Genomic DNA, 57,671 nt, shown 5'->3' on the forward strand with positions numbered 1-57,671 from the left:
TCTCGATACAGTCAGAAACAAAGAAACCTGGTCAAGACCATCACGACAGACATGAATGCGAGTTACGTCAGTTTCCTTCCAGAGCTATTTCCAAACGCTGATATTATTATTGATCGATTTCATATCGTTCAGCTCGTGAACCGGTCAATGAACAAGACGCGCGTAAAAGTCATGAATCGACTTCGAACCTCTAACGGAGAAGATCAAAAGAAATATAGACGATTAAAACGGTTCTGGAAGAAACTACTAAAGAAAGAGACAGAATTATCTTATACTACTTATCAATACTTTCCACTGTTTGGACAACGTTTAGAAGCAGCGATTGTTTCAGAGATGTTGGCCTATGATCCAGAACTAAAATCAACGTATGGAGTTTATCAAGCTGTCCTTAAGTCCGTTGAAGAAAATGACTCAAAGCAATTAAGAGCTACTTTAGACCAACCAGCTTCCCCTGAATTATCTGGATATATGAAAACCAGTTTAAAAACGTTGAGAGCTCATTTCCCTTATATTCAAAACACCTTCTACTATCCTTATAACAATGGAAAGATAGAGGGAATCAATAACAAAATCAAAGTCTTAAACCGGGTAGCCTATGGCTACAGGAACTTTATTCACTATAAAAATCGTATTATCTTGCACTTCAATTTAAAACCAATCAGAAACAAACTCAAAATGATCGAAAAAGAAAGAGAACACATAGCAGCATAAGCTAACTATCTGTTCTCTTCCAAGTACGATTACTTTCTAGCTTTATTCTTCACCAACGCTAATTGACATAGAACCAATTAACTGAGATAGGATTTTTTATTTTATAAGCCTGGAATTATTAAATAGTCGCCATGTAATTAGATATCATATGCAACTTCTTGTGAAACTACATAAACAGAACTTGGATGTTTCTTTTCCAATTTTAAAAAGCGAATTTGAGCCATCGGAAAATTATTGTTAAACTGATTAAAATGTATAAAGGAGAACATATGTTGATACTACTAAGTGTATTTCTACTATTAGCCGCAGCCATACTATTTTGGATAGGTTACCAGTATAAAGATGATCCAAAAGGTACAAGACCAAATGGTAGCATGACACCGCTTGGGAAAATTAAGGATAGAGAAAACTATCAAAAGTGGGAAGGTCGTTTTTATTTTATTTATGGAGCATACTTGTTTCTTGTTGTTCTTTCAGTGGGAATGACATCTGTTTTTGACTGGAATCCTATTTGGCTAAGGTTTTGGATCGTTTTGATGGTTGTTCTATCTAGTATTAGAATAATGATCATGTCCAAATTCATCGAATTTAGATGGAAAACGAAAAACAAAGACAATTAATTATATGACCCTAGAGGGAATCGAACCCACGACCTAGTGCTTAGGAGGCACTTGCTCTATCCTACTGAGCTATAGAGTCTAAATGAAATGAACTAACTTATTGTACTATGGAAGTTTGGTTGATACAAGTTTGCTTAAAAGACAAAGCTGTTTTTCTTGCGAAATTATCATAAGAAAAAGGGCTTTCTGCTATAATAAAAGAAAAAAGGATGATTAGATGACATTGATGAAACGGTTATTGAGTGCTTCAGCTCTGACAGTATTACTAGTAGGATGCGGAACAGATGAGGCCGATGAAACAGAACAAGTAGAACAATCTGCACAAGAAACAGAAGTAGAAACAACTACTGAAGATCAAGCGACTGAGACAGAAGTTGAAGAAGATAGTGACGATGAAGGAAGTATCGAAGTAGACAAGGGCCTCTTCAGTACAGAGCTGACACTACCGGCAGAATTATCAGAGACTTTTGAACCAGATGAACTCGCTTTGGAAGAAGCGAACATCACTGAGAATGAGGATGGATCGGTTACAATAAAGATGTCTAGATCTCAACATCAAGACTTGTTGGATGAATTGAAGCAGACCATCACTGATTCAGTAGAAGAGTTAAAGACCGATGAAAATTTTCAATCTTTTAAAGATATAGAGTTCAATAACGATTTCAGTGAATTTTCTATTATTGTTGACAGAGAAGCATATGAAGCAGGGTTTGATGGCTTTGGTATTTTTGGATTGGCGATATCAGCGCTTTACTATCAAGTGTTTGAAGGGAAAGATCCAGAAAGTATAACATCGACATTTGAAATTCAAGACGAAGCTACGGGGGAAGTGTTCAGCACAATCGTTTATCCAGATGACTTGGAAGAAAGTTTAGATCTAGAATAATTAGAGTACTTCACTATGGAAAAGTAAGTGAATGTGATTTATTATGGAAATAGATTCAAGAGACGGAGGGTATTTATGAAGGTTTCAACGAAATGGGAAGGTAATCTAGCTTTTACAATGAATAATCATACTGGAAAAGAACTGAAAATGGATGCTGGAGAATCTGCTGGCGGAGAAGGTTCAGGCGTATCTCCAATGGAAGCTATTCTAGGTGGCTTGGCAGGTTGTATGGGAATTGACATGTATATGATTCTTAAACCTTATCAAGAAAAATTAGAACGTATTGAAATTGAAACAGATGGAGAAAGAAATGAAGAACCACCAAAATACTTTACCAAAATTACTATCACGATACATGTTGATGGGGATGTCCCAGCCAATAGAGTTTGGCGCGCCATTAAATTAAGCGACGAAAAATACTGCTCTGTAGCGAATTCACTTAAAGCTGAGTTAACTTACAAACTGATTTTAAATGGAGAACAAATAGACCAAAACTAAATGAATCTGACAGAGAACCACTTATTTAAAAGGTGGTTCTTTTTTAAACTCTATTTAATGATAGGTAGTTGCTATTTGAAATGGAAACGCTTAATATATATACTGAAAGAGTCTTTATTTAGGAGGAAAAGAATTGGCAGTTATTTATGGAACGATACAATCTGAAAGATTGATGCGAAAAGTACCATTCGCAGCAATTTTACCATCAGAAGTAAAAAAGGATGAAACAGTAGAACCATTTAAAACTCTTTATTTACTTCACGGGTGGAATGATGCATCTGATGCCTGGATTAACAATACAAGAATTGTTGAATTAGCAACGAAACATAATATTGCGGTTATCATGCCATCTGGAGAGAATAGTTTTTACGTTGATCTTAGAAACGGTAGTTACTATGGACAGTATATCGGTGAAGAACTTGTTCAGATTACTAGAAAAATGTTCAACTTATCTCAAGATTTCGAATCTACATGGATTGCCGGATTATCAATGGGTGGTTACGGTGCATTGAGAAATGGCTTGTATTACAATGAAACTTTTTCGAAAATAGCTGCGCTTTCTAGTAGAGTGCTTCAATCACAAGAAAAAGAACATGATCTGTCAGAGGATAACCGAATGAATCAAGCTATAAAATATATTATAGGTTCAGATACATACAAGGATATGGATAAAGACAAAGATATCTATTCTCTGGTAAAAAAAGAATCCATACCGGAACTATTCATTGCCTGCGGTACAGAAGACTTTATTTATAAGGATAGTTTAAGTCTGCACAATTATTTAAGTGAACAAAAAATCGATCATATTTACAAAGAGTCGTCCGGGGAGCATTCCTGGGATTTCTGGGATCACTATATCGAACAAGTGATTGAATGGATGATTGAAATCTAAAAGAAACTAGCTCAAAAATCCGCAATGAATCAGTTGCGGATTTTTTATATAGATCAGATTAAAAGAAAAGGCTTGCAAAACAAATTAGTATTCTATATAATTCATTTATCGAAACGTTTCGAAAGGAAGTGGAAATGATAAATGACTACTGTCGATGCTACGTTCTTTTCAAAAAGTCTAGATAGAAAAGTGACGTATTCAGCTATCATTCCGAAAATGAATAGAGAAATGAGAACGTTTAAAACCCTTTATTTATTTCATGGATATAGCGGAGACCGAAAGGATTGGTTCTACGCAGGACAAGTTGAACAACTAGCAGAGTCATATAATATTGCCATCATTTTACCATCAGGAGAGAATAGCTATTATGTAGATCATCCAAATGGAATGAATTATGGTCAGTTTGTCGGTGAAGAGCTAATTGAAGAATCAAGAAGTCTGTTTCCTTTATCTTGTAAAAGAGAAGAGACATGGATTGCTGGATTATCAATGGGTGGTTATGGAGCTTTAAGAAATGGTCTTTACTATAGTGAAACATTTGGAAAAATCGCCGCCTTATCAAGCAGGATTATAACGAAAACATCTGAATTTGAAGAAGATCGTTATCCTGAACGAATCATGAAGGTGCTCATTGGGAGCCAAGATATTCAGGATATACCGGATAATATAGATTTATATGAATTGGCTAAACAGTCAATGTCATTACCCAATATTTACATGGCTTGTGGAACAAGTGACTTTTTATATGAAGATAATGTAGCTTTCCACAATGAACTCAAGCGCCTTAATATCAAACATGATTATATCGAAGATACAGGCGATCACAATTGGAATTTTTGGAACAAGCATATTATTTTAGCAATAGACTGGTTAATGAAAACATAAATTTTATTTAAAAGTCGAAACGTTTCGACAATTTCTATTAATAAATAATAATCAAACAACTAAAATTAGGAGGAAAAAATGATGAAATGGAACAAAATGATTTTAGGTACAACTTCTTTGGTCGCGATGAGTTTATTGGCTGCTTGTGGTAATAGTGGAAATGGTGACGCAGGTTCAGATGGTTCTGCTGATACATTATCAGTGTGGGTAATGGGAGATGGCGATGAAGTCACCCAACCGCTTTTTGATTCATTCACAGAGGAAACAGGAATCGCAGTCAATGCACAAAGTATTCCTTGGTCAGCTGTTCATGACCGATTACTGACAGCTGTTGCTTCAGGTGAAGGTCCCGATGTCGTTCAAATGGGCTCCACTTATATGGCAGAATTTGTAGACGCTGGTGCATTGATGGATATCACAGAATACGTTGAAGGCAGTGACGAAATCAGTCCGGATAATTTCTTTGAAGGAAATGTAGAGACAACTGTATTTGACGATAATTATTATGCGGTCCCTTGGTACACTGAAACAAGAGCGCTTTACTATAGAACGGATTTATTGGAAGAAGTTGGATATCCGGAAGGTCCAGCAACTTGGGACGAACTTTCTGATGCTGCAATAAAATTGTCTGAACGTGGAGACAACTATTATGGTTTCTCAATCCCAATCAATGAGCAGACTTTTGGACCAATGTTCGCAAAACAAAATGGTTCACCAATCATTGATGACGAAGGAAATGCTGTAATGAATGAACCTCAATTTGTCGAAGCAATTGAATATTTAAATGGCTTTATAGAATCAGGGGCTTCACCTAGTCAAGATTTAGGCATTGAGATTTCTCAAAGCTTTGGTGGAGAAGGAATTAATCCAATGTTTATTAGTGGACCGTGGATGATTACAGCAATCCAAGATCAAACAACGGATATTGAAGGAAAATGGGCAGTCAGAACCTTACCTGAAGGACCCGTTAGTAACGTATCAAATACAGGGGGCGCGAACCTAGCGGTCTGGAACAATTCTGATAACCCTGAAGAAGCGGTTCAGTTAATTGAGCACCTAACTAGCACAGATAGTATGCTGACGTATTATGAAAATTCAAGTTCTCTTCCTGCAAGAATGGCAACATGGGATGAAGAACCTTTCCAAGATGAAAACGTAGCTGTATTCGGTGAACAGCTTGAAAATTCAGAACATATGCCGGTAATTGAAGAGTGGGACAGAGTATCTCAAGCGTATATCAGTAGCTTCGAACAAATCATCGTTGGTGGTGCAGACGTTCAAGAAACACTGGATAGCTTGAATCAAGAAGTTCAAACAATGATCGACTAAAAAATTCAAAAATTCAGAGAGTGAAATCATTTTATTCATTCTCTGAATTTTGATTTTAGAGAGGAACCTTTTCATGAAAAGTAAAAAAGCACCTTATTTCTTCATTGCACCAGCGATCGGGTTACTGCTAACATTTTCTATCTTCCCAATCATTTTAGCGCTGGTCATCAGTTTTACGGATATGAGTTTGGCAGGACTAGCAGACTACTCACGAATCAACTTCACGGGACTTCAAAATTATCAAAACATCTTACAAGATAGTGTGTTCATGAAGTCAATTACAAATACTTTATTTTATGTAGTATTCGGTGTACCACTCGTCATTCTCTTTTCACTAACGATTGCGATATTGATCAATATGGGGAGAAGTCGTTATTTCTCATTTATGCGTGTGGTGTTCTACTCACCTTCGATCACCAATATTGTTGCGGTCGCGATCGTCTGGGCTTTCTTATTTAATCCAAGTCAAAGTATCGGTTTGATTAACCGCGTGATCGGCATGGTTGGTATCGGTCCAATCGGATGGTTAACGGACACGAGCGTTTCCAAAATTTCACTGGTGATTTTGGCTGTTTGGAGAAGTATTGGGATCAATATGTTGATCTTCTCAGCAGCACTTCAAAATATTCCGCGCACAATGTATGAAGCGGCCGAACTAGACGGTGCGACAAAATGGGAACAGATTCGATTTATTACAGTACCACAATTAAAATTCTCAACTTCTTTTGTAACAATTACTACAATTATCGGCTGGTTGCAATTCTTTGAAGAACCATTCGTCATGACTGAAGGTGGACCGCTTAATAGCACGACAAGTGTGGCGCTCTTCATCTATCGCAATGGTTTCCAGAATAATCAATTTGGATATGCTGCTGCTGGGTCATTACTTTTGTTTGTCGTCATTATCTGCGCAACACTCGTTCAACTCAGATTACAAAGACGAGCGGATTAAGAAGGGGATAAGTTGATATGATTAATATAGATAAAAAACTAAAAATGACTATTGGAGTTGTATTAGGACTATGGGGATTGATTACGGTCATTCCATTTGTATGGATGATTCTTTCAGCATTCAAAACGAACCCAGAAATCGTAGCTGCGCAACCCAATCTTTTGCCAAGCGAATGGACACTAGATAATTTTAGAGAACTCTTTCAACGGCTAAATTTTGATGTATATCTACTCAATACCGTGATTATTACAGTTCTAGGATTTGTTGGATTATTGCTCAATGCAATGGCAGGCTTTGCATTTGCACATTATGACTTTAAATTTAAAAACTTTCTGTTTGTTCTTGTTCTCGCAACGATGATGATTCCAGGACAAGTTACGATGATTCCGGTCTATCTGTTATTGAATCAATTAGGCTTGACGAATACGTATCTAGGTATCGTACTACCTGGTCTTACAGGTGCTTTCGGAATTTTCTTGTTCAGACAATTTTTCTCAAGTATTTCAGAAGAATTTTTTGAAGCGGCAAGGTTAGATGGCGCAAGTGACTTCTACGTTTTTTTCAGAGTCGCGTTGCCTTTATCTAAACCAATTATTGCAGTACAAGGAATCCTGACCTTTATCGGTGGTTGGAACTCATTCTTGTGGCCATTGATTATCGCAAATGACCAAAGATTCTACACCTTATCGGTTGGTCTGCAGTTATTACAAGGACAACATGGTACAAATTATGCTCTACAGATGGCAGGGGCTGCCTTTATGGTCGTACCAATTCTGATCATCTTTATCATTTTCCAGAAATACATTCTTACTGGTTTCAATATTTCCGGTGGAAAATAAGCGCAGACAAAGGAGTTACTTATGAAAATCGATGCATTAAAAGCATTACTAGATGAGATGACCATTGAAGAGAAAGTTGGACAGACGATTCAATTGTCTGCTGATTTTTTCTCCGATCAATCAGAAGATATCACAGGTCCAATGAACGATATGGCAATGACCGAAGAGAAGAAGTACCAAGTTGGTTCTGTTCTTGGTATCTCAGGTGCCAAAGAAACAATTGAACTACAGAAAAGATATATAGAAGAAAGTCGTTTAAATATCCCTTTACTATTTATGGCAGATATTATTCATGGAGACCATACTATTTTTCCAATCCCATTGGGACTCGGCGCGACATGGAATCCTGATTTGATCAAACAAACTGCGGAAATTTCAGCCAAAGAAGCGGCGATACAAGGACTTCACGTAACCTTTTCACCAATGGTCGATCTTGTCAGAGACCCTAGATGGGGAAGAGTCATGGAAGCGACTGGTGAGGATAAGTTACTCAATAAACGTTATGCCAGAGCATTTGTGGAAGGCTATCAAGGCGAGAACTTGAAAGAAGACTTAACGAAACTCGCAGCTTGTGTGAAGCATTTTGCTGGATATGGTGCGCCACGTGGCGGTAGAGATTATAATTCAGTAGATTTGAACGAAAATACCTTAAGAGAGCACTACTTGCCAGCTTATCAAGAAGGTATTGATGCGGGAGCAAAACTAGTGATGACCGCATTCAATACTATCGACAATATCCCGGCAACCGGAAACACACGTTTGATGCGAGATATCCTGCGTGATGAAATGGACTTTAATGGCGTACTGATTTCTGACTGGGGTGCAATCGGCGAACTCGTTCCGCATGGCGTCGCAGAAGACAACAAAGCTGCTGCAAAACAAGCTTTGACAGCGGGTGTGGATATCGAAATGATGTCGGCAGCCTATAGTGAACATCTAGTAGACTTAGTGAATCAAGACGAAACACTGAAAATACTTCTGGATGAATCGGTCTGGAATATCTTGAAACTAAAAAATGACTTAGGCTTATTCGAACAGCCCTACCGTGGTGCTGATGAAGCAGCCGAAAAAGAAACAGTCTTTTCAAACGAAAACAAGCAAGTTGCTTTAACGGTCGCAGAACAATCGATTGTTTTACTGGAAAACAATGGCGTGTTACCACTAAAAAAAGATACGAAGCTTGTTTTAACAGGTCCGCTCAGTCAATCTACTGACCTTTTAGGTGCATGGTCTTGGAAGGGTGACAGAGAACAGACAGCGACACTGGCAGAAGCAATGGCAAAAATTGCCAATAATGATTCGTTTAGCGTAGTCGATGACCGAACATTTTTAGAAGGACAGAATAGCTTTTTCATGGAGGACATTCGTACGGCAGATACAGTGGTGGTTGCGATTGGAGAAAGTTCAGAGATGAGTGGCGAAGCAGCCAGTCGCACAAATATCACTTTGCCAGAGAACCAGTTAACGTTATTGAAAGAACTAAAAAAACTGAATAAACAAGTTGTAGCCGTCTTAATCAACGGTCGCCCGTTGGATTTATCGGAAGTGATCCCTTTGGTAGATGGCCTTGTTGAAGCTTGGTTCCCAGGAACGATGGGTGCGGAAGCCATTACAAATGTGTTATTTGGAAACGTGAATCCTTCAGGTAAATTACCCATGTCATTTCCTAGATCTGTTGGACAGATTCCACTAACGTACAACGAAGACAGCACTGGTAGACCAATGACAGAAGAAAAAAGAAGCGAGAAATATCTATCGAGGTATCTGGATGCTGAAAACACAGCTTTGTATCCTTTCGGTTTCGGACGCTCATATACAACCTTTGAGTATGCAAACTTGACGTTATCGAGTCAGAAAATATCTGAAGACGATGTGTTGCAAGTTTCTGTAGACGTTAGAAATACAGGTGACGTTAAAGGATTAGAAACCGTTCAAGTCTATATTCGCGATAAAGTTGGCGAAGTGGTGCGTCCAGTCAAAGAATTGATTGATTTCAAACAAATTGAATGTACGCCAGGTGAATCAAGAACCGTTACTTTTGAGATCACAGAAAAACAGCTTCGTTACACACATGCAGACCATTCAGTCAGCAGTGATGCGGGAACTTTCTTAATCGGTATCGGTACAGATAGTACGGTTGCACTCAGTGCATCGTTTGAGTTAGAAAAATAGTCGAGTAATTAAAAACAAGAAGAAATCAAATTGTTAAAGAGTTGAGGGGTAGTAAAATGAAGGCAATCGTACAGGCACAAAAGCATATGCATACACTAGAAAATGGTCAGACCACTGTAACATTTTTACAGTCAGGTGACCTATACAAGATGAGTCACGAGAATATTATGATTAATCAGATCGAAGGAAATATGATTGATGGGTCTTTAAATAATTTGTATCTTAGAAGATTCGATGAAACCGGTGCGGTCATACAAGCGGTACCGCTACTTGGAATACAGTCAAAAAGCCGATTTTCAGTAGGAGAAAAACAAGTCAGCTGGACAGGATCAGTAGCGGATATAGAATATTCTGTGCGATTCAGCTTAGCAGAAGAAACCATCTGGTTCTGGGAAGTCACGCTTAAAGGATCTGACGAACGAGTTGATATCGTTTACGGTCAAGATTTAGGCTTAGCTGCAGAAGGCGCTCTTAAAGCGAATGAAGCTTACGTGGCTCAGTATGTCGATCATATGGTCAGTGAAAATGATCTAGGTTTCGTCATCAGTTCCAGACAAAACCAGCCACAATCTGGAACATTTCCTTACTTACAACAAGGGAGTCTTACAGGAACTGACGGGTTTTTAACAGACGGCTTCCAGTTCTTTGGGAAATCATATAAAGAGACGAATCAGCCTGAAGCGCTGAAAAAAGTAGCGCTAGAAAACCACAAAAGTCAATATGAATTCGACTTCAGTACGCTGAAATCTCGCTCAGTCAAATTAGATGAATCTGACACGACAACTATTGTTTTTTACAATGTATTTAAAGCGGATCATCCAGAAGCCGTCAAAGAAGTAGAAGACCAAGAGCGTCTTCAAGCGGCTTATCAAAACTTAACACCTGAAAAACTAATACCTTGTGAACTTGTCTCAAAACATTCAATGGTAGGGGAACCTTTACAAACGACAACTATCTCACAAGCGGATTTAAAACAACTCTATCCTAAACGAGTTCAGGATGAAGTCATTGATGAACGGATTGTCTCTTTCTTTACAGAAAACCAAGCACACGTGGTCTTAAAAGAAAAAGAGCTCATGTTAGAGCGTCCACATGGTCAAATTCTGTTTACACATAACAAAACCGTTCCAGACGAAAATATCATGAGTACGACTGCTTGGATGTATGGAGTCTTTAATGCACAGCTTGTCATGGGGAATACAGATATGAATAAAGCTTTGTCTAATACCCGAAACGCCGTTAACTTTTTCAAAACTAGCGGACAGCGCGTATACGTCAAGCTTGAGGGCCAATATCGACTATTAACGATGCCTTCAATGATGGAAATCGGAATCAATTATGTGAAGTGGGTCTATCAGACAGAAACAGAAACGTTTACCGTCGTGAATCTTGCAGCGTCTGACGAGTCAACGATTCAATTAACGGTTACGAGTCAAAGTGGAAGAGCTTATGAATATCTGATTACGAATCAATTGACAATGAATAGTCGAGAATATCAGACACCAGTATGGATTGAAGAAACAATAGATGGCGTCATTGCGACATTCGATGGGCAAACAGCTGCACACAAAAAATTACCGAACCTCGCTTATAAATTTCAAGTATTGAACGCGGACACAACGGTTGTCGATGAAAGTGTATTTTTATCTGGCGTAGAAGAAGGCACAGCCATGCTACTAAACTTTAAAGTTGATGCAACGGATACGTTTACGTTTACAATGGCAGGAGCACTTGATGGTAAGAATTTTGAAACAGCTGAGCTTGATTTTGAAAAAGAAACAGCAGCCTTTTCTACATTCTTTGATAAGTTGAGTAATGGTTTTTCAATGAATGGACCGGATGCTGTGAAGTCGACAGCGGAGAAGATGAATATAACGACACGTTGGTATACGCACAATATGCTCGTTCATTATCTAGTGCCTCACGGGCTGGAACAGTTTGGCGGAGCCGCTTGGGGAACCAGAGATGTCTCTCAAGGTCCAGCAGAGTACCTAATGGCGATGCAACAATACGATAGTACGCGTGAAGTCATCAAACGTGTCTACAGTCACCAGCATATTCAAGACGGCAATTGGCCGCAATGGTTCATGTTTGATTCTTATGTAGAAGTGCAAGCTGATGAAAGTCACGGCGACGTAATTGTGTGGCCACTTAAAATGCTGGCTGATTATTTGGAAATCACAGGAGATTACAGCTTATTAGAAGAATCCGTACCTTATTTTGATCAATCAACACAAGCTTATACAACAACGACCGATGCCATTAAAGTCCATGTAGAAAAACAATTGGATTATATACAATCTCATTTCTTATGGGATACACATTTGTCTTCTTATGGCGATGGTGATTGGGACGATACTTTGCAGCCACATGACCAGAGTCTGAAGAAAAATATGGCGAGTAGCTGGACAATTGCACTAACGTATCAGACTCTAAAGAAATTTGCAGAAGTACTGGAAACCGTTGATCCAAAATGGTCAGTCCTCATGAATGAACGAACAGCTGAGATTGAAAAAGATTTCAAAGATTATATCTCATCAAACGATGTCGTTCCTGGCTTTGTTTATATGCCAAGGGAAGATGAAATCGTTAAGATGATTCATCCGGAAGACACAACGACAGGGATTCAATATCGCTTATTGCCGATGATTCGCGGAATGATCAGTGAGTTGTTCACAAAAGATCAGGCAGAAAGGCATTTTGCTTTAATTCAAGAACATTTAAATACACCAGATGGCGTTCGTCTGATGAACCGTCCGGCGACCTACCAAGGTGGTGTCAGCCGTCAATTCAAGCGTGCAGAACAAGCAGCGAATTTTGGACGTGAGATTGGCTTAATGTACGTTCATGCGCACATTCGTTACATTGAGGCAATGGCCAAAATTGGTCAAGCGGAAGAAATTTGGAAGGGATTAGAAACCATCAACCCAATCAATATTTCATCAGTAGTTGAAAACGCAGAAGTGCGCCAAAGTAATACGTACTTTAGTAGTTCGGATGCAGATTTTTCCGACCGCTACGAAGCACAAGAAAATTTTGATTTAGTTAAAAAAGGCCAAGTAAAAGTAAAAGGTGGCTGGAGAATTTATTCAAGTGGACCGGGTATTTATATGAATCAACTAATTTCAAGTGCTTTAGGTATTCGAATTCATACACAAAATTTAGTACTCGATCCCGTATTGGTAAAAGAACAAGATGAACTAAAAGTCACTTATACCTACAACGGTTATCCAATGACGATTCAGTATCACTACGTAGACACTGAACAAGTTCATGTGCAAGTCAATGGTCAAGACATTCCGCAAACGAATTTGAAAAATCCCTATAGAAAAGCGGGAGTTGAAATCAAGCAAGCGGATCTGGAGAAAACATTATCAAAAGAAGATAACCAACTAGATGTATATTATCCAGTTTATTGAAAATAATATTCTAATAAAACAAGCGTATACACAGTGAATTGTATATAATAGAATAGACTGTTCATTTAGAAAGAATCTAGTTGAATAAGAAATGTAACCATTCACATAAATAAGGAGGTTGGAATATGACGGGCATAAAGGAAATTGCAAAAAGAGCAAATGTTTCTATTTCAACCGTCTCTTATGCATTGAATAATAGTCCAAGGGTCAGCGAAAAAACTAAGCAACGTATTTTAAAAATCGCTAAGGAAATGAACTATATCCCAAACCGTGCGGGACAAAATCTGCGTCGAAAACAAACACGAATTATTGGTGTCCATTTGTCCAGTTACAGTGGGAGTTTCTACGGTGAATTATTGGACGGAATCCAACATATGGCTAAAGAACTTGGCTTTGACATTATAGCCTGTTCAGGAGAAAAGTCGCGCCTATTTTTACCGCAAGGCATGATTGACGGTATTATTGTCTTAGACCAATTCTACCCAGATGAGCAACTCCTTGAGTATGCAAATGATGGTCATTCTATTGTTGTGCTAGATAGACAACTCGAGCATAAAAATATCCGACACGTGTTATTAGATAACAGAGAAGGTATCAAACAAGCAGTTCAGTCGCTAGTAACATCGCCATCTGAAACGATTGATATCATTAATGGTCCAAAAGGAAACTTTGATAGCCGCGAACGATTAGAAACAGCAACCCGAGAGATTAGCAAACTTGGTAAGAAATTTCGAATCTATAAAGGTTGGTTTACAGAAGAGTCTGGATTTATCGCTGCTCGCGAAATTGCTCGAGAAGCTACAAATGAGAGTCCGATTGAAATCCTTGCTTTAAACGATGAGATGGGAATTGGCGCTTATAATTACTTCAAGAAAAATGACCGCTTTAAAGATACCGAAATCAACATCACAGGTTTTGATGACTTAATGGTCAGCCGTTACCTTGATCCCCAAATGAATAGTGTCTCTTACTCTAAAAGAGAATGGGGAGCGGTCAGTATGAATACACTGTACAAAATGCTGAACGGTCAAGAAACAGAAGATAAGCTTATCTCAACACGATATAGGACCACTTGAAAATTGGATATTTTAAACACAATAAAGGCATTTCTGAAGTAGTGCCTTTTTTGTGTTATCCTTTCAAAAAAGACCTTAAAGGAGTAGCCCCTATGGAAGAATTGACTATCCGGACAATCACCGAAGAAAACTGGCGTGCAATCGTCGAACTCAAAGCGACCCCAGAACAAGCCGACTTTATTAGCCCAAACGCAGAGTCCATGCTCGAAGCTCTCTACGAAACCCGCTTTAACTGGACGACTTATGGACTATATACAGAAAATCTACCCATCGGATTCGCAATGATCGGTGCATATAACAAGGAGCATCAATACATTTGGCTCGACCGCTTTATGATTGACGCCCAATCCCAAGGCAAAGGCTACGGTAAAATGTTTCTCGAAAAACTGATAGCCTTTATCAGACAAAACTGGCCCGTCAAAGATATTGTGCTCAGCATCAACGAAGAGAATCTAGCGGCCAAGCGCTTATACGAAACTTACAACTTCAAAGACACAGGACGAATCGATGAAGAAAACGGCGAACGCATCATGGTATTAAGCGAGCGATAATTGGCGTATATAAATAGGTGGCTGAAGAGACCATCAGAAACTGATCTCCGATCAGCAAAGAGCATAATAGTCCCTCTCGAAGAAGAGTGAGGTGACGAGAGGGAATGAAAGAGCGAGATAGTCCCTCTCGAAGGAGAGTCAGCTCACGAGAGGGAATGAAAGAGCGAGATAGTCCCTTTCGAATGAGAATGAGGTGACGAGAGGGAATGAAAGAGCGAGATAGTCCCTCTCGAAGGAGAGTGAGGTCACGAGAGGGAATGAAAGAGTGAGATAGTCCCTCTCGAAGGAGAGTTAAGTCACGAGAGGGAATGAAAGAGTGAGATAGTCCCTCTCGAAGGAGAGTTAGCTCACGAGAGGGAACGAAAGAGCAAAAGTCAGCCAGCTCCGAAATAGGAGAGGCATGATGGCTTAAAAAAATAAGGTGCTTCCCGCCAAGGGAAGCACCTTATTTAAATAACTTAGAAATTTAAGCCCAAGTCCCTTTACGGAATACTGGGACACGCGTACCATCTTCACGAATACCATCGATATCCATTTCATTTGAACCTACCATGAAATCAACATGGACGTCAGAACGGTTCAAACCAGCAGCTTTTAAGTCTTCTTCAGACATTTCAGTACCGCCTTTAAGGTTGAATGCGTAAGCAGAACCCAAAGCAAAGTGATTTGAAGCATTCTCATCAAATAATGTATTAAAGAATGTTAAACCAGATTGAGAGATCGGAGACTCGTCTGGAACAAGTGCAACTTCACCTAAACGAGCAGATCCTTCGTCTGTTTCAACAAGTTGTTGGATAACATCTTCGCCTTTTTCAGCAGTTACTTTAGTTACTTTACCATCTTTGAAGTGGAATTCCATTCCTTCGATGATGTTTCCTGCATAGCTTAAAGGTTTAGTCGAAACAACTACGCCATCTACACGATTTGCATCGGGAGCAGTGAACACTTCTTCAGTCGGCATATTTGCCATGAAGCGTTCGCCACGAACGTTAAAGCTTCCAGCACCTTCCCATAGGTGACCATCAGGCAATCCAACCGTTAAGTCAGTTCCAGGACCTGTATAGTGTAAAGCAACGAATTGCTCTTTATTTAATTCTTCCGCTTTCGCTTCAAGCGTTTTATCTTTAGCTTCCCAAGTTGCAATTGGGTTTTCGTCATATAAGTGGACAGCCTTAAAAATGGCATCCCATAAAGCATCTAATTGTTCTTCTGTTGAATTTAAATCAGGGAAAACTTTAGCTGCCCATTTTTCACCAGCAGCCGCAGCGACTAACCAGCTGACTTTGTTAGACTGAGTCGCTTTTCTCATTGCAGATAAAGCACGACCAGCAGCCGTTTGATAAGCAGCGATCTTAGAGTTATCTAATCCTTGTAAAGAATCTGGATCAGATGAACGAAGGCTGATACGACTAGCGCCTTTTTCAATATGATCTAAACTTTCATCAACTTTATATTGCGGAATATCCGTCAAGACTTCTTGAGAAGCATGTTCAAAAGTTGAACGACTCACGATATCATCCGTCCACTTAACGATCACTTCTTTAGCGCCTTTTTGATAAGCAGCTTCAGTCACCAAACGTGCAAGTGGTGCTTGGTCAACATCAACACTTAATACAACCGTATGGCTTTTCTGTACGTTAACACCAGTCGTCACGATTAGGTCAGCGTATTTCTTCAATAAATTGTCAAAATTTTCTAAGGTCATTATGATTCCTCCTAAAATGTCAAAACGCTCACTTAATATAATATCACACAATTGACGTTATCGCGAGAAAGGGGTCATGATAACCATTGTTACATAAAAATTAGGGGATACTTAGCATCGAATTGTAAAATTTTGTTATTAATCAACTACTTGTGATTGGTAGTATAATAACATTGAAATAACTAATTATTAATAACAAACGTTATAAAAAGCTTGAAAAAACAGTGTTTTAATAACCTTTGTTTTTTAGTATACTAGCTTAGTGCAGTACAAATTAACTTTTAAATACATGTTAATCATGTTATACTTATGTGGTTGTATAACTAAGTAAGGTAGAAAATTTTTTTGAGGGAGTCAAAGAAGGTGCCAAGACAAAGAACGATATTGAGAGAAAACATATTGGATGCTTCTATGGAACTCTTACGATCGAGCGGTTTTAGTCAGTTTACAGCAAGACAAATTGCGATTAAAATGAACTCGTCAACGCAGCCGATATATAAAGAGTTTAAAAATATGGAAGACTTGAAAGTAGGCTTATTAGAGTATATAAAGCAGTATCTTTCTGAAACTGTGTTTAATAGTCATCATACTTCTGATTCACTTGAAGAAGTTTGTAAAAATTATATACTACTTGCCAAAAAAGAACCGACACTCTTTTCAGCAATTTATATGGATAGAGAGCTGGAAGTCGTTCAGCTTCACAACTATTCTTATGAAATGATTGAAAAAATCTTGAAAGAAACGAACTCAGAATATAATGAGAAAGATATTCTCCCATTTCTAAATATTCTTTGGCCAAGCATATTAGGGGTAGCTATGCTAGTGGCTCAAGGAAAATTACAGTTTGATCAAAATCAGATCAACCAAAAGGTTAAGGAAATACTTAATACCAGCTTAACTTTGTTAGCCTAATCACTTAAAAAGAAGACAATCCGTTATTTTCGGAATGTCTTCTTTTTTTTATCTCTAGAAATATCCCGTTGAGGTTAAATGATGATTTGATGAAGACGTGATGATATGCTAACACTTCTGATTGTGAACATGATAAAATAGATAACGATTGAATTTTTTAACATAGGAGTGTAAAACATGGCTAAATTATTCGAACCGATTCAATTAAATCAGTTAACCCTTAAAAATAGAATCGTTATGGCACCTATGTGCATGTATGCCGTACATAAAGAAGACGGAGAACTGACCAACTTTCATAACGCGCATTATGCCAGCCGTGCAATTGGTGGGGTCGGATTGATTTTCCTTGAAGCAGCGGCCGTTTCAGAAGAAGGACGTATCACAAATCAAGACCTTGGGATCTATAACGAAAACCAAACAGTGAAACTAACAGAATTAGTTAACACCATCCATGAACTCGGTAGTAAAGTCGGCATCCAAATTGCCCATGCCGGAAGAAAAGCAGAAAATGCACCAAACTCAGTGGCACCCAGTGCACTCGCATACAGTGACGCTTACCGAACACCGGATGCACTAAGTGAGACTGGAATCGAAAAAGTTATCTCTGATTTTAAAGCAGCCGCAAAACGAGCTGAAAAAGCAGGCTTTGACGCTATTCAGATCCACGCAGCTCACGGCTATCTCATCAATCAATTCCTGTCTCCATTAACAAATAAACGAACAGATGCTTATGGAGCTCAGTCACTTGAGAATCGATTCAGAATACTAAAAGAAATTATAGAACAAACCAAGAGCGTTTATACTGGAAATATCTGGGTACGATTCTCTGCAACAGACTACGATGTAGATAGCACAACTCTTGAAGAATATGACCAGATCAATCAATGGTTAAAGGAACTGGAAGTGGATGTTGTTGATGTATCGACCGGCGGACTGCTGCCTAGAAAACCGGAAGCCATTTATCCTGGTTATCAGACAAAATATGCGCGTCATTTCAAAGAACACTCAGATCTTCTGATTTCAACAGTAGGTAAATTAGGCGATCCAGATTTAGCAAACTATGTACTGGAATCCGGTCAAGCGGACTTAGTCTCATTAGGTAGACCACTACTCAGAAATCCAAACTGGGCAGCATCGGCTGCAAAAACCTTGCATGATCAGCAATTCGAACCTTTTAATCCATCATATGGAAGAGGATTTGACGAATAAATAAAACGGTAAAACAGAATCGAGGAAACAACATGAAAACATTGTCCGTCATTATTCCAGCATATAATGAGGAAGAAGTACTTCCCCAGCTGATTGAAAGACTCAATGAAGTCAGTGAAAAATTAGATCGCTATGCGTTTGAATTTTTGTTCGTAAACGATGGAAGTACCGATCAAACGTTGAATTTATTAAAAGAACTGAACAAACAAGATCCACGCATGAAGTATGTTGATTTATCAAGAAACTTTGGGAAAGAAACAGCTATGCTAGCTGGATTTGACTACGCGACTGGGGATGGCATCGTCATTTTAGACGCAGATCTCCAGCACCCACCTGAAATTATGGAAGAAATGATCTATTGGTGGGAACAAGGATACGAAGATATCTACGCTGTTAGAAAAAAACGAGAAGGCGAGTCCTTCTTAAAGGAATGGACATCGAAAACCTATTACAAGGTTGTTCAGAAAATGACACCCGAGAAAGTGATTCCACAAGCTGGAGATTTTCGTTTGCTCGATAAGAAATGTATCGTAGCTTTGAGACAACTAAGAGAACAAGAACGCTATACTAAAGGAATGTATGGTTGGATTGGGTTCAAGAAAAAAGAGATTACTTATTTTGCTGAAGAACGTGCAGCTGGAAAAACCAAATGGAACTATAGCAATCTTTTTAAACTAGCTATTGATGGAATCACGTCTTATAGTACAGTTCCTTTAAAAGTCTGGTCTTATATCGGTTTTGCGATTTCAGTGTTCGCCTTTTTGTTTCTGGCAGTCGAAATTGTTAAAACCATTATATACGGTACAAACGTTGCTGGATATCCGACACTTTTAGCTGCGATTCTATTTTTAGGTGGCATCCAACTGATTTCTTTAGGGGTCATCGGAGAATACCTTGGAAGAGTCTTCGTAGAGACAAAAGGAAGACCGCCTTACTTTATTAGAGAATCATCCCAGGAGGATGTAGAAAAGGAAGAACAACATGATGAATCAAGTGCATGAACTTTATAAAAAATACGAAGAGGTGATTAGCTATCTGTTTTTCGGCGTGCTCGCAACGATTGTAAATATCGCTGTATTTTACCTATTTGACACGGTTCTAGATGTACCGTATCTCTTTGCGAATGCGATATCCATTATTGCGGCCATTTTGTTCGCATTCGTTACCAACAAGCTTTATGTCTTTAAGTCACAATCAGCAAGCAAAGGAGAAGCTTTCAAGGAGTTCTACCTGTTCGTAGGATTCAGACTGTTATCAGGGGTGTTTGACATGCTCAGCATGTTTATACTTGTTGATTTCTTGACTATTAATACAAATGTTTCAAAAATAATCACACAATTTATCGTCGTTGTTGTCAACTACGTCTTCAGTAAGTGGTTTATTTTCAAACAGAAAGAAGGCTAAAATGATTGCAGTAAAACAGTCCTATAAAGAACAAATCACTAAGCGAACGCTTTTAATTTATACGATCTTGTTCATCGGAATAATGATAGCAGTTTTTAGCGCCTATTTTCTTTCAGCGGGAGCATCTTTTATTTGGACGACGGATGGTTATACCCAACATTACTTATTATTTCATGATTATCTAGAAAAACTTAGGGGCCTCTTCACAGGACAAGGATTTGCGATGTGGGATTGGACGATTGGCATGGGTGCCGACGTGATTCAGTCTTATGGATACTATGTAATTGGAGATCCGTTCGTCTATCTGGGCTTACTATTTCCAGAATCAATGACAGAACTTGCCTATCATGCACTGATTTTTTTGAGGATCTGGAGTATCGGTGCTGTATTTTTACTCTACGCTCGAAAATTGCAGTTCTCGCATCATGCTGGACTAGTCGGATCCATTCTCTATGCATTCGCCAATTACGGCATCTTTAGTATGTCGAGACATCCATTTTTTGTCTTGCCGCTAATCTGGTATCCCTTACTTTGCTTAGGGATAGAGAAGATTTTGAAAAAAGAATCTAGTACCGTATTTACTCTTGCTGTAGCGCTTAGCGCAGTGAGTAATTTCTATTTTTTCTATAAATTGACGATACTGATTTTATTATATGCAGTAGTTCGTTACGTTATGATCTATAAAGCGACGCAAACATTTTGGAAAACTTTCTTAAGAACGACAATCGCGTATATAATTGGGCTAATGATTGCGGCTGTTGTTTTTATCCCAATCGTTTACGGATTTTTGAACTCTTCAAGAAGTCCTGGTGGGATAGAAATCAATTGGTTTATCTATCCATTAGAGTATTATCTAGCTTTATTCAAACATGCCATTTCGCCAGGTAGTTATTTCTGGACGATCGGTGGATTTTCACTACTTTCATTTATTGCATTAGTTTCGGTCAAGAAAAATGAAGGTATCAGTGCGATCAAAATGATTTTGACCGTACTCGTTGTATTTTTGCTGTTTCCATTTTTTGGATCATTTATGAACGGCCTATCCGGTCCTTATAATCGATTTTCATTTGTCTTTGCATTCTTTATGGCTCTAGCAGGAGCCTATCTGATTGATCAAAACGGACGTTTCGCGCCGAATGCAAAGACAAAATCAGCTTGGCTATTAATAGGATATACCTTACTATCCTTATTGGCTTTTGTATTTCCAGAAGGTTTGACCACTTATATGCTCGTGCCGGTCTTAATTGGATGGGGATTCTGGTGGGTATTGTTTTCAGTAAAAGTTACGGACAAGGTAAAGATGAATCGAATCATTCTAGGACTTGTCCTGTTAAATATGGGACTAAATACAGCGGCTTATTACTATCCTTTTGGTGGAAATATGATTTCTAATGTATTAGATTACGGAACGGTCGATTACCGTTATGAGCAAGCTTTAGGTGGCTTAGAGCAATCACAACCATCAGATTTAACGAATCGTAACAAAGAGGTGGACCGAGTCGGTGTGACCTATGCGGATGATCAAATTAAAAATCAGTTCATTTATTTGGACACAATGGGGTTGAATGCTTATCTCTCCATTTCAAATGGGCGTGTGTCTGAATTTGCAAGAGCAATGGAAATCAGTACGTATCAAACCATTCAACCGCTTAGAAATGGTGTAGATGACCGAACAGAGTTAAACCAGTTTTTAGGTGTTCAATCTATTATCACTTCAGCCGAAAATGAATCGCTACTACCGTACGGATATGAGGTAACTGAAATAAATTCAGAGGAAACCTTTATTAAAGCAGAAACGGTAAATGCTTATCCTTTTGCTTATGCAGTTGATCAAGGCATTACAGAATCTGATTTGATGAAAAAAAATGCACTTGAAAGAGAAGCGATACTCTCAAAAGGCGTGATCCTAGGAGATACAACATTCAAAAAAGCGCACTTAACGCCTTTAAATACCGAACCAGTCACTGAAGAATTGGCTTATAATCTAACAGTATCTGAAGAAACGCCTGTGAAGTTAGAAAATCAGCGTTATATAACGCAAGGAGAAGGAATCAACTTAACTTTGACCGTTGAAAGTCCAGAATTAATGGATAACGCAGAACTCTATGTCAGACTAAATGGATTAAAGTATCATCCACTAAACGAAACGCCTCTATTAAGACAACAAACAAATTATAGAGTGAATGCATCAAATGGAGAATCAGAAAAGAGTGTTTATCAAGCGGATCGCTTAAGTTTCAGTTCTTATTTTCATAGAGAATCGATGCTGATTAATTTGGGATATGCAGAAGAAAGAACGGACAATCAAGTTCAGATCCAGTTCAATCGACCTGGAGAATACGAAATCGATCACATCTCTCTATATGCTAAACCGATTGATGGCGAGCAACTTGGTCAAGAAGCAACTGATCGAAAAGAACGAGCGATGGAAATCTCTACCTTTGAGCAAGGTCTAGTAGAAGGAACCATTAGTAGCTCGGATTCTGAAATGCTGGTCACAACGATTCCCTATTCAACAGGTTGGCAAGCAACGATAAATGGAAAAGCAGTAGATCCAGTAAAGGCCAATTTGGGCTTTATTGGAGTGCCATTGGTTGAAGGGGAAAATGCAATAACCTTAACGTATCAGACACCTTTTCTTAAGCTAGGTGCAGTGATTTCAATTTTAGGATGGCTATTACTAGGAGCCAATCAATTTTTTTACAGAAGAAAACGACATTAAAAAAGGAGCATTCTGATTAAAATCAGAATGCTCCTTTTTAGGTTAAGTTAATTAGAATGAGACGTTATCTGGATCTGGCGCTTCTCCAGCCGTTCCTTTAAGTCCATCAATGGTTTTCATGTCAGCATCTTCAATTTCAAAATCAAAGATATTCGCATTTTCATGAATGCGTTCTTCGTGTACAGATTTCGGAAGTGGAAGGAACCCGTGTTGTAAACTCCATTTCAAAACTAATTGAGCAATAGACTTATCATATTTTTCAGCTAGTTCTTTCAGTTCGTCTACTTCAAAGATTTTACCTGTACCTAGTGGGCTGTAAGCCTCAGAAACAATATTATGAGCTTGGTTGTATTTCACAACTTCTTCTTGCATAGCACTTGGGTTCAGTAAAATCTGATTCAGAGTCGGTTCGATTTTAGCGGTTTCCATCAAAGCGTCGATATGGTGAGGGTGGAAGTTAGAAACACCTAAAGCGCGGATTTTTCCGGCTTCAACAGCTTCTTCCATTGCACGCCAGCTTTGCGCATTGGCTTCTTTCCAGTTATCTCTGAATTTTTTTGGATTCGGCCAGTGAATGATATAGAGATCAATATAGTCTGTATCCAATTTATCAAGAGAGTTTTGAATAGCTTGTTTCGCTTCTTCATATCCGTGATCATTGTTACCAAGTTTAGTAGTGACAAATACATCTTCACGTTTTAAGCCACTTTTTTTCAAACCACGACCAACGCCTGCCTCGTTTTTATAAGCAGAGGCTGTATCGATGTGGCGGTATCCGGCTTCCAGTGCCCAGATAACGGACTGTTCAGCATCTTCTTCAGAAGATTGCCAAGTACCAAAACCAACTACGGGAATTTCTACACCGTTTTTCAACTTATACGTATCTGTTAATGACATGTTACATTCCTCTTTCCTATTTATTAATAAGTAAAAGTATACACCAAGAAAGTCAGGTGTGCGAATAATTGAAGCTCAGAAAATGGATGAATTAGAAAAGCATCGATCAAACCTGTTCAGTACAGGTAGTCGATGCGGATGATTTGGTATTAGGATGGATTGTTTTCAAAAGATTCAAGAAGTGATTTTGCGAAAGCTTCAAGCTTTTCTTTATCAGTTTCCTCTGGTTCTAGATCAACTTTTACACTATCAGCGCCTTTGACTGCACCGGTCTTTTCAAACTGGTCATTGAAGTCATCAACGGACTGGCAAAATTTATCGTAAAAGGTGTCTCCTGAACCGAATGTTCCATAGATTTTTCCGCTCAAATCAACCTCTTCGAGTTCTTCGTAGAAGTCTACGATTTCGTCAGGTAGATTGGCATCTGTTCCGTACGTGTAGGTTCCAACGATTGTAATATCAACGTCTTCAAAGTCCTCGGGATCAGCTGAAAAACTCTCGACAAGTTCAACTTCTGCTCCAAGTTCTTCAAAGGCCGCTTCAATAATTTCAGCACATTCCTCTGTATTTCCGGTTAGGCTAGCGTAGACGATCATCACTTTAGGCATGTCAGTCCATCCTCTCTCTGTTCTTTCTCATTAAAACAGTATAACAAAGAAAGGAGAGGGAAGAAAGTGATGGAAGTTAAGATTTATTTCATTCTTCTTAAGCGTACTTATCCGTGTAAGCCGTTCGACTGACGAATCATATCTTCAACCACAATATCAAAAATCTCACCGATACTTGAACAATACTCTAGAATTTCCCAGGGATGGTTCGTGTGAAAATGAACTTTGATTAAGGTCTCATCGCCAACAGCCAGTAAGCTATCTCCTTCAAAGCGATTGGTGATATCATCATTGATCTGTTTCTCGGATAAAGCTTCTCCTTCAATCAGTAACTGGGTATCATATCTGAATTCTGTTTCCATATGCAAGTTCCTTTCATCTCAAATGATTGAATCCGTTTCCTCAATAAAAAAACAAGTCTACAAGAACGTCTTGACTTTTTTCTGTAGGTATAGTTTAATGCATTATATAAAACGTAATGATTACGATTTAATATTAATTGAGTATACAGAAGACTTTCAAAAAACGCAAGCGCCGTAAACTTTATATAAATCTCATACTTAGGAGTGTTAACCATGAATATTATTTATCCACCGTTAGTCGAACAGTGTTACAAAGCATTCAAAGAAGAAAATAAAGACTTGCAGAAAGCGGACGTCTATACGATGCTGATTGAAAACAATATTCTAACAGAAAATGGTATGCCGACTGAACATGCGATTAAGACCGGATGGGTAAAAGAATTCACCGAAGAACTAGATCTGACCTTTGAAGAATTTTTAAAAGTGTATCCCATATTTGCAGAATTTGATAAAGAATCATTCGCATTTATTGACGGATTCTGGGAAATCACTAAAGAGTTAAGAGAAGATATTGTCGAAGGACTTCAGCATAATAAATTCGAACATGATGAAAGAATCCAATTGGAATCGTTCTTGAGTGCGCGCAAAGAATATGAAGATTGAAAAGTGTGCTGTACTAAAAGGATAAAGGAGAAAAGATATGCAAAGCATCATTCCCATCACCGTTGTTTCCGGATACTTAGGTTCGGGTAAAACAACTTTAATCAAACATATTTTAAAATGCAAAGAGAGCAAACGGATCGGAATCATTGTGAATGATTTTGCGGAAATCAATCTAGATGAACAAACTTTACTCAAAGATCCTTTTTTCACAGCACAAGATCAGATCATTTCACTGAAAGATGGTTCGATCAGCGGTCGGCTTCGGGAACAGCTTGTAGAGGCGGTTTACAAAATGGCTGCCAGTCAAGAAGTAGATGTCATTTTGATTGAATCTACAGGAATTGGTCAACCCGATAAAATTGCAAAAGCTTTATCGAAAGGAGGGACTGATAAGGGGCAACAACTTTCAGAAGTGGCTCGGCTGGATACTAATGTGACCATCGTAGACGGTTTTAGATTGTTGCAGCAGTTTTCTCCCGAGAATGGGCAATTCGATGAAGATTATACGGAAAGTAATCTCTTAATCATCAATCAAATTGAGTTTTGTGATGTACTGATTTTCAATAAAACGGATCTACTTGAAGAAAAAGACAAAACAGAACTGATTTGTCTCGTAAAAGAAATACAACCAAATACCGCTTTCTATGAAACGCAGTTTTCTCAAGTCACGATCCAGTCAGTAATCCATACAAAACGATTCGACGAAAAACAGACGATTAAACAGTTTGATCAAGTGAATCGTTACGAAAAAAATTCCGAAAATGAATTAGGCATTGAGTCTTTTGTTTATCGACGTCGTGAACCCTTTCATCCGGAATAATTTGATCAGTGGTTGGATAACTGGCCAAGAACAGTCACGAGATGCAAGGGTGTGGTCTGGTTTGTCACCCAACCTCAAAACGTGATTAAACTTTCTCAGTCTGGTCGGGCAATGGATATTATCCCTTCAGGGTACTGGATTGCTCAATTGAAACAATGGGAAATAAACAAAATGTTCGAGCAAAGAACGCATTTAAAAGACATATGGGATGAAGATTACGGTGATCGTATGATTGAGCTGGTCTTTATTGGTAAAGGAATGAATAGAGAAAAGATTATAGCTGAACTGGATCAGTGCCTCGTTGCTCGAGGAGAGTCTGTTCAAGTTTTAAGAGATCCTTTCTTAATGGAAGAGGCATAAGAAAAAAGGTTCTTCCTCAACGGAAAGAACCTTTTTGATTGAATTATTTAATATTGATGACGATTTTACCTTTTGCATGATGCGTTTCACTTAAACGGTGTGCTTCTCTTAACCCTTCTTCAGTGAAAGGAAATTCACTACCAACAGTTGCTTTTAATTTACCGTCGCGAATCAAGTCGCCTAATTTTGCTAGGCGTTTGCCGTCTGGTTGTAAGAAGAAGTAACCCGTTTTAATCCCTTTTTCTTCTGCTAATTCTTTGTCTGGCTCACCAGCAATAGAAATCAGTGATCCACCTTTTTTCAATACATTAAAGCTTTTTTTCTGAATATCTCCACCCATTGTATCGAATACGATATCATAATCGGAAAGGAGAGATTCAAAATCTTGTTCTTTATAGTTGATAAAGGTATCAACGCCAAGTTCTTTAAGGTAAGCTTCATTTTCTGCACTCGCAGTAGAAGCTACAGTAGCGCCAAAGCTTTTCGCGATTTGAATCGCTAAGCTTCCTACACCACCTGCACCAGCATGAATGAGTACGTTATCGCCTGCTTTGATTTCAGCAAGTTCAACAAGGGCTACCCAAGCTGTTTCTCCGACTAAGGGAATAGAAGCTGCTTCACCAAAAGAAATATTTTCTGGCATAGGTGCAAGTAATTCTTTGTCGATCGCAATATATTCCGCGTATGTTCCACGAGGATTTGTCTCTGGTCTAGAGAAGATTTTGTCGCCCACCTTGAAATCAGTAACGTTTGTACCAACTTCCTTGATGATTCCTGCTGCATCCCATCCTAGAATAATGGGGAATTCGTAAGGCAACATACTACTTAAATAACCTTCTCTCATTTTCCAGTCGATTGGATTGATAGAAGTGGCATGTAATTTCACAAGAACCTGATCTTCAGTAATCTTTGGTTTTGGAATGTCTTTTTCTACTAATTGATCAGCTGATCCGTACGCTTCAATAACGATAGCTTTCATCGAGATTCCTTCTTTCGTTTGATTTGTAAAAGATGTGTACTTAAGACAATTTCATCATAGCAAACATGAGTTAATCATCAAGCGATTCGCATCTGACTTACTCAGTATACAAATTAAATTGTGCAAAATCAAATAGAGAATTTTCACATAAAGTTCACTCGTAGAATCCATGAACATGGTATGATAGAGTGAAAGCGGATAATTATAGACCATATCAAGGTGAAAAGGAAGTTGAATTAGTTATGGCAAAAACGCAAGTTAGAGAAATATTACGTTCAGACGACACAAAAAAAGAAAAATTCGATTATCTCTGGGAATATTATAAATGGCATGTGGTGTCTATTATTGCTGCAATCTTTTTCGTGATTTATATTATTTTTCAAATATTGAATCAGCCTCAAATTTCGTTTCATATCGGAGTACTTGGTCCAGAAACGACTGCAGAACAAAACGCAGAGATGAGCTCGGACTTGAAAGCGTTACTTGATCCAGAAGATGAGCAGGGAGATATGCTTGTAACGGTTACGGCAGAAGGACAGTTAGCTGAGCGATTCTTTGCCCAATTAACTGCAGCGGAATATGATATCATTTTGATGACAGAAGTCGGCTTTAGTCAGTTTGCAGACAATCAAAGTATGCAAGGAATCGATTTAACAGGTATAGACGAAGAAGATCTGTTCTATGCTGAAGGAAGCCAGGACGTTATCGGGATTAGTTCAAATGCGATACCGTTTTTTGAGCCATATGCTTTTACAGATAATATGGTGGTTATGATTCCCCAAAATGGCAGACACAGAGAACAGACCATTCAATTTTTTGATGCGCAAGGTATCGAAGTAAAAGAGTAAGCGATTAAAGCTTTCTGAAAATCTTCTAAAAAATGCGCATCTTCTAAAGGAACCTTTATCGAATCTATTTCAGAATCATTAAAATTTCGGTATAATAATGCGAGACTTTAAGATTAGATAAGGGACTGATTATGTGATTACATTGAAATCACCTAGAGAAATAGAAGCGATGGATCAATCTGGCGCTGTGCTTGCCGATATCCATGAAAAGCTGAGAACATTTATCAAACCAGGTATTACGGGTAAAGCCATCGACCAGTATGTAGAAAAAATTATTGAAGAACACGGCGCTTCAGCAGAACAAAAAGGTTTTGAAGGTTACGAGTACGCAACGTGTATCAGTGTGAATGATGAAATTTGTCATGGTTTTCCTAGAAATGAGAAACTTAAAAAAGGAGACCTAATCAAAGTAGATATGGTGATCAACTTAAACGGTGCCTTGTCAGATTCTTGCTGGAGTTATGCAGTAGGCGAAGCAACAGATGAAGTGAAACAGTTGATGGATGTGACGTTAAAAGCTCTTTATAAAGGTATCGAAGCTGCAAAAGTGGGTAACCGTATCGGTGATATCGGTCATGCCATTCAGTCTTTTGTTGAACCAGAAGGATTCGCTGTGGTCCGTGAATTTGTTGGGCATGGCATTGGACCAACACTTCATGAAGGGCCAAGTGTCCCACACTTTGGAGAAGCGGGTAAAGGGATCCGTTTAAAAGAAGGTATGGTGATCACAATTGAACCAATGATCAATACTGGAACCTGGCAATCTAAAATGGACAGCAATGGCTGGACAGCACGTACGAAAGATGGTTCGCTAAGCTGTCAGTATGAACATACATTGGCTATTACAAAAGAAGGACCTAAAATTCTAACCAAGCAAAAAGGCGAATAAGAATATCCAATTAAATGAATCTGTAAAGTCTGGGAGTACGGGGAATCAACCGTGTTTGAAACGGTTATATTCTCATTACTTCCAGATTTTTTAATGGCATCTTTTATCCAGCACTTATGAATATGTTCTACTTTAGATTTTCTGATATGATATTTTAACATTAAAGTCGAGGAGAATCATCTTATGAAGCAAAGAGTCTGGTTTGCAGACGTTTTGAGAATTGTCGCCATCATCATGGTCATCTTGATCCATGTTATCTCAAAAGATACCCACCGCTATGATCTGGGTACCTATCAATGGCAATTTATGAATCTATTAAATGGTATCAGCCGAATTTGTGTCCCATTACTCTTTATGGTTAGTGGTATGTTTTTTTTAGATCCAAAAAAAGAACTAGAACCCAAAACAATGTATACAAAATATATCTGGCGACTTGTTAGAGCCTTTTTATTCTGGTCCATTATCTACGTCGTTATGAGCCGATTCAGACAAGCTGACCAGCCAATTGTAGACGAAGTCGATCAAACCATGCTAGAAATCGTACAAGGCTATTTCCACTTATGGTTCCTGTACCGCCTAACTGAGGTCTATATCATGACACCATTCCTCAGACCGCTCACAAGAGACAAACAACTCGCCCTGTATTTCCTACTCGTAAGCTTCGTCGTAGGGATTCTAATTCCAACCATCAACCAGTTTCCAGTTAGATCAACTGCGACCGTCGTCGACAATGGCTTAAATGTCGATATTACGCTTGGTTATGCAGGTTATTTTATGGCCGGATATGTGCTGAACCAAGTCCAATTGAAAAAGAATTGGCGCTACGGTATTTATCTGCTAGGCTTGGGCGGTTTTGCGGTTACGATTATTGGTACAGCCATTCGCTCCATGCAAGATGGCGTCATGTATTCTCTATTTTATGAATACCTCACACCCAATGTTTTTTTTGCAGCGATCGCAACCTTTGTTTGGTTCAAGTATGCAATGGAGCCGATTGAATTATCAGAACGAGTGAAAAAGACCATCATCCATTTTTCTAAATATTCTTTTGGGATTTATTTGATTCATGTACTCGTCAGAGATTTAATTTGGGATAGAGGGCTTAATACGACATTTGCGACACCCGTTTTGTCGATTCCCATCATGGTCATCTTTGTCGGTGCTGTAAGCTATGCCTTAATATGGGTACTGATGCGAATCTGGAAAATCATCACGACAAAGTGGCGAAAAGTAACGAACAACAAACTAGAAACACAATAACAAATATTCAATAAATCTTTACTGCATGATTTGTTTGAACCTGAAGGAGTAACCGTAAGTGAGATACAAAACGCACTTAGCAACAACCTTCGCTGTTGCCCTACCCATCATGGATTCAGCGCAGGCGCTGACCTTGAGTGGTGTTGCGCTACTAGCGATTGGGACAGTTTTTCCGGATATTGACGAACCGAATTCTTATATTGGAAACCGAATGAAAGGCGTTAGTGGTGGCATCAACGGGCTATTTGGCCACCGCGGTCTAACCCACAGTTTGATTGGTTTAATAGCAATCTCTTATCTATTCTACTTATTGACGAGCTGGATATCTTTTCCAGTGGAACTGATTCAATGGTTTAGCTTTGGCTACCTAGCGCATTTAGTTGAAGACTCCTTTTCCAGAAAAGGCATCGCCTGGCTACAGCCTTTATCTAAGAAACGATTTCAGTCTGGTTTCAAGATCTTTTATTACTCAACAGGTGGACTGGTAGAACAAGTCGTATTCTTTGCGTCTATTTTGGCTATTTTATATCACTTATCCCAGTTACAGTTGAGTGATGTGTCCTTTACCTATTTGAACCGGTTCGTCCATCGATTCTTTTAAAGTGAGTTCAAAGTCAGGGTTCCTTATAGGAGGTCCTGACTTTTTTTGTTTTATCTTAATGAAAACGAAACCGCTCACCTTGTCTCAGCTAGTATTTTTTGATAAAATCTGATACTATTTTAAGTACGAGACGTAAAGGGTTTCAACAAAGGAGGGTAGGTTAGATGCCTAAGTATAAAGAAGTTGCAGAGACCATTAAAGAACGAATCAATGACAAAATATATACAGTCGACGAAAAATTGCCCGACCAGCAAACACTCGCAGAAGAATTCAATACAAGCCGAGTAACCATCAAAAAAGCTTTGGACTTACTTCAGGCAGCGGGGCTACTCTATACCATTCAAGGATCTGGATCGTACATAAAACGAAACGCATTGCTTAAAGCACAAACGAGTATTCAAATCGGTCATAATGTCGGCTTAACGACTGCACTACAAGAAGAAGTTAAACTTGAGAGTCAAGTGATTACTTTTACGGTACGCTTTCCCGATGAGAAAGAACAGCTTCAGCTATTGATTGACCGAGAAACGCCTGTTTACTATTATCAACGCTTGAGAATTTTGGGAGGAAGACCGTATTCACTTGAAAACACCGTCGTACCTGTCCACTTGATTCCAGGTATTACAGAAGATGTCTTGAAGGACTCTGTTTACCGCTTTATCCGAGAAGAACTAGGAATATCCTTCAAGGACAATAGACAAATTGTTCGAGCAGCAAAGCCAAGCAAGTTCGATCAAGTTCATTTAAAGTGCAAAGAAACCGATCCCGTTTTAGAAGTAGAAAAAATTATGTACCTGACTACAGGAACGCCGTTTGAATATTCTATCGTCCATCACCGATTCGATATGGTGGAAATGTCATTTGAGAATCAAGGTAATTGATTGGGTGATTAAAACAAAATAATGTAGAGAAAGAGTTGTTCGTTTAATAAACGAGCAGCTCTTTTTTTTAAATATATAATTTGTATATACAAATTATATATTTATCTTTACATTTTATCAAAAACGCGATACACTGTTTTTGAAAGCTGTTACATATGGAGTGGAGGAGGAAAAAAGATGTTGGAAGATAGTAAATTTGTTAGTGCGTTAAATCAACTTGCCTATAAGATCAATAGCTATAAATACATCATAGCGATTAAAAATGCGTTCACGCTATTGTTACCGATTATTATCACAGGTGCCTTTGCGACGTTATTTTCGAATATGGTATTTGATAGCACCAATGGGCTTGCACAAATCAGCTGGCTCGCTTGGTTAGAAGGGTTAAAACCACTTTCTCAAATGGTCAACTATGCCACGATGAACATGATGGCATTAGGTGCCGTATTCCTGATCGGGAATGAGATGGCTAAACTAAACAATTTAGATGGACACTTTCCGGGTTTACTAGCAGCATTGTCTTATATTGCCATTATTCCTACGACGATTGACATGGTCGTAGATAATCAGACTTTTGAAGCAGCAAACGTGATCTCAAGAGATTACACAGGTTCGGGTGGTTTATTTTTGGGGATGATCGTAGCGATTGGGTCTATCGAATTGTATACCTGGTTAGGTAAACAAGATAAGTTGAAGATTTCAATGCCCGATTCGGTGCCGACAAACGTATCGCGCTCCTTTTCAGCTTTGATTCCAACAGTTTTTACAATCATCATCGTTGCTGCGATTGGATTCGCAATCAATGCGATTACCGGTATGCATATCTATGATATTATTTATAATCTCGTTCAAGCACCGCTTGAAAACATCGTACAAGGGCTACCAGGATTACTTGTCTTGATGCTGGTTTCTCAATTGTTCTGGGTCATTGGGATACATGGAAACCAAATCATCAAACCCATTAGAGAGCCGATTTTGTTAGCGGCCATTGCTGAAAACACGCAAGCCTTTGAAGCAGGAGAAGTCATTCCAAACATCATCAATATGCCTTTTTGGGATATCTATATGACGGTTGGAGGATCTGGTCTAACACTAGGCTTGCTCATTGCCATTTTTATTGGGAGCAAACGAGAAGATTTCCGTTCGATTGGTAAGCTATCTTTCGCACCCGGTATCTTTAATGTCAATGAACCTATTATCTTTGGTTTACCAATTGTCTTGAATCCAATTATTGCCATTCCTTTCGTCATTACACCACTAGTCACGGGAACGATTGCTTACTTTCTGACATCAATTGGCTTTGCAGGTAGAGCCGTTGTCATGATTCCATGGACAACACCGCCACTATTGAGTGCCTGGATCGCAACGGCAGGAGACTGGGGAGCGGTTATCACACAATTAATTTGTATCGTTGTTTCAGTATTGATTTACTTACCATTTATTAAAGTCTCAAACAAAGAAACAAAAGTAGAAGACATTGAAAAAGAACAATTCGGAGAAGAGAGCGTTCAGTAAACATAGAGGAGTGATTAAATGATTCAGAAGATTCCCAAAGATTTTATATTAGGTGCAGCATCATCCGCTTGGCAGACAGAAGGCTGGCAAGGAAAGAAAGCAGGACAGGATTCTTATCTTGATTCCTGGTACAAAGAAGAATATTTTGTCTGGCATGAAGGTTACGGTCCAAATGTCGCAACAAATTTTATGGAAAAATACCAAGAAGACATTGATCACATGCAAGAAATTGGTTTGACGCATTACCGTACTAGTATCAACTGGTCCCGATTTTTTACAGACTACGAGTCGTTAACTGTAGACGAAGATTATGCAAAACACATTAGTGATATGATTGATGCGTTGATCAAAGCAGGTGTTGAGCCGATGTTATGTCTAGAGCATTACGAATTGCCTGCATATCTGCTAGAAACATACGACGGCTGGAGTTCAAAGAAAGTGGTAGAGTTATTCGCAAGTTATGCAAAGATTGCTTTTGAACGATACGCTGATCGTGTGAAGAATTGGTTTGTCTTTAATGAACCGGTTGTCGTTCAGACGAGAGTGTATCTGGACGCCATCAGATGGCCACATGAACAAGATACAAAAAAATGGATGCAGTGGAATCATCATAAAGTACTGGCTACGGCCAAAGCTGTCGCTGTATACCGGGAAGGTGGATACGACGGTCGCATTGGAACGATACTGAATCCAGAAGTCACTTATGCCCGGTCATCTTCAGAAGCCGATCAAAAAGCTGCACATATCTTTGATTTATTCTTCAACCGAGTATTCTTGGATCCGGCAGTGAACGGTGCCTATCCAGAAGAACTGATTGAACTCCTCAAAAAACATGAAATCTTGTTTGATCATGATGAAGAAGAACTCGCAATGATAAAAGAACATACAGTAGACTATCTGGGAATCAATTTGTATTTTCCAAAACGGGTACAAGCACCGAAACACGCTTGGAATCCAGAGACGCCTTTCCATCCAGAACAATACTATGATTCATTTGAACTTCCGGGAAGACGCATGAACAAATCAAGAGGATGGGAGATCTATCCAAAATTGATGTATGATATGGCCATGCGCATCAAACAAGAATACAACAACATTCCTTGGCTGATTACAGAGAATGGTATGGGAATCGAACAAGAAGAACGCTTTATGGATGAAAAAGGGATCGTTCAAGATGATTACCGTATTGAGTTTTTAGGAGAACATATTTCCTGGTTACTGAAAGCCGTTGAAGAAGGCTCTAGCTGTGAAGGCTATATGCTGTGGGCTTTTACAGACTGTGTGTCTCCAATGAATGCCTTCAAAAACCGATATGGACTGGTTCGTATCGATATTGAGAAAGACTTAAACCGCTCGATGAAACAGTCTGGTTACTGGTATAAAGAAATGATTGAAAATAGAACCCTAGAAACAAAAGACATGAACTTCAATTGAGCTGAAAACAGCGCCTCGTATCAATGAGGCGCTGTTTTTATATGCCTTATAAAGGAGCGAATCTGCGATTCATTAACGAATACAGGCAAGGTCAATTACTTTAAGAAAGATGCGTTCGAGATAGTAGTAGAGAAAGGCTAAATTGAAACGCAAACCGCTGATACGATTGAAAAGAGTTTAATTGATGATGAAATGAAACAAAATGCGGAGAGGGTTCAATTATGATTCAGTTCTTGTATATTCATTTTCACTAATAGTATAATAAACTTACGAAATACAAGCGCTGAGTCAGTGATTGCTGAAAAAAGCGTCAAAAGGAGAATGTATATGATAGACGGCCACGACGTCGACATCGATAAAGCTATGCTTCAACCGGTGAGTCAGTTTTTCAAAACCATCAGTGATCCAACGCGTTTGTCTATCCTGTTCTTATTACAAAAAAAAGAAATGAACGTAGGGGATATCGCAGCGGCGCTCGACATGCATCAATCAGCTATTTCTCATCAGCTAAGTACGCTGAAAAAGAATCGACTCGTAAAGCCAAGACGCGAGGGGAAAACAATTTTTTACAGTCTAGACGATGATCATGTTTTTAAAATATTAGAACAAGTCATGACGCATACCCGAGAAACAATGGATAAGGAATCAGATTAGAAAAGCCATCGAATGGAGATTCGATGGCTTTTTATCAGCTTGTTTTAAGAGTAAACAAAAGGCGCAATCCATTTAAAATAACAAGAATCGTACTGCCTTCATGTGCAAGCACACCGATTCCAATATCAACTTGTCCGAGAAGATTTAATGTAACAAGTAACACTACTACGAACATGGAGAAAGCAATATTCTGCCAGACCACTCGGTTCAGTTTTTGAGAAAGTTGGTGGGCGTATTGAAAACGCGTCAAGTCATTTTGCATAATGACGGCATCAGCTACATCAATCGCAATATCTGTTCCGTCACCCATCGCAAATCCAATATTTGCCTGAACCAAAGCCGGAGCATCATTAATTCCGTCACCAACCATCACTGTTTCACCATGAGATTTTTGCAAGTCTTCAATCATTTGAGACTTGTTTTCTGGTAAAACATTCCCAACAACTTCATCAATGGATAAAAGGTCCGCAACGGCCTTACCCGTCTGTTCAGTATCTCCCGTAATCATCGTTGTATAAATACCTTGGGCTTTCAAATAGGCAATGACACCCGCAGCATTATCATTTGGGAGATCCATCATCGCAATCAACCCAACGACTAGATCATTTTCACTGAAATAGACGACGGTTTTTCCAGCTTTTGACAAGATTTTTGTTCTGTCTTGAATGGTTTCAGGAACTTGATGGAAAACAGATGGTTTTCCAATCCGGTACTGCTTGCCGCTACTTTGAGCAGTCAAACCTTTTCCGATTTCGTTTTGAACGACTAGTTCAGCTGTTGCACTGGATCCTTCTACTCTAAAGGCTTCTATAATCGCTTCAGCGAGCGGGTGATTCGCTTGTTTTTCCATTGAGAAAATCAGTTGCTTCCACTCTTTTGTTTTTTCAGTATCATTAAAATACGTATCGGTGACGACCGGTTTTCCTTGGGTCAAGGTACCGGTTTTATCGAAGGCGACCGCTTTGATTCTGGAAAGATTCGATAAATACGAACCACCTTTAAACAAGACACCACGTTTAGCGAGGTTTGAAATTCCGGACAAGGTTGCTGGAACGGCACTAGCTGCTAGTGCACAAGGAGAAGCCGAAACCAGCATAACCATGCCTCTGTAAAAACTTTCTGAGTAGTCCCAATTTGAAAAAAAAGGCATGACTAAAATAAAAATGGGAACGACAATCATGACAGAGACTACATAAATTGGTTCGATTCGTTTGATTGTTGTGGCTGTTTTAGAAAGATTGGACTGTGACTGATCAACCAGTGCAATAATTTTGGAAAACACCGTATCCTCACTGTCTTTCGTAACTGTCATCGTGAAAGGGACATCACCATTGACAGTACTACCAAATACTTCATCACCAGCCGTTTTTTCACGCGGCATACTTTCTCCATTTATTGCAGACTCATCAATATAGACAGAACCAGAAACGATTTCACCATCTGTTGGCACTTGGTCGCCCGGTAAAACGCGCAGCTGATCTCCAATGGCCAAATCCGAAACAGATACCAGTTCCGTTTCACCATTTTCAAGTAAACGCCTAGCTTCAGTTGGATTCATTTGCAAGAGATTCGTGATTTCTCGCTTACTTTTTCCTTCAGCATATTCTTCCAAAAAATGTGCGCCAGCAAAAATTAGAATCAGTAGGGCACCTTCGTCGAATGCGCCGATGACGGAAGAACCTAAAACCGCTAATGCCATCAAAATATGAACATTTGGGTGAAATCTTTTGCGGGCCAGAGATTCCCTGACCGTATCCACGATCCCTTCCATTAAAACATGATAACCAGAAATCAAAATCGTCCCTACAAAAAGCATAGTAGAAACCAACGGACCAAAATTACCGAGCAAGGCTATCAGATAGAAGACCAAGCCCACAAGGTATAAAATGACTGGACGTCTGCTGTGATGATGATCGTGGGTTTCTTGATGAGACGAACGATTTGTATGATGGTGCGCATCCTTTTGGCGATCGTGTACAGTTTGCATGGTCATTCATCCTTTACTCAAATTAGTAAAACTTTCTAAGCGGTCACGTCCTAATCGAACAAATGAACAACCGCTCATATGTATAACTGTAGTATATATGAGCGTTCATTCATTTGTCAATCGATTGAATCAAAATCAGTCATAAAAAGGAGAGCGTGCGAACCCAAGGTAGCCTCAACCTTCTTTAGCACTCAAAACAATCATGATTTGACATTTCACTAAAGAATTTCTTGAATGTGCTAAAGAATTTTCTGAAACTTCCGATAATAGCGTTGAACGCGCTGATGAGTTCAACAAAAATATCAAAAGGTAGTTTACAGAGGGTTTATCTAATGGTATATTAGTTGAAGTGAGTTAACTAAAGGACTGTAACTGATTCGATCAGGCATTACCTAAATCAAAAATCACCGGTTGCGACCGCTGTGATGAATTTAGGTTATTTTTTTGTTCAAAATGAGGAGGATACCTGTGGAATTCGTGAAAAAGTTCAATAACAACGTTGCATTAGTTCTGGATTCAGCAGGGATTGAATGGATCGTCATTGGAAAAGGCATAGGATTTGGCGCAGTAAAAGGCGAAAAAGTCGATGAAACCAATATTGACCGACGCTTTATCGCAGAACCTACCCAAGGACAAATCAATTTATTGCAAACGATTGCGGATATGGATCCTGAAATTATTGATATCGTTTCAGATGTCACCAAAGAAGCGGAAGCATATCTAGAGATCTCCTTCAGTACACGCAACTATATCACTTTGGCAGATCACTTGAACTATGCGCTAAAAAGATCGCAGGAAAGTGCTGAATATACGGAAAATTTGCGCTGGGAAGTTAAGAAACTGTACCCCAGAGAATATAAGGCCGCTCTTAAGGCCATTGAGAAAATCAATCAAAAACTAATGATTACTTTACCTAAAAGCGAAGAAACCTTTATCACATATCACTTTGTAAATGCTCAAAACGACGAAGGGCAACTAGAGAACACCGTTAAAATGACGAAGCTGATCAATCGGATCCTTGAAGTCATTAAATATCATTTTCAGGTGGAACTGGACGAAGAGTCACTCAACTACGCTCGTTTCCTGACGCATTTAAGATATTTCATTATCCGCCAGACCCACGGAGAAGCGATGCATCATGAAGGCATCGACAAGACGGTCATCGAAGCGGTCAAGGCGAAATACCAGCGTGCGTATGAAGCAGCTGAAAAAGTTTCGACACTGTTAAACAAACAAGAAGGCTGGCAGCTGTCATCTGACGAAATGCTTTACTTAACCCTTCATATTTTCAGAGTCACCAATAGAATCAAAGAAGAGAAAACTTAAGGATTGTCACTGATTCGATCAGGCATTACCAAATGTTTTCTTATATATAGGCTTATTTCCTGTATATAAGAAAGTATTTGGTATTTTTTTTACCCGATATTTTAAATCACTACATCTGTAGTAAAGACCATTTAACAGGAGGAAAACAATGAGTTCAAACAAAGAAATCGCTCAGAAAGTTCTCGAACTAACTGGCGGAAAAGAAAATGTCAACAACGCTTGGCATTGTGTAACACGTCTACGCTTTAACTTGAATGACAAAGATAAAGTACAATTAGACGCAATTAAAGATGTACCCGGTGTTATGGGCGCACAATTTTCTGGAGACCAGTTCCAGGTTATCGTAGGAAATAAAGTTTCAGACGTTTACGAAGAACTGGAAAAAGAATTAGGCGGAAGTGCTTCAAGCGAACCGACTGAATCGGATAACAACGAAGGTATCGTTTCAAAATTGATGGATGTCATCTCTGGTATCTTTTCACCAATCTTGCCGGCTCTTGCAGGTACAGGACTACTTAAAGGATTTTTAGCATTATTTGTTGCACTAGGCTGGATGACTGAAGAAACAGGGATCTACCAATTACTTTATATTATTTCAGATACTGTATTTTATTTCTTGCCATTCTTACTAGCTGTTTCAGCAGCAAAGAAATTCAAGACCAGCGAATTCTTGGCGTTAACAGTTGCTGGGGGATTAATGTACCCAACATTACTGAATGCAGTGGGAACAGATGCTGCACCAATCAACTTATTTGGTCTGATTGACGTACCTTATGTGAATTACAGTTCTTCAGTATTACCCATCATTTTAGGGGTATGGTTACTGACTTACGTGAATAAATGGGTTAGAAAATGGATGCCAAGTGTTATTTCATTGATGTTTAGTCCATTAGTTACTCTAGTTATCGTGGTACCAATCACTTTAGTCTTCTTAGGACCTCTAGGAAACTATATTGGACTAGGACTTGGAGAAGTTATCAACTGGTTATTCAACAATACAGGACCGTTTGCAGGATTACTATTAGGTATGACAATGCCACTGATTATTATTACTGGTATGCACTATGCCTTTTCACCAATCGTATTGAACAACATCGCTTCTTTAGGATACGACGCAACGATTTTACCGGCAATGTTTATGTCTAACATTGCACAATCAGGATCTGCATTTGCAGTAGCGGTTAAATCAAAAGATAAAAACATGAAACAATTAGCGTTATCATCAGGTCTTTCTGCACTATTTGGTGTAACAGAACCTGCAATGTACGGAGTCAACTTGAAGCTTAAAAAACCTTTCTACGCAGCAATGGCTGGTGGGGGTATCGGTGGAGCCTTTACTGTACTGTTTACGGTTAAAGGATTTGGACTAGGTGTACCTGGTTTACCAATGATTCCGGTATTTATTGATGCAAATGATTCATGGAACGTGATTTACTTGATCATCGGTATTGTGATTGCATTCTTGGTTGCTTTCATTCTGACATTTATCCTTGGATTTGAAGAAGAAGTAACAGAACCAGTAAAATCAGCAACAATTGACAACAATCCAGAAGAAAAAGCAACAGCAGTCGTAGAAGCAAACAACGAAAACAAAAAGCCAGCGGATGTATTCGCAACTGTAACTGGTCAAATCGTACCCCTTAAAGACGTTCCAGACGAAACGTTTGCTGGAGAAATTATGGGTAAAGGAATTGCCATCAAACCTACAAGCAATCAATTCGTATCACCAGTAGCTGGAGAGATTACAGTGTTCCCAAGTTCTCATCACGCAATCGGAATTAAAGCGGATAGTGGACTAGAAGTACTGATCCACATCGGAATCGACACCGTTGAGTTGAAAGGGAAACACTTTTCACCTAAAATGGCAGTAGGAGATCGCGTTGAAGTTGGAGATCTTCTTGTCGTAGCAGATGTTGCTGCAATCGAAGAAGCTGGATACAACACAGCAACAATGGTCATCATTACGAACACATTTGACTATCTTGACGTTGTACCAATCAACAACGAAGGCGAAATCTTCGAAAAAGAACAACTGCTTTCAGTTATATCTTAAATTGGAGAGGAAGAAGTACATGAGTTTCAACACAGACAAAATCACTGGCTTCAAAGAAGGATTCCTATGGGGCGGCGCAGCAGCGGCCAACCAGTTCGAGGGAGCTTTTGATAAAGATGGTAAAGGACTATCCGTCCAGGATGTCACACCAAACGGCGGACTGGGAGATATTACAGACGGTCCTACAGAAGACAACATGAAACTAGTCGGAATCGACTTCTACAACCGCTACAAAGAAGATATCAAATTATTTGCGGAAATGGGCTTCAAAACTTTCCGTACATCAATCGCTTGGACACGTATCTTCCCTAATGGAGATGAAAGTGAACCAAACGAAGCAGGTCTGAAATTCTATGACGACTTGTTTGACGAACTTCATAAATACGGCATTGAGCCACTCATTACATTATCTCATTACGAAACACCTTTACACCTTTCAAAAGAGTATGATGGATGGGTTAACCGTAAGATGATTGGATTCTACGAAAACTACGTCCGTACAGTCTTTAACCGCTATAAAGGCAAAGTTAAATACTGGTTGACATTCAATGAAATCAACTCAGTATTGCACGCTCCTTTCATGAGTGGAGGCATTTCAACACCGCCTGAGGAACTTTCAGAAAAAGACTTGTTCCAAGCGGTTCACCATGAATTAGTAGCAAGTGCTTTGGCTACGAAAATCGGACACGAAATTATGCCAGAAGCTGAAATCGGCTGTATGGTACTGGCGATGCCAACTTACCCGTTGACACCAGATCCAGATGACGTCATTGCGGTGATGGAATCTGAAAGAAAGAACTACTTCTTCTCTGATGTTCATGTTCGTGGAGAGTATCCTGGATATATGAAACGCTACTTCGCTGACAACAACATCGAACTAGATGTAACAGCTGAAGACGAAGAAATCTTGAAAAACACGGTTGATTTCATTTCATTCAGTTACTACATGAGTTCAACTGACACTGCGGACCAAAGCAAAAAAGTCAAAGGCGAAGGAAACATCCTTGGCGGCGTGCACAATCCGTATCTTGAAGCTTCAGAATGGGGCTGGCAAATCGATCCTAAAGGTCTTCGTATCGTATTGAACGACTTCTGGGATAGATACCAATTACCATTGTTCATCGTTGAAAACGGCCTAGGCGCTAAAGACGAACTAGTAACCGACGAAAATGGCAACAAAACCGTTATCGACGATTACCGCATCAAATACTTGAACGATCACTTGGTTCAAGTTAAAGAAGCCGTTAAAGATGGCGTAGACGTAATGGGCTACACAACTTGGGGCTGTATCGATTTAGTCAGTGCATCCACTGCACAACTCGCTAAACGTTACGGATTCATCTATGTAGACCGCCACGACGACGGATCTGGCTCACTAGACCGCTACAAAAAGAAAAGTTTCAACTGGTACAAAGAAGTTATCTCAACAAACGGCGAAAGCTTAAAAGCCTAATATAATAAAATGAAAACCGAGTACGCAAAGCCCAGGCCAAGCATACTCGGTTTTTTTTTGCGTCTTGTGGCCAGTGTTCGGTCTGGAATTTGGAGATAAGGAATGGGGATGAGCCAAACATGAAATAGCTGGACCGCAAAATAGTAAATGATGAGACCGATAGGCTCTCTCGTTTTGAAAAGTTAGACGAGAGGGACTAACCAACCAAGATAGTCCCTCTCAGCAAGGGAAAGCGCAACGAGAGGGACTAACCAACCAAGATAGTCCCTCTCAGCAAGGGAAAGCGCAACGAGAGGGCACTAACCGACCAAGATAGTCCCTCTCAGTAAGGAAAAGTGCAACGAGAGGGCACTAACCGACCAAGATAGTCCCTCTCAGCAAGGGAAAGTGCAACGAGAGGGACTAACAGACCAAGATAGTCCCTCTCAGTAAGGTAAAGTATAACGAGAGGGACTAAACCACCAAGATAGTCCCTCTCAGTAAGGTAAAGTATAACGAGAGGGACTAACCGACCAAGATAGTGCCTCTCAGTAAGGTAAAGTATAACGAGAGGGACTAACCGACCAAGATAGTGCCTCTCAGTAAGGTAAAGTATAACGAGAGGGACTATCGGCTCAAACATAGACTGCATAAAAGGATAAGATCAAGAGTAAGTGCAAGGTCATCGGAAAAGAGCATCAAAAAAGGAACGGAGACCGTTCCTACATAAAATTATCATAGTAATAACGAAACAAATACTCTGCAAGCAAATTGAGAGTGGTGAAAAAATTGTACTCTTTCAGGTTATTAGGATCTTGTTTTAGCTGAGTGGATTTATAATATAGCCGGTAAGTGGCTTCAGTAGATAGAAAGTTATTGGAAAGAGGCGTTATAGAAATAACGGGAATCCCTCGAACCTTTAGTTGAGACATGACACTTCTAACAGGTGCTCTTTCGCCACTATAAGAGAAGATGATGACTAAATCATTTGGTGTCATTTTGTCTATTAGCCAATTCATTTCTGTCAGAGAAGGTACCGGCTGGATAAACAAATCAGCCATCATAAAATTCCTTACTAAGTATTCAGAGGAGACCCGCTCGCCCCAATCAGTCCCGTAACTAAAGACACGACTAGCTTGCTTGATACTCTGACAGATTGGCTGAAGATTTGTCTGGGTCACTAAATTTGTCGTTTCTTCAATATCTTTAGTCAGCAGAAAGGTACTTGTTTCATCATGCTTTTCGTGCTCGTCAAGCTCTTCTTTCAAGAAGTATTTCAGCTCAGAGAACCCTGAAAAACCAAGCTTTTTTGCGAACCGAACAACACTTGCGGCAGACACGAAGACAGCAGAAGAGATCTCTTCAACAGACATTTTGATGATGTTACTTTTATTTGAAATGATATAGTTTGAAATGATGAAATCTGTTTTACTTAATTGACTGTAGTATGTATTGATTCGTTCTTCTAATCGCATATAAACCTCCGATGAAATAAATTTCAAGTTATGAATGAATATTCTTTAATTGCATATTAAAACGGTTTCATGAAATGAGTAGAATTTAATCTGAAATCATTATACACTAAATTCAAGTTAAAGAAACGGCTAAAAATAAGAGATAAGAAAGAGGTGAAGGTCCGAGTCGAAATCAGTGTATTTGTAAAATGGGTTATGAGGAGAGATAGTATGGTTAAAGTTATTATAAATTCAGATGATTTTGGATATAGCAGGGGAATCAATCATGGCATTATCGATGCACATAGAGAAGGTGTACTAACTTCGACAACACTAATGACCAACACACCTGGTTTTAATCAGGCAATTGCTTTATCCAAAGAACATCCTAAGTTAGGAATTGGCGTCCATCTGACGCTCACTTTTTTGAAACCACTCAGTGGAAAAATCAACAGTCTGACAAATGATAAAGGCGATTTTCATAAATTGAGTGTCTATGAAAACCCTAATTTTCAAATTGATCTTGAAGAGTTGTATCAGGAATGGGATTTTCAAATTAAGAAGGTTATTGATAGTGGCATTATACCCACCCATTTAGATAGTCATCATCATTTGCATACATTTGGTAGAAATCAAGAAGTGGTCATCCAGCTTGCCAATCAATACAACTTGCCTGTAAGAGGAAACTTTGAAAAGAAATCAGGAATCAAAACGACCGATTACTTTGTAGCGGATTTTGACCCGGTTGGAGCTATGATTCAAAATAATCAAATTGAGGAAGCGGACCATTATATAGAAAGCATGATTAAAAAGATCAAGCAGTACAATACGGTTGAAATCATGTGTCATGCAGGCTATATCGATCAGTTTCTAAAAACACATACAGCATTCGACGAACCGAGAATATTTCAAACAGATTTCCTGATAGATTCTATATTCGTAGACAAAATCAAAAGCGATTCGTCAATAGAGCTAGTCACTTATAAAGAAGTGTAAGGGGGAGAAACAATGAATAACTTGAAAAACGGAATACAAAAACTCGGAAGGTCCATGCTCATACCTGTATCTGCGATGCCGTTAGCAGGGATACTTCTGAGAATTGCTTCGGATGACTTTTTAAATCTACCGGTTTTAACAGCTGCCGGAAATGCGGTTTTCGGTAACCTAGATATCTTATTCGCTATCGGGGTCGTCTTCGGATTCGCTAAAGCAAAAGATAAGGGGATGCCGGCACTAACAGCGGTTTTGTCTATTCTAACACTACGACAAGGATTAATGATTATGAATCCTGAAATCGATATGGGGATATTCGGAGGGATTATTGCCGGGGGATTAGCAAGTTGGACTTATAACCGCTTCAAAGACCAACAATTACCACAGATCTTCGCTTTCTTTGCAGGAGAACGGTTCCCACTCACAATGGTCATGATTTTCACTATTGCGGTAGCTGTTGTTTTTGGATTCATCTGGCCGCCCGTACAAAACGCTTTAGATACATTCGCACAAAGTTGGGTTGGCATGGGGGCATTTGGTGTAGGTCTATTCATGTTCTTGAATCGACTACTCATTCCACTTGGATTGCACCACGTTATCAACTCCTACGTCTATTTTGATTTAGGTAGCTTCACAACAGCGAACGGAGAAGTCGTACAAGGAGAGATTCCAAGATTTCTGAATGGAGATCCATCAGCTGGTTTATTCCTGGCGGGATTTTTTGTGGTTATGATGTTTGGTGTACCTGCAATCTGTTTGGCGATTTATAGAGCATCCAGAAAAGAAAACAAAGAGCGCGTCAAAGGTATTATGGGTAGTGGCGCAGCTACAGCGTTTATAACCAATATCACAGAGCCCGTTGAATTTACCTTTATGTTCGTTGCACCAGTTTTATACCTGATCCACTCTGTGTTTGCTGGAATAGCCGGAATGGTAACCTACATGTTGGATATCCGTCTAGGTTTTTCGTTTGGAGCATCTCTAATCGATTATGTACTCAACTTCTCAATCGGTCGCAATGCCATATTAATCATACCGGTCGGGCTCGTATTCTTCGCACTGTATTACTTTACATTCTATTTTGTAATTACAAAATTCAAGCTGAAAACACTTGGTAGAGAAGACGAAAAAGTCTTTACAGAAAATACGACCGAAGAAGAAAAAGACCTCGGACTCAGCACCAGCAACTATAGCTATCTCGCTAAAAAACTAGTCGACTCTTTAGGTGGAACCGCTAATATCGAAGATGCTTATAATTGTATCACGCGCTTAAGAGTCACAGTTGTTGACTCAACGCTGGTAGATGAAGAACGTATCAGACAAACCGGTGTCAGTGGAATCGTCAAGCCGTCCGATACGAATTACCAAATCATTATCGGTCCTGAAGTAACGAACGTCATGAACGAAGTCAACAAAATCATGGAAGCTTAAAACTGAATCAAAGAAGGAGAGTATCATGAAAAAATTAAACATCGTAATTGCAGGAGGCGGAAGTACGTATACGCCAGGAATCACATCGGCTATACTATCACATATCGAACGGTTCCCAATGGCAGAAATCAGATTATATGATAATGATTCTAAGAGAAATGAAGATATGGGTCTAATCATCAATCAATTACTGATCGAACAGAATCAGACCGATATTGAGTTAATCACAACGGAGAATCCAGAAGAAGCTTTCTCAGGAGCTGATTTCATCTTTTCACAAATTCGAGTCGGTGGACTTAAGATGCGTGAACAGGACGAGAAAATTCCATTAAAATATGGATTAGTAGGCCAAGAAACCTGTGGATTAGGTGGATTTGCCTATGGCCTAAGATCCATCAAAGGCATTTTAGAACTCGTAGGATATATCCAAGAATATGCGCCAGACGCATGGGTGCTGAACTACACAAATCCTGAGACGCTTGTAGGAGAAGCAATTCGAAGAGTGTATCCGGGTATTAGAATGATCAATGTCTGTGATATGACGATTTCAATCGAAGAAACAATCGCTGAAAATTATGATTATGATAGAAAAAACTGGGTTCCAACTTATTTCGGACTCAATCATTATGGTTGGTATACAGAAATTTACGATAAGTCTTTAGGTCGCGATGTTATGCCGGAAATTATCGAAAAAATGCGCGCCAAATCAATGAATGTTGCGGAGTTTAACGAAGGGGACCAAACTTGGGCAGAAGCCTTTAAAATGATGTCAACCATGGTTGAATACTTCCCGGACTATCTTCCTAACAATTATCTAGAATACTACTTGTTCCCAGACGTAGTTGTTGAAAAATCAGACCCATCCTACACACGTGCGAACATGGTTATGGAAGGTAGAGAAAAGAACACGCGAGAAATGGCACGAAAAATTCGTGATGGTGAAACGGAAAACGTTTTGAACTTCAACTTTGGAGAACACGGAAACTACATTGTAGATATTGCGACTTCTTTGCTGAATGACGAGCATAGACGCTTTATGGTGATCACACCTAATAGAGGTTCCATCCCAAACTTGAGACAAGATGCAGTCGTTGAAGTGCCTGCTTATATTGGGGCAACTGGGATAGAACCGATTGCGCTAGATCCCATCATTGATTTTCATAAAGGTCTGATGGAAGCGCAAGTTGCTGCTGAGAAGTTGCTAGTAGATGCTTATTTTGAAGGTTCTTACCAGAAAGCACTACAAGCATTCACACTTAATCAGTCAGTTAATTCTGCTTATTTAGCAAAACAAGTATTAGACGAGATGATTGAAGCGAATAAAGGATACTGGCCAGAATTAAATTAACTCAAAAAGCACGATCCGTTAGTCAAAATGAAAACCGAGTACGCAAAGCCCAGGCCAAGCATACTCGGTTTTTTTTGCGTCTTGTGGCCAGTGTTCGGTCTGGAAGTTGGAGATAAGGAATGGGGATGAGCCAAGCATGAAGTAGCTGGACCGCAATCTAAGACTATTGTTGTAACTCAAGAAGGTGAAACCCGCGAGTCGAGAGAATGAACGCTCTATTGTTGTAACTTAAGTAGGTGAAACCACTGAGTTACAAGAATAAACCCAATATTGTTGTAACTCAAGAAGACGAAACCACCGAGCCCCAACAATAACGCCCATATTGTTGAGACTCAAAAATATAAAACCACTGAGTCACATGAATAACCAAAGGTCATCGGAAAAAGGCATTGAAATTAGGAACGGCTAGCGTTCCTTGCCGCCTTGGGCTTAGCGAAATTAATGGAAAATCATAAGACGGTTGACCAGAAACAGAAAAATCTCTAAGCTGAAAATATACATAGAAATTAAGAGACAGAAATGGAGTACGAGTGAAGTGAAGGAAAAAGAAAATCAGCCAGCATGGACGTGCGCTAGTGGAAAAATCATCGGTTGGACCGATCGCAAGAAAGGCGTACTCCATGCAAGCGGCATCCCTTATGCCCATGCCAAAAGGTTCAGCAAGCCACTCCCTATAAAACGCTCAGAAAAAACCATTCAAGCGACAAGCTGGGCACCCGCTAGTCCGCAGTCAGATGACCCTTTTACCGAGCAATTTATTAGCGAACTGCCTCGAAAACTGACGACTAGTGAGCACTGCCAAAATTTATCCATTACGATGCCAATAGGGACTCAACCGACCGATCATTTACCTGTAATGGTGTGGATCCATGGCGGTTCGTATCTAAACGGCGCCGGCGACCATCCAATTTATGATCCCGCCATACTGGTCAAAGAACAGCAAGTCATCGTTGTGACTGTCACCTACCGACTTGGCCTTCTCGGATATCTCGAACCTGCAAATCTAGGACTACTGGACCAGATTGAAGCCCTGAAATGGATTAAAATGTCGATTCAGGCATTTGGTGGAGACCCAGAAAACATTACGGTTTTTGGAGAGTCAGCAGGTGGGGATGCAGTGGCTCATTTAATGATTGCTGAAGGCACAGAAGGCTTGTTCAATCGCGCCATTATCCAGAGCGCCCCTTTCGGTCTTCTGCAAAATCGAAAGGAGATGAGGAAGGCGATGCGAGAAGCTGTAAAGACGCTTTCGGATGACGCGGATATGGATACGATTCTAGAAAAACAAAGGGAGGTACTCGAAAAGGCCAAATCATTTGGACTGAAATCGTCGATGGCTTTTGGTGTGCAGTATGGTAAGTATCCATTACCTGATGAAGCAGAAACTTTAAAAGCTTGGCAGAAAGCAGCGCAGCGAATCGATGTCCTGATTGGATCAAATAGTCGAGAGATTACCTCGTTCATTCCATTAATCAAAAGCTATCAGAAGCTGCTCGCGATACCTTTGATCAAAGAATCCTTGATTAGAATCCTTACGCATAAAATTTACCGAATGGGTGTAAAGCAATTTGCCAAAAGGCATGCAGAGAGTGGGGGAAGAGTCTACCAATACAAAGTCAGCTGGGGGGCACCAGGAAACAAATTCAAAGGCGGTCACGCTTCAGAAATTCCCTTTCTATTTGAAGACCGAACTATCTGGGAACATGGACCGTTACTTGAAGGAACCGACTGGGCAACCTTTCATGATCAAGGAAAACAACTGAGAGAAATCTGGGGGAACTTCGCACGTGACGGTGAAGTGAAAACGCAAAAGATTGAAAACTTAATTCAGATTGAACAGCTGTAAAAGAATGATAAAATCCATAGAAAAACCCACGATTTTACTTTTTTATAGTAAAATCGCGGGCTTGGAGATATCAAATTATAAATTAAATAATGATTTTAATTAAACGATCACCAGTGTTGACTTCTGCATTTGATAAATTCAAAATATCACCATAGTCTGCAGTATTAATCACGACAATTGGAGTGACCGTATCAAAACCTTTGCTAGAAACAAAATCCAAATCTACAGTTAAAAGTGGATCACCGACAGAAACTTTTTGGTTCTGTTCAACTTTGTAGTCATATTTTAAACATTGAGACTATTGATATTGAATATGAATTTGACTACAAAGATTTCGACGTTAGAACGAGAATTAAGCAGAAGGATTCGATAGTCAACAAGTTGATTCACTATGGAAAGAAGACTAGTAAAGAGGGTACAGGTGTTATACCTATTTATAAGTGTATGAATGATATCTTTGGTATTAGAATCATATTTGAAAATATCAATCATGATGAAGCTTTCTTTAATGAGTGTATTACACGATTGTGTAAGCAATACAATCTAAGAAAAGTTAAAAAATATAAGATGAATACATTGCAACACATCTTTACTTTAAAAACGAAAAAAATATATATTTTCCTTAGGAACTCCAGATTTGGTCTAAAGAAGACAGTGTAAGTAATGAGGAATCCCACAAAAGGCATAAAGTTAAAAGGGAGTACACAAAATGGCCAGATGTGTATAAAAACGACAGTAACCCTGAAAGGAGAGAAATATAGTGTTCTATCATTATATAGCCATAGCGAGTGACTTTGTAAATGGAAAAAGAATTGCTTGGCACTATCCCTCAGACGAAAAATTAGATAAAGAAAGAATTCGACAGTTTATGAAGAATGCAGAAAAACAAGGTAGTACATTCTTCGGGGTGCACAAATTGACTACTCATAGTAAGGATTGGGAATCAGTAGTAGAGAAAGATTCTTTTTTCGAAGATGTCTTAGCAACAGAAAACGAAGATGAGTTATTTAGAATGTTAGAGGAAGATAAGGAAATTTACGCAATGGACGTTGCTACATTTATTTTAGCACTGAAATCTATGTCGCACTTAAAATTGCAAAAACTGCTTTATCTCGCTTATGCTGATTATCTTAGCCGATATAAAGAACCCCTATTTAAGGATGATATTGTCTCTTATAAATATGGACCCATAGTAGAAAAAGTTTATCAACTATTCAAAAAATACGGCGCTGAGGAAATAACGGATAGCGAGAAATATGCTTTCTGTGTAAAGGATACAGTAGTACCGCCACTACTCATGAAACTCTCTAATTCAAATAAAGGAGAGGAAGCAATCGAATCCATTTTGAACACAATCGACCACTATGAAAGCTATACGGCTAATCAGTTGGTTACTTTAACACATTCAAAAGATAGTCCTTGGAGTAAAACGTATAGTACTGACCAAAAAAATACCGTGATAATAGATGAAAACATTCTTAAGTATCATGTGAATGAATCAATTGTATAAGAGGAAAGCAGAGACCGAGTAGGCAAAGCGAAAGCTAAGTTTACTTGGTTTTTTACTTAAAACTAAAAGGAGAGTGGTAGATTTAGATTATTTACTTAATTAGACCCATGAAATTTCGTTCTTTCAAAAGCGTATAGTTCATGCTATAGGTGGTTTCACCCAATATAGTATAAACCCAACTTGCGTATTTAGTGTAAAAATAGTAGGCTTTATTTCCATAATTAAACTGTATGTAATCATTTGAAATGTATCTCTTTAAGGCGAACTCTTCTAAATCAGAGTAGTTGATTTTAGTAACATGATCGTCAATTGGTTCTTCAAAATAAACAGTATCAAGTATAATCAATTGATCTGTAGTGAAAACCAAGTAATAGAATTTAAAAAAGAATCGTCTTTCAAATATACCTAAACCGGAAGGGTCATGTATAAAAGGGTGTGATCCTTTTACAGCTCTAAAGTAGTTGTGATTGATAAAAACTCCCAATTCTCTCAAGGTCTTTTCTAAACGTTTAGCATCTTGTTCAATCGTATAAAGCATTTCCTGGTTCATTGATTTGACCTCCTTTACTTTTTAGCTACTAAAAATTTATAGAGTTAACAGCGCTAGGTTTCCTCAAAATAACATAAGGTCATTGTATTTTCAAACAAACAAAGGACGAAGCCATCAGCTTCGTCCTTTGTTATTTATGCATACCCATTAGGGTTATTTTTTTGCCAGTTCCAAGAGTCGCGACACATATCTTCCAAGCCCAGTTCCGCAGCCCAGTTCAGTTTCTCGTGCGCTTTTTTAGAATCCGCATAACTTGTTGCGATATCTCCAGGACGACGATCAACGATTTCGTAAGGAACCTCTACGTCATTCGCTGTTTCAAATGCTTTCACCACATCCAGAACAGAGTAGCCAACACCAGTACCTAGATTGTAAGCTTCAGCTCCACCGATAGACTCTAGTACACTTTCTACCGCACGAATATGACCTTTCGCCAAGTCCTTAACGTGGATGTAATCTCTAACGCCCGTACCGTCTTCAGTATCGTAATCATTTCCAAAAACTGCTAATTTTTCACGCTTTCCAACAGCCACTTGCGTGATATAAGGCATCAAGTTATTTGGAATATCATTTGGATCTTCACCGATGCGACCAGATTCATGAGCACCAATTGGGTTAAAGTAGCGTAGTAGGGCTGCACTCCATGATGGATCAGCCGCAACTTGATCTTGAATAAATTGTTCGATAAATAATTTAGTCGTTCCATAAGGATTTGTTGTTGAAAGAGGCATATCCTCAGTAAACGGTGCTTGATTGTTCATGCCATAAACGGTTGCACTCGAGCTGAATACGATGTTTTTAACGTTATATTCATTCATCAGCTCCATTAATACAATTGAGCTGAGTAGATTATTATGATAATACTTCAATGGTTCAGCTACGGATTCGCCAACAGCCTTGTAACCAGCGAAGTGAATCACAGCCTCAAGATCATGTTGTTCAAAAATCTTAGCGAGTGCTTGTTTATCAGAAACATCAGCTTCATGGAACACAAAGTCTTTTCCAGAAAGTTCCTTGATTCGGTTCAAGACTTCTGGTTTTGAATTAGAAAAATCATCAACGATGACCACTTCATGATTTTCATTCAATAACTCAATAACTGTGTGAGAACCAATGTATCCCGCACCGCCTGTAACTAATATCGCCATAGTATCGCTCCTTTATTTGTATGTAGCAATAAAATAAAAGGGATCAATTGTAACCCCTTTTAAAGTTCAATTCATTCTACCATAAGTTCATAAAAGATGCATTCTGTAAAAGGATAAGATCACAACTATCTAATTCTTAAAAAGTAATATATACTTTAAAAAAATACAACGGACGACATTTATTAAAGTTATAATGTGAATAAACTACTTAAGGGGAGAAATAATTTGTTTTTAATTGATCGAGAAAAGAACGAAGCAATTCCTTTAAATAAAATGTCTTTTCAAGAACTAAAATTTAAAGAGAGAGCTCATCTTCAAGAATGGATTTGTAAGAACACAAATTTATTAGGAGAAAGATTGCTTGTTATACAAAAAGAATTTAGTAGCTTTGATGATACGAGAGAACGATTAGATTTATTGGCTTTAGACGAATCTGGTAATCTCGTAATTGTTGAAAATAAACTGGACGATAGCGGTAAAGATGTAGTGTGGCAATCATTGAAGTATGCTTCATACTGTTCGGGACTGGCTAAAAGCGACATTCGAGAAATTTTCCAGAAGTACTTAGATAGTATAGGCAATAAACAACTTGCTGAAGATGAATTATGTGAGTTTTTGGAAGCAGAAGATTATAGTGAAATAGAATTAAATAATGATGATCAAAGGATTATTATGGTTGCGGCTAATTTTAGAAAAGAAGTAACTTCTACGGCTATGTGGTTGTTAGATCATAATATTAAGGTGAAATGTATAAAGGTAACACCTTATGAATATAAGAATCAGATATTTTTAGATACTGAACAAATCATACCGATTATTGATGCAGAAGACTACTTGATAAAAATCGGACAAAAGAAGCAAGAACAACTTACAACAAAAGAAGATAAGCAATCAAGGCATGTAATTAGACTTGAATTCTGGAATCAACTATTAAAAGAGATGAATCAAAAATCACCTTTATTTTCAAATATAAGTCCTTCAAAAGATAATTGGATTAGTTGTGGAAGTGGGTATAGTGGGATGTCATACTCGTTTGTTATTACTAAAAAGTTTTGTCATGTTGAGCTATACATTGGTAGAGGAAGTAAGGAAGACAATAAATTTTTATTCGATCAATTATATTCAAAGAAAGACGAAATAGAAGCAGCTTTTAAAAATAGTCTTAATTGGCAACGCCTAGAGGATAAAAAAGGTTGTAGAATAGCTTTTAAATTAGAAGGTGTAAATGCTTTTAATCGAGAGGACTGGCCAAAAATGATTCGTTTTATGTCGATGAATATGATTCGCTTTGAAGCTGTGTTCAAAGACGTTTTACAAGGTATTGTAAAATAGTTGGTTCCACGAATAAAAAGAAATGAGCATTAGTATATTGAGAAGGCTTGGACCAAACTAGCCAAATAGAAGAAAGCCGTCAAACCTAGGATATTTATCCCTTGTTTTGACGGCTATTCTACTTGTCTAATTTTACAAAACAATATTAATCAGAGACTTTGTCCCAGTCTCCTTTGGTTATTTAACGAACAATATCTGGTATGGTTTGAAATTCGTATGCTTATAGGCGTTTAATATCTCGGATTAGGAGTTATATTTACATTTAATTTACAAATTAACGAAATATTTTCTAAACATTAACATGAATATTTGTTACACTTATGGAGGCGATCAGTATACTTGATAAACAAAGGAGAGTTTTATGTTAAAGAAAACAATTACTTCTGCATTAACGGCCTCGTTGCTTGCAACGTCTGTGCCAATGAATGTAGTCGCAGTGACAGCTAGTGAAATTGGAACAACAGAAAGCGGGACGTTGGCGGAAGAAGCGGTTTATGCCGATAGTTTAATATTTTCTACATATGTAGAAGGATCTAGTAACAATAAAGCTTTTGAAATTTACAATGGCACAGGAAGTACAGTAGATCTTGATGGATATCAAGTCGAATTATATCCAAATGGAAACACAGATCCCAATTCTACTTATCAACTACAAGGAGTTCTTGAACATGGAGAGACATTAGTCATTGTTAACCCTAGAGCTTCAGAAGCATTGCTTGCTTATGCAGATATTCAAAATGGTGGCGTAACAGGTTATAATGGTGACGACGCTCTTGTACTTAGAAATAATGGACAAGTGATTGATTCATTTGGTCAAGTTGGAGAACAAATCGATTGGGGAAAAGACGTAACATTAGTTAGAAATCAGGATGTACTGTCAGGGAAAACTGTCGAAACAGATGCATTCGACCCAGCGAATGAATGGACAGAGTATCCTCAGGACACTTTCAATTATTTAGGATCCCATTTAATGACAGGCGTACCTGGAGAAGCAAATCCAACCGTACCTGGAGAGCCAGAAGAAGAACTTTCACTGATTTCAATGGCTGATGCTAGAACTTTGGGAACTGGAAATGAAGTACTGGTACAAGGCGTTATAACAGCTAAACTAAACAACACGGTACAGTTCGAAGATGAAACGGGTGCATTCGCTATTTTCCCTGCGAGTGCGGTTCAAGCTGAAGTCGGACAACAAATCACAGTTAGAGGCAATATCAGTCAATACAATAATCTTTTACAATTACAAAATATTACGGTACTTGAAACGGAAGATGCAGAAGCTGTTCAACCAAGAAAGATTACTGGTTCTCAAGTAGCTTTAGAAAATGAATCCAGACTTATTGAGCTTGAAAACGTGGAGATTATTTCTGCAGCTGGAGGATCTGAGACATCAACAAACTATACGGTTCGTGCTGATGGAACAGAATTTGTATTAAGAGACGAAAGAAATGAACTAGATATCCAAGTAGGGGAAACCTATGAAACTGTAGCGGGTATCGTTCAATTTTTCAACAATACGTGGCAAGTTATTCCTCGCTCAATCAATGACGTATTATTAGATTCATCAATTGTTCAAGCGCCACAAGCCAACGTAAATTCTGGAACGGTAGCTAGCGGAACAAAAATTCAATTGTCTTCTCGTTCCGAAAATGTAGACATCTATTACACAACAGATGGTTCTGAGCCTTCAATAGACTCGACATTATATACTGAACCGATTGAATTAACAGAAGATATTAGTCTTAAAGCAATTGCTGTTAGAGAAGATGCAGAATTAAGTTCAATTGCAGAATTTAACTATACGGTTTATGATGCGGAAACAGGAATTATGATTCATGATATTCAAGGACCGGGACATGTCTCACCATTTGATGGACAAACGGTTAATGATGTTCGCGGAATCGTAACGTACAAGTATGAAATTAGAGGTGCTGTATATGCACATGTTCAAACGGAAGATGACTTAAGAGATGGAGATCGTAATACTTCGGAAGCCATTGTCGTATACCTTGGAGGACGTAACTTCGCTCCTGACATCAATGTCGGAGATCATGTTGCGGTAACTGGTCAAGTCAGTGAGTATTATATTGATGGATTTTCAGAAAAAGAAGACACAGATTTATCAGTCACACAAATCAACGCCAGAGATGACCGTGGTGGATCAGTAGAAATTATTGAAACAGGTATGGAATTACCTGAAGCCATCGTCATTGACGAAGTACCTGACGAAGTGATTTCACCACTTGGATTTGAAGAATTTAATCCTGAACTTTATGCCATCGACTTCTGGGAAGCCATGGAAGCGATGCGCGTAGAAGTGAGTGATGTGAGAGCTGTCTCACCGCAAGACCATGGTGATGTTGTGACTGTTTTAGATTCTCACGAAGCAGAAACTGTAAATGGTGGAATTTTACTCAAAGAAGATGATTTGAATCCTGAAAGAATCGGGTTCCGTCCTCAACCAAACAATGCAGCTAGAGACTTTAACGTTCTAACGGGAGATAAATTTGAAGGAACACTAACAGGTGTTGTGATGTATGATTACGGCAACTACAAGATTTATACAGACTTAGCAGATATGGAAGCTATTCATCAACCTGCAAACAATCAACCTCAACAAACAACGATTGAATCTGTTGAAGATCAGTTAACTGTTGCATCATATAACCTTGAAAACTTTGCTGCGACGACAAGTCAGACTTCTAATGAAAAAGCTGAAAGACTGGCAAATGCGATTGGAAATGACTTGAACAGTCCCGACATCGTTGGTTTAACAGAGGTACAAGATAACGATGGGCCAAGTGCTGGAGGACCCGAAGCAGATCAATCTTACGAAAGATTGATTGACGCTATCTTTGCAGCATCAGGTACTAAATACGAATACGTTAATATCGATCCTGTAATGAACCAAGATGGTGGACAACCAAATGCGAATATACAAGTTGGTTTTATCTATAATCCTGAACGAGTATCTTTTGTAGATTCGATTGAAAAAGGAGACGCTACAACAGCTGCAGGTTACGAGGATGGAAATATGACAGTAAATCCTGGCCGTATTGACCCAGAAAACCCAGTTTTCAGTAATTCAAGAAAACCACTAGCTGCTCAATTTGACTTCCAGGGAGAACAAGTGATTACAATCATTAACCACTGGAATTCTAAACGTGGAGATGATGCGACTTTCGGACAAAATCAGCCGATTGAATATGGTAGTGAAGTAAAACGTAAAGGGATTGCAGAAGCTGTTACAGCATTTGTTGAAGAAGTATCAACAGATAATCCAGATGCGAATATTGTCTCAATGGGTGATTTCAATGACTTCCAGTGGACAGATGCCCTGAAAATTCACGAAGGAGACTATCTGACAAATATGGTCAACTCAGTGCCGCTTGAAGAACGTTATTCTTATGTATACCAAGGAAGTTCACAGGTACTTGACCATATTTTAGTATCAAACCACTTAGCAGAAAATACAAAAATCGATATGCTTAAAATTAATGCTGATTTCACGGATGAATCTGGAAGAGCAAGCGATCACGATCCAGTAATCGTTCAAATTGCCTTCGCTGACTCTGACGAAACAGAAGTACCAGAAGAACCTGAAACGCCAGAAGTTCCTGAGGATCCAGAAATCAAAGTTTCTAGAATTGCTGGTGAAAAGAGATTTGATACAGCTGTTGAAACTAGTAAAGCTGGATGGGAGCGTTCGGATGTCGTGGTCATTGCGAATGGATTTGAATTCGCCGATGCTCTTGCTGGAGCGCCTTT

General features: G+C 38.9%; 48 protein-coding genes, 1 tRNA gene and 1 pseudogene (1 of these 50 running past the window's edge). 39 read left to right on the forward strand and 11 right to left on the reverse strand.

The features are described from left to right. On the forward strand, window positions 1-711 hold a 711-nt coding region (locus tag ACFP65_RS09015), incomplete at its 5' end, for a transposase (RefSeq protein ID WP_379917859.1). A gap of 272 nt (window positions 712-983) precedes the next feature. Next, the gene (locus ACFP65_RS09020) at window positions 984-1,331 is read left to right on the forward strand and encodes a hypothetical protein (RefSeq protein WP_379917861.1); all 348 of its coding nucleotides are present in this window, start codon (window positions 984-986) and stop codon (window positions 1,329-1,331) included. A 5-nt stretch (window positions 1,332-1,336) separates the two neighbouring features. On the opposite strand, the gene ACFP65_RS09025 is transcribed toward ACFP65_RS09020, so the two are convergent. Next, window positions 1,337-1,410: transfer RNA gene (locus ACFP65_RS09025), tRNA-Arg, on the reverse strand. A 138-nt stretch (window positions 1,411-1,548) separates the two neighbouring features. On the opposite strand from ACFP65_RS09025, the gene ACFP65_RS09030 reads away from it, so the two are divergent. The 11 genes from ACFP65_RS09030 (at window position 1,549) to ACFP65_RS09080 (ending at window position 14,830) form a co-directional block, all read left to right on the forward strand. Continuing rightward, the gene (locus ACFP65_RS09030; protein ID WP_379917863.1) at window positions 1,549-2,217 is read left to right on the forward strand and encodes a hypothetical protein; all 669 of its coding nucleotides are present in this window, start codon (window positions 1,549-1,551) and stop codon (window positions 2,215-2,217) included. Window positions 2,218-2,292: 75 nt separating this feature from the next. After that, entirely contained in the window at window positions 2,293-2,715 is a 423-nt protein-coding gene (locus tag ACFP65_RS09035) for an OsmC family protein (protein WP_379917865.1), read from the forward strand. A gap of 133 nt (window positions 2,716-2,848) precedes the next feature. Next, window positions 2,849-3,607 carry an alpha/beta hydrolase gene (locus ACFP65_RS09040; protein ID WP_379917866.1) on the forward strand — a complete coding sequence of 253 codons (759 nt, stop codon included), beginning with the start codon at window positions 2,849-2,851 and terminating at the stop codon, window positions 3,605-3,607. A gap of 141 nt (window positions 3,608-3,748) precedes the next feature. Then, window positions 3,749-4,492, forward strand: coding sequence for an alpha/beta hydrolase (locus ACFP65_RS09045; protein ID WP_379917868.1), 744 nt, complete (start codon window positions 3,749-3,751; stop codon window positions 4,490-4,492). 81 nt (window positions 4,493-4,573) lie between these two features. After that, window positions 4,574-5,821 carry a sugar ABC transporter substrate-binding protein gene (locus tag ACFP65_RS09050; RefSeq protein ID WP_379917870.1) on the forward strand — a complete coding sequence of 416 codons (1,248 nt, stop codon included), beginning with the start codon at window positions 4,574-4,576 and terminating at the stop codon, window positions 5,819-5,821. A gap of 73 nt (window positions 5,822-5,894) precedes the next feature. Next, window positions 5,895-6,773: a carbohydrate ABC transporter permease gene (locus ACFP65_RS09055; RefSeq protein WP_379917872.1), complete on the forward strand. Its 879-nt coding sequence runs from the start codon at window positions 5,895-5,897 to the stop codon at window positions 6,771-6,773. Between the two features lie 17 nt (window positions 6,774-6,790). Continuing rightward, window positions 6,791-7,612 carry a carbohydrate ABC transporter permease gene (locus tag ACFP65_RS09060; RefSeq protein ID WP_379917874.1) on the forward strand — a complete coding sequence of 274 codons (822 nt, stop codon included), beginning with the start codon at window positions 6,791-6,793 and terminating at the stop codon, window positions 7,610-7,612. A gap of 21 nt (window positions 7,613-7,633) precedes the next feature. Next, on the forward strand, window positions 7,634-9,784 hold the full coding sequence (locus ACFP65_RS09065) for a glycoside hydrolase family 3 N-terminal domain-containing protein (protein ID WP_379917876.1): 2,151 nt from the start codon (window positions 7,634-7,636) through the stop codon (window positions 9,782-9,784). 56 nt (window positions 9,785-9,840) lie between these two features. Further along, window positions 9,841-13,203, forward strand: coding sequence for a GH36-type glycosyl hydrolase domain-containing protein (locus ACFP65_RS09070; RefSeq protein ID WP_379917878.1), 3,363 nt, complete (start codon window positions 9,841-9,843; stop codon window positions 13,201-13,203). Window positions 13,204-13,328: 125 nt separating this feature from the next. Further along, the gene (locus tag ACFP65_RS09075) at window positions 13,329-14,279 is read left to right on the forward strand and encodes a LacI family DNA-binding transcriptional regulator (RefSeq protein ID WP_379917880.1); all 951 of its coding nucleotides are present in this window, start codon (window positions 13,329-13,331) and stop codon (window positions 14,277-14,279) included. A gap of 92 nt (window positions 14,280-14,371) precedes the next feature. Continuing rightward, window positions 14,372-14,830, forward strand: a complete 459-nt coding sequence (locus ACFP65_RS09080; RefSeq protein ID WP_379917882.1) for a GNAT family N-acetyltransferase — start codon at window positions 14,372-14,374, stop codon at window positions 14,828-14,830. A 466-nt stretch (window positions 14,831-15,296) separates the two neighbouring features. Here the strand turns inward: ACFP65_RS09080 and ACFP65_RS09085 are convergent, their stop codons facing one another. Further along, window positions 15,297-16,535 (reverse strand): aminopeptidase, encoded by a 1,239-nt coding sequence (locus ACFP65_RS09085; protein ID WP_379917884.1) that lies wholly within the window; start codon window positions 16,533-16,535, stop codon window positions 15,297-15,299. 363 nt (window positions 16,536-16,898) lie between these two features. Here ACFP65_RS09085 and ACFP65_RS09090 point away from each other — a divergent pair, with 363 nt between their 5' ends. The 5 genes from ACFP65_RS09090 to ACFP65_RS09110 all read left to right on the forward strand — a co-directional run bounded on the left by ACFP65_RS09090 (window position 16,899) and on the right by ACFP65_RS09110 (window position 22,782). After that, window positions 16,899-17,447 carry a TetR/AcrR family transcriptional regulator gene (locus ACFP65_RS09090; protein WP_379917886.1) on the forward strand — a complete coding sequence of 183 codons (549 nt, stop codon included), beginning with the start codon at window positions 16,899-16,901 and terminating at the stop codon, window positions 17,445-17,447. A 177-nt stretch (window positions 17,448-17,624) separates the two neighbouring features. Then, the gene (locus tag ACFP65_RS09095) at window positions 17,625-18,656 is read left to right on the forward strand and encodes an NADH:flavin oxidoreductase/NADH oxidase (RefSeq protein ID WP_379917888.1); all 1,032 of its coding nucleotides are present in this window, start codon (window positions 17,625-17,627) and stop codon (window positions 18,654-18,656) included. Between the two features lie 32 nt (window positions 18,657-18,688). After that, on the forward strand, window positions 18,689-19,657 hold the full coding sequence (locus ACFP65_RS09100; protein WP_379917890.1) for a glycosyltransferase family 2 protein: 969 nt from the start codon (window positions 18,689-18,691) through the stop codon (window positions 19,655-19,657). Then, on the forward strand, window positions 19,638-20,060 hold the full coding sequence (locus ACFP65_RS09105; protein WP_379917892.1) for a GtrA family protein: 423 nt from the start codon (window positions 19,638-19,640) through the stop codon (window positions 20,058-20,060). Before ACFP65_RS09100 ends, ACFP65_RS09105 begins: the two co-directional genes overlap by 20 nt. A 1-nt stretch (window position 20,061) precedes the next feature. Next, window positions 20,062-22,782: a YfhO family protein gene (locus ACFP65_RS09110; RefSeq protein ID WP_379917894.1), complete on the forward strand. Its 2,721-nt coding sequence runs from the start codon at window positions 20,062-20,064 to the stop codon at window positions 22,780-22,782. A gap of 51 nt (window positions 22,783-22,833) precedes the next feature. On the opposite strand, the gene ACFP65_RS09115 is transcribed toward ACFP65_RS09110, so the two are convergent. From ACFP65_RS09115 to ACFP65_RS09125, 3 genes are all read right to left on the reverse strand, one after another. Next, window positions 22,834-23,679 carry an aldo/keto reductase gene (locus tag ACFP65_RS09115; RefSeq protein WP_379917896.1) on the reverse strand — a complete coding sequence of 282 codons (846 nt, stop codon included), beginning with the start codon at window positions 23,677-23,679 and terminating at the stop codon, window positions 22,834-22,836. 149 nt (window positions 23,680-23,828) lie between these two features. Further along, window positions 23,829-24,287, reverse strand: coding sequence for a flavodoxin (locus ACFP65_RS09120; RefSeq protein WP_379917898.1), 459 nt, complete (start codon window positions 24,285-24,287; stop codon window positions 23,829-23,831). A 107-nt stretch (window positions 24,288-24,394) separates the two neighbouring features. Further along, window positions 24,395-24,649, reverse strand: coding sequence for a kinase to dihydroxyacetone kinase (locus ACFP65_RS09125; protein ID WP_379917900.1), 255 nt, complete (start codon window positions 24,647-24,649; stop codon window positions 24,395-24,397). A gap of 213 nt (window positions 24,650-24,862) precedes the next feature. Between ACFP65_RS09125 and ACFP65_RS09130 the strand changes: the two genes are divergently transcribed. The 3 genes from ACFP65_RS09130 to ACFP65_RS09140 are packed head-to-tail and all read left to right on the forward strand — an operon-like array spanning window position 24,863 to window position 26,432. Next, window positions 24,863-25,252 carry a hypothetical protein gene (locus tag ACFP65_RS09130; RefSeq protein ID WP_379917902.1) on the forward strand — a complete coding sequence of 130 codons (390 nt, stop codon included), beginning with the start codon at window positions 24,863-24,865 and terminating at the stop codon, window positions 25,250-25,252. Between the two features lie 37 nt (window positions 25,253-25,289). Continuing rightward, the gene (locus ACFP65_RS09135; RefSeq protein ID WP_379917904.1) at window positions 25,290-26,072 is read left to right on the forward strand and encodes a CobW family GTP-binding protein; all 783 of its coding nucleotides are present in this window, start codon (window positions 25,290-25,292) and stop codon (window positions 26,070-26,072) included. Window positions 26,073-26,084: 12 nt separating this feature from the next. Next, window positions 26,085-26,432: a GTP-binding protein gene (locus ACFP65_RS09140; protein ID WP_379917906.1), complete on the forward strand. Its 348-nt coding sequence runs from the start codon at window positions 26,085-26,087 to the stop codon at window positions 26,430-26,432. Between the two features lie 43 nt (window positions 26,433-26,475). On the opposite strand, the gene ACFP65_RS09145 is transcribed toward ACFP65_RS09140, so the two are convergent. After that, window positions 26,476-27,411, reverse strand: coding sequence for an NADP-dependent oxidoreductase (locus ACFP65_RS09145; protein WP_379917908.1), 936 nt, complete (start codon window positions 27,409-27,411; stop codon window positions 26,476-26,478). A gap of 242 nt (window positions 27,412-27,653) precedes the next feature. On the opposite strand from ACFP65_RS09145, the gene ACFP65_RS09150 reads away from it, so the two are divergent. The 8 genes from ACFP65_RS09150 to ACFP65_RS09185 all read left to right on the forward strand — a co-directional run bounded on the left by ACFP65_RS09150 (window position 27,654) and on the right by ACFP65_RS09185 (window position 35,493). Next, the gene (locus ACFP65_RS09150) at window positions 27,654-28,259 is read left to right on the forward strand and encodes a hypothetical protein (RefSeq protein WP_379917910.1); all 606 of its coding nucleotides are present in this window, start codon (window positions 27,654-27,656) and stop codon (window positions 28,257-28,259) included. 133 nt (window positions 28,260-28,392) lie between these two features. Further along, on the forward strand, window positions 28,393-29,148 hold the full coding sequence (gene map, locus ACFP65_RS09155; RefSeq protein WP_379917912.1) for a type I methionyl aminopeptidase: 756 nt from the start codon (window positions 28,393-28,395) through the stop codon (window positions 29,146-29,148). Window positions 29,149-29,331: 183 nt separating this feature from the next. Next, window positions 29,332-30,408, forward strand: coding sequence for an acyltransferase (locus ACFP65_RS09160; protein ID WP_379917914.1), 1,077 nt, complete (start codon window positions 29,332-29,334; stop codon window positions 30,406-30,408). Window positions 30,409-30,466: 58 nt separating this feature from the next. Next, complete coding sequence (locus ACFP65_RS09165; protein WP_379917916.1) at window positions 30,467-31,009, forward strand: metal-dependent hydrolase; 543 nt, start codon at window positions 30,467-30,469, stop codon at window positions 31,007-31,009. A gap of 164 nt (window positions 31,010-31,173) precedes the next feature. Then, window positions 31,174-31,890: a GntR family transcriptional regulator gene (locus ACFP65_RS09170; RefSeq protein WP_379917918.1), complete on the forward strand. Its 717-nt coding sequence runs from the start codon at window positions 31,174-31,176 to the stop codon at window positions 31,888-31,890. 177 nt (window positions 31,891-32,067) lie between these two features. Further along, a complete protein-coding gene (locus tag ACFP65_RS09175) occupies window positions 32,068-33,405 on the forward strand; it encodes a PTS sugar transporter subunit IIC (protein WP_379917920.1) in 1,338 nt (445 codons plus the stop codon). A gap of 18 nt (window positions 33,406-33,423) precedes the next feature. After that, window positions 33,424-34,839: a glycoside hydrolase family 1 protein gene (locus ACFP65_RS09180; protein WP_379917922.1), complete on the forward strand. Its 1,416-nt coding sequence runs from the start codon at window positions 33,424-33,426 to the stop codon at window positions 34,837-34,839. 327 nt (window positions 34,840-35,166) lie between these two features. Continuing rightward, window positions 35,167-35,493, forward strand: a complete 327-nt coding sequence (locus ACFP65_RS09185) for an ArsR/SmtB family transcription factor (RefSeq protein WP_379917924.1) — start codon at window positions 35,167-35,169, stop codon at window positions 35,491-35,493. Between the two features lie 34 nt (window positions 35,494-35,527). On the opposite strand, the gene ACFP65_RS09190 is transcribed toward ACFP65_RS09185, so the two are convergent. Further along, window positions 35,528-37,480: a heavy metal translocating P-type ATPase gene (locus ACFP65_RS09190; protein ID WP_379917926.1), complete on the reverse strand. Its 1,953-nt coding sequence runs from the start codon at window positions 37,478-37,480 to the stop codon at window positions 35,528-35,530. 468 nt (window positions 37,481-37,948) lie between these two features. Here ACFP65_RS09190 and ACFP65_RS09195 point away from each other — a divergent pair, with 468 nt between their 5' ends. From ACFP65_RS09195 to ACFP65_RS09205, 3 genes are all read left to right on the forward strand, one after another. Continuing rightward, window positions 37,949-38,806 (forward strand): PRD domain-containing protein, encoded by an 858-nt coding sequence (locus ACFP65_RS09195; protein WP_379917928.1) that lies wholly within the window; start codon window positions 37,949-37,951, stop codon window positions 38,804-38,806. A gap of 148 nt (window positions 38,807-38,954) precedes the next feature. After that, window positions 38,955-40,859, forward strand: a complete 1,905-nt coding sequence (locus ACFP65_RS09200; RefSeq protein ID WP_379917930.1) for a beta-glucoside-specific PTS transporter subunit IIABC — start codon at window positions 38,955-38,957, stop codon at window positions 40,857-40,859. Window positions 40,860-40,878: 19 nt separating this feature from the next. Further along, complete coding sequence (locus tag ACFP65_RS09205) at window positions 40,879-42,312, forward strand: glycoside hydrolase family 1 protein (protein WP_379917932.1); 1,434 nt, start codon at window positions 40,879-40,881, stop codon at window positions 42,310-42,312. Window positions 42,313-43,013: 701 nt separating this feature from the next. Here ACFP65_RS09205 and ACFP65_RS09210 read toward each other — a convergent pair. After that, window positions 43,014-43,766 (reverse strand): MurR/RpiR family transcriptional regulator, encoded by a 753-nt coding sequence (locus ACFP65_RS09210; protein WP_379917934.1) that lies wholly within the window; start codon window positions 43,764-43,766, stop codon window positions 43,014-43,016. 210 nt (window positions 43,767-43,976) lie between these two features. Here ACFP65_RS09210 and ACFP65_RS09215 point away from each other — a divergent pair, with 210 nt between their 5' ends. The 4 genes from ACFP65_RS09215 (at window position 43,977) to ACFP65_RS09230 (ending at window position 49,363) form a co-directional block, all read left to right on the forward strand. Next, on the forward strand, window positions 43,977-44,741 hold the full coding sequence (locus ACFP65_RS09215; protein WP_379917936.1) for a carbohydrate deacetylase: 765 nt from the start codon (window positions 43,977-43,979) through the stop codon (window positions 44,739-44,741). 12 nt (window positions 44,742-44,753) lie between these two features. Continuing rightward, entirely contained in the window at window positions 44,754-46,169 is a 1,416-nt protein-coding gene (locus ACFP65_RS09220) for a PTS transporter subunit EIIC (RefSeq protein ID WP_379917938.1), read from the forward strand. A gap of 25 nt (window positions 46,170-46,194) precedes the next feature. Next, entirely contained in the window at window positions 46,195-47,517 is a 1,323-nt protein-coding gene (locus ACFP65_RS09225) for a maltose-6'-phosphate glucosidase (RefSeq protein WP_379917940.1), read from the forward strand. 535 nt (window positions 47,518-48,052) lie between these two features. Beyond that, entirely contained in the window at window positions 48,053-49,363 is a 1,311-nt protein-coding gene (locus ACFP65_RS09230) for a carboxylesterase family protein (RefSeq protein ID WP_379917942.1), read from the forward strand. 82 nt (window positions 49,364-49,445) lie between these two features. On the opposite strand, the pseudogene ACFP65_RS09235 reads toward ACFP65_RS09230, so the two are convergent. Then, window positions 49,446-49,634, reverse strand: a pseudogene (locus ACFP65_RS09235) (PTS glucose transporter subunit IIA); the annotation flags it as partial. 489 nt (window positions 49,635-50,123) lie between these two features. On the opposite strand from ACFP65_RS09235, the gene ACFP65_RS09240 reads away from it, so the two are divergent. Continuing rightward, complete coding sequence (locus ACFP65_RS09240; protein WP_379917943.1) at window positions 50,124-50,873, forward strand: Panacea domain-containing protein; 750 nt, start codon at window positions 50,124-50,126, stop codon at window positions 50,871-50,873. A 91-nt stretch (window positions 50,874-50,964) separates the two neighbouring features. Here the strand turns inward: ACFP65_RS09240 and ACFP65_RS09245 are convergent, their stop codons facing one another. Next, entirely contained in the window at window positions 50,965-51,423 is a 459-nt protein-coding gene (locus tag ACFP65_RS09245) for a hypothetical protein (protein ID WP_379917945.1), read from the reverse strand. Between the two features lie 134 nt (window positions 51,424-51,557). Then, a complete protein-coding gene (gene galE / locus ACFP65_RS09250; RefSeq protein WP_379917947.1) occupies window positions 51,558-52,571 on the reverse strand; it encodes a UDP-glucose 4-epimerase GalE in 1,014 nt (337 codons plus the stop codon). Between the two features lie 225 nt (window positions 52,572-52,796). Here galE and ACFP65_RS09255 point away from each other — a divergent pair, with 225 nt between their 5' ends. After that, window positions 52,797-53,903, forward strand: coding sequence for a DUF4268 domain-containing protein (locus ACFP65_RS09255; protein WP_379917949.1), 1,107 nt, complete (start codon window positions 52,797-52,799; stop codon window positions 53,901-53,903). 361 nt (window positions 53,904-54,264) lie between these two features. Continuing rightward, window positions 54,265-57,671: the 5' portion of a cell wall-binding repeat-containing protein gene (locus ACFP65_RS09260; RefSeq protein ID WP_379917951.1), read on the forward strand. It continues 757 nt past the right edge of the window; 3,407 of the gene's 4,164 nt are visible here — the first part of the coding sequence; it begins with the start codon at window positions 54,265-54,267; its stop codon lies beyond the right edge, outside the window.

Origin of the sequence: Marinilactibacillus sp. GCM10026970 (genome assembly GCF_042660675.1) — a bacterium.
In the GTDB taxonomy this organism is placed as follows: domain Bacteria; phylum Bacillota; class Bacilli; order Lactobacillales; family Carnobacteriaceae_A; genus Marinilactibacillus.

Excerpts from the sequence above, each read along its gene's own strand:
- ACFP65_RS09035 (WP_379917865.1), top strand. The coding sequence starts at position 2,293 with ATGAAGGTTTCAACGAAATGGGAAGGTAATCTAGCTTTTACAATGAAT.
- ACFP65_RS09080 (WP_379917882.1), top strand. The coding sequence starts at position 14,372 with ATGGAAGAATTGACTATCCGGACAATCACCGAAGAAAACTGGCGTGCA.
- ACFP65_RS09145 (WP_379917908.1), bottom strand. The coding sequence starts at position 27,411 with ATGAAAGCTATCGTTATTGAAGCGTACGGATCAGCTGATCAATTAGTA.
- ACFP65_RS09185 (WP_379917924.1), top strand. The coding sequence starts at position 35,167 with ATGATAGACGGCCACGACGTCGACATCGATAAAGCTATGCTTCAACCG.
- ACFP65_RS09055 (WP_379917872.1), top strand. The coding sequence starts at position 5,895 with ATGAAAAGTAAAAAAGCACCTTATTTCTTCATTGCACCAGCGATCGGG.
- ACFP65_RS09095 (WP_379917888.1), top strand. The coding sequence starts at position 17,625 with ATGGCTAAATTATTCGAACCGATTCAATTAAATCAGTTAACCCTTAAA.
- ACFP65_RS09045 (WP_379917868.1), top strand. The coding sequence starts at position 3,749 with ATGACTACTGTCGATGCTACGTTCTTTTCAAAAAGTCTAGATAGAAAA.
- ACFP65_RS09225 (WP_379917940.1), top strand. The coding sequence starts at position 46,195 with ATGAAAAAATTAAACATCGTAATTGCAGGAGGCGGAAGTACGTATACG.
- ACFP65_RS09215 (WP_379917936.1), top strand. The coding sequence starts at position 43,977 with ATGGTTAAAGTTATTATAAATTCAGATGATTTTGGATATAGCAGGGGA.
- ACFP65_RS09030 (WP_379917863.1), top strand. The coding sequence starts at position 1,549 with ATGACATTGATGAAACGGTTATTGAGTGCTTCAGCTCTGACAGTATTA.
- ACFP65_RS09200 (WP_379917930.1), top strand. The coding sequence starts at position 38,955 with ATGAGTTCAAACAAAGAAATCGCTCAGAAAGTTCTCGAACTAACTGGC.
- ACFP65_RS09050 (WP_379917870.1), top strand. The coding sequence starts at position 4,574 with ATGAAATGGAACAAAATGATTTTAGGTACAACTTCTTTGGTCGCGATG.
- ACFP65_RS09130 (WP_379917902.1), top strand. The coding sequence starts at position 24,863 with ATGAATATTATTTATCCACCGTTAGTCGAACAGTGTTACAAAGCATTC.
- ACFP65_RS09160 (WP_379917914.1), top strand. The coding sequence starts at position 29,332 with ATGAAGCAAAGAGTCTGGTTTGCAGACGTTTTGAGAATTGTCGCCATC.
- ACFP65_RS09085 (WP_379917884.1), bottom strand. The coding sequence starts at position 16,535 with ATGACCTTAGAAAATTTTGACAATTTATTGAAGAAATACGCTGACCTA.
- ACFP65_RS09115 (WP_379917896.1), bottom strand. The coding sequence starts at position 23,679 with ATGTCATTAACAGATACGTATAAGTTGAAAAACGGTGTAGAAATTCCC.
- ACFP65_RS09190 (WP_379917926.1), bottom strand. The coding sequence starts at position 37,480 with ATGCAAACTGTACACGATCGCCAAAAGGATGCGCACCATCATACAAAT.
- ACFP65_RS09180 (WP_379917922.1), top strand. The coding sequence starts at position 33,424 with ATGATTCAGAAGATTCCCAAAGATTTTATATTAGGTGCAGCATCATCC.
- ACFP65_RS09210 (WP_379917934.1), bottom strand. The coding sequence starts at position 43,766 with ATGCGATTAGAAGAACGAATCAATACATACTACAGTCAATTAAGTAAA.
- ACFP65_RS09105 (WP_379917892.1), top strand. The coding sequence starts at position 19,638 with ATGATGAATCAAGTGCATGAACTTTATAAAAAATACGAAGAGGTGATT.
- ACFP65_RS09220 (WP_379917938.1), top strand. The coding sequence starts at position 44,754 with ATGAATAACTTGAAAAACGGAATACAAAAACTCGGAAGGTCCATGCTC.
- ACFP65_RS09170 (WP_379917918.1), top strand. The coding sequence starts at position 31,174 with ATGCCTAAGTATAAAGAAGTTGCAGAGACCATTAAAGAACGAATCAAT.
- ACFP65_RS09070 (WP_379917878.1), top strand. The coding sequence starts at position 9,841 with ATGAAGGCAATCGTACAGGCACAAAAGCATATGCATACACTAGAAAAT.
- ACFP65_RS09075 (WP_379917880.1), top strand. The coding sequence starts at position 13,329 with ATGACGGGCATAAAGGAAATTGCAAAAAGAGCAAATGTTTCTATTTCA.
- ACFP65_RS09205 (WP_379917932.1), top strand. The coding sequence starts at position 40,879 with ATGAGTTTCAACACAGACAAAATCACTGGCTTCAAAGAAGGATTCCTA.
- ACFP65_RS09135 (WP_379917904.1), top strand. The coding sequence starts at position 25,290 with ATGCAAAGCATCATTCCCATCACCGTTGTTTCCGGATACTTAGGTTCG.
- ACFP65_RS09100 (WP_379917890.1), top strand. The coding sequence starts at position 18,689 with ATGAAAACATTGTCCGTCATTATTCCAGCATATAATGAGGAAGAAGTA.
- ACFP65_RS09065 (WP_379917876.1), top strand. The coding sequence starts at position 7,634 with ATGAAAATCGATGCATTAAAAGCATTACTAGATGAGATGACCATTGAA.
- ACFP65_RS09175 (WP_379917920.1), top strand. The coding sequence starts at position 32,068 with ATGTTGGAAGATAGTAAATTTGTTAGTGCGTTAAATCAACTTGCCTAT.
- ACFP65_RS09060 (WP_379917874.1), top strand. The coding sequence starts at position 6,791 with ATGATTAATATAGATAAAAAACTAAAAATGACTATTGGAGTTGTATTA.
- ACFP65_RS09110 (WP_379917894.1), top strand. The coding sequence starts at position 20,062 with ATGATTGCAGTAAAACAGTCCTATAAAGAACAAATCACTAAGCGAACG.
- ACFP65_RS09120 (WP_379917898.1), bottom strand. The coding sequence starts at position 24,287 with ATGCCTAAAGTGATGATCGTCTACGCTAGCCTAACCGGAAATACAGAG.
- ACFP65_RS09125 (WP_379917900.1), bottom strand. The coding sequence starts at position 24,649 with ATGGAAACAGAATTCAGATATGATACCCAGTTACTGATTGAAGGAGAA.
- ACFP65_RS09245 (WP_379917945.1), bottom strand. The coding sequence starts at position 51,423 with ATGAACCAGGAAATGCTTTATACGATTGAACAAGATGCTAAACGTTTA.
- galE (WP_379917947.1), bottom strand. The coding sequence starts at position 52,571 with ATGGCGATATTAGTTACAGGCGGTGCGGGATACATTGGTTCTCACACA.
- ACFP65_RS09150 (WP_379917910.1), top strand. The coding sequence starts at position 27,654 with ATGGCAAAAACGCAAGTTAGAGAAATATTACGTTCAGACGACACAAAA.